Origin of the sequence: Campylobacter sp. MIT 99-7217 (assembly GCF_006864365.1) — a bacterium.
Taxonomy (GTDB): domain Bacteria; phylum Campylobacterota; class Campylobacteria; order Campylobacterales; family Campylobacteraceae; genus Campylobacter_D.
Genome location: NZ_QHLJ01000007.1, coordinates 1 through 57,413, shown reverse-complemented (window position 1 = coordinate 57,413; position 57,413 = coordinate 1). Strand labels below are relative to the sequence as shown.

The 57,413-nt window shown below is 35.0% G+C and carries 55 protein-coding genes, 4 tRNA genes and 2 rRNA genes (1 of these 61 running past the window's edge); 36 read left to right on the top strand and 25 right to left on the bottom strand.

Going from position 1 to position 57,413, the window contains the following annotated elements:
- The 8 genes from rplU to DMB92_RS07005 all read right to left on the bottom strand — a co-directional run.
- Window positions 1-274 carry the 5' portion of a 50S ribosomal protein L21 gene (rplU, locus tag DMB92_RS07040; RefSeq protein WP_142682349.1) on the bottom strand. It extends 35 nt beyond the left edge of the window, so only the first 274 of its 309 coding nucleotides appear in the window; it begins with the start codon at window positions 272-274; its stop codon lies off the left edge, out of view.
- Between the two features lie 165 nt (window positions 275-439).
- Window positions 440-1,495, bottom strand: coding sequence for an FUSC family protein (locus DMB92_RS07035; RefSeq protein WP_142682348.1), 1,056 nt, complete (start codon window positions 1,493-1,495; stop codon window positions 440-442).
- Between the two features lie 57 nt (window positions 1,496-1,552).
- On the bottom strand, window positions 1,553-2,416 hold the full coding sequence (locus DMB92_RS07030; RefSeq protein ID WP_185900176.1) for a RimK family alpha-L-glutamate ligase: 864 nt from the start codon (window positions 2,414-2,416) through the stop codon (window positions 1,553-1,555).
- Entirely contained in the window at window positions 2,394-2,834 is a 441-nt protein-coding gene (locus DMB92_RS07025) for a pseudoazurin (RefSeq protein WP_142682346.1), read from the bottom strand. The genes DMB92_RS07030 and DMB92_RS07025 overlap by 23 nt, the downstream gene beginning before the upstream one ends.
- A gap of 15 nt (window positions 2,835-2,849) precedes the next feature.
- A complete protein-coding gene (locus DMB92_RS07020; protein WP_142682345.1) occupies window positions 2,850-3,617 on the bottom strand; it encodes an ABC transporter ATP-binding protein in 768 nt (255 codons plus the stop codon).
- A complete protein-coding gene (locus DMB92_RS07015) occupies window positions 3,611-4,675 on the bottom strand; it encodes a FecCD family ABC transporter permease (protein ID WP_142682344.1) in 1,065 nt (354 codons plus the stop codon). Before DMB92_RS07015 ends, DMB92_RS07020 begins: the two co-directional genes overlap by 7 nt.
- Complete coding sequence (locus DMB92_RS07010; RefSeq protein ID WP_142682343.1) at window positions 4,672-5,781, bottom strand: ABC transporter substrate-binding protein; 1,110 nt, start codon at window positions 5,779-5,781, stop codon at window positions 4,672-4,674. Before DMB92_RS07010 ends, DMB92_RS07015 begins: the two co-directional genes overlap by 4 nt.
- Window positions 5,778-6,881 (bottom strand): ABC transporter substrate-binding protein, encoded by a 1,104-nt coding sequence (locus DMB92_RS07005; protein ID WP_142682342.1) that lies wholly within the window; start codon window positions 6,879-6,881, stop codon window positions 5,778-5,780. Before DMB92_RS07005 ends, DMB92_RS07010 begins: the two co-directional genes overlap by 4 nt.
- 219 nt (window positions 6,882-7,100) lie before the next feature.
- On the opposite strand from DMB92_RS07005, the gene mraY reads away from it, so the two are divergent.
- Window positions 7,101-8,162 carry a phospho-N-acetylmuramoyl-pentapeptide-transferase gene (mraY, locus tag DMB92_RS07000; protein ID WP_142682341.1) on the top strand — a complete coding sequence of 354 codons (1,062 nt, stop codon included), beginning with the start codon at window positions 7,101-7,103 and terminating at the stop codon, window positions 8,160-8,162.
- Between the two features lie 3 nt (window positions 8,163-8,165).
- Window positions 8,166-9,374: a UDP-N-acetylmuramoyl-L-alanine--D-glutamate ligase gene (gene murD, locus DMB92_RS06995; RefSeq protein WP_142682340.1), complete on the top strand. Its 1,209-nt coding sequence runs from the start codon at window positions 8,166-8,168 to the stop codon at window positions 9,372-9,374.
- Here murD and DMB92_RS06990 read toward each other — a convergent pair whose 3' ends face one another.
- From DMB92_RS06990 to miaA, 6 genes are all read right to left on the bottom strand, one after another.
- Window positions 9,375-10,178: a hypothetical protein gene (locus DMB92_RS06990; RefSeq protein WP_142682339.1), complete on the bottom strand. Its 804-nt coding sequence runs from the start codon at window positions 10,176-10,178 to the stop codon at window positions 9,375-9,377.
- Window positions 10,172-11,116 carry a hypothetical protein gene (locus tag DMB92_RS06985; RefSeq protein ID WP_142682338.1) on the bottom strand — a complete coding sequence of 315 codons (945 nt, stop codon included), beginning with the start codon at window positions 11,114-11,116 and terminating at the stop codon, window positions 10,172-10,174. The genes DMB92_RS06990 and DMB92_RS06985 overlap by 7 nt, the downstream gene beginning before the upstream one ends.
- Window positions 11,109-11,789 carry a TrmH family RNA methyltransferase gene (locus tag DMB92_RS06980; protein WP_142682375.1) on the bottom strand — a complete coding sequence of 227 codons (681 nt, stop codon included), beginning with the start codon at window positions 11,787-11,789 and terminating at the stop codon, window positions 11,109-11,111. The genes DMB92_RS06985 and DMB92_RS06980 overlap by 8 nt, the downstream gene beginning before the upstream one ends.
- 11 nt (window positions 11,790-11,800) lie before the next feature.
- On the bottom strand, window positions 11,801-12,628 hold the full coding sequence (rsmI, locus tag DMB92_RS06975; RefSeq protein ID WP_142682337.1) for a 16S rRNA (cytidine(1402)-2'-O)-methyltransferase: 828 nt from the start codon (window positions 12,626-12,628) through the stop codon (window positions 11,801-11,803).
- A gap of 4 nt (window positions 12,629-12,632) precedes the next feature.
- Window positions 12,633-12,833 (bottom strand): 50S ribosomal protein L31, encoded by a 201-nt coding sequence (gene rpmE / locus DMB92_RS06970; RefSeq protein ID WP_142682336.1) that lies wholly within the window; start codon window positions 12,831-12,833, stop codon window positions 12,633-12,635.
- Between the two features lie 402 nt (window positions 12,834-13,235).
- A complete protein-coding gene (miaA, locus tag DMB92_RS06965) occupies window positions 13,236-14,111 on the bottom strand; it encodes a tRNA (adenosine(37)-N6)-dimethylallyltransferase MiaA (RefSeq protein ID WP_142682335.1) in 876 nt (291 codons plus the stop codon).
- Window positions 14,112-14,182: 71 nt separating this feature from the next.
- Between miaA and mqnP the strand changes: the two genes are divergently transcribed.
- From mqnP to DMB92_RS06930, 7 genes are all read left to right on the top strand, one after another.
- Window positions 14,183-15,058: a menaquinone biosynthesis prenyltransferase MqnP gene (gene mqnP / locus DMB92_RS06960; protein ID WP_142682334.1), complete on the top strand. Its 876-nt coding sequence runs from the start codon at window positions 14,183-14,185 to the stop codon at window positions 15,056-15,058.
- Entirely contained in the window at window positions 15,055-15,552 is a 498-nt protein-coding gene (locus DMB92_RS06955; protein ID WP_142682333.1) for a hypothetical protein, read from the top strand. The genes mqnP and DMB92_RS06955 overlap by 4 nt, the downstream gene beginning before the upstream one ends.
- Window positions 15,545-16,051 carry a DUF6115 domain-containing protein gene (locus DMB92_RS06950; RefSeq protein ID WP_142682332.1) on the top strand — a complete coding sequence of 169 codons (507 nt, stop codon included), beginning with the start codon at window positions 15,545-15,547 and terminating at the stop codon, window positions 16,049-16,051. The genes DMB92_RS06955 and DMB92_RS06950 overlap by 8 nt, the downstream gene beginning before the upstream one ends.
- 9 nt (window positions 16,052-16,060) lie before the next feature.
- The gene (gene moaA, locus DMB92_RS06945) at window positions 16,061-17,029 is read left to right on the top strand and encodes a GTP 3',8-cyclase MoaA (protein ID WP_142682331.1); all 969 of its coding nucleotides are present in this window, start codon (window positions 16,061-16,063) and stop codon (window positions 17,027-17,029) included.
- 79 nt (window positions 17,030-17,108) lie between these two features.
- Window positions 17,109-18,278, top strand: a complete 1,170-nt coding sequence (locus DMB92_RS06940; RefSeq protein ID WP_142682330.1) for a glycosyltransferase family 39 protein — start codon at window positions 17,109-17,111, stop codon at window positions 18,276-18,278.
- Window positions 18,278-19,012 carry a Tfp pilus assembly protein FimT/FimU gene (locus DMB92_RS06935; RefSeq protein ID WP_142682329.1) on the top strand — a complete coding sequence of 245 codons (735 nt, stop codon included), beginning with the start codon at window positions 18,278-18,280 and terminating at the stop codon, window positions 19,010-19,012. Before DMB92_RS06940 ends, DMB92_RS06935 begins: the two co-directional genes overlap by 1 nt.
- 189 nt (window positions 19,013-19,201) lie before the next feature.
- On the top strand, window positions 19,202-20,848 hold the full coding sequence (locus DMB92_RS06930) for a methyl-accepting chemotaxis protein (protein WP_142682328.1): 1,647 nt from the start codon (window positions 19,202-19,204) through the stop codon (window positions 20,846-20,848).
- On the opposite strand, the gene mreC is transcribed toward DMB92_RS06930, so the two are convergent.
- The 5 genes from mreC to fabZ are packed head-to-tail and all read right to left on the bottom strand — an operon-like array spanning window position 20,843 to window position 25,078.
- Window positions 20,843-21,592, bottom strand: coding sequence for a rod shape-determining protein MreC (mreC, locus tag DMB92_RS06925; protein WP_142682327.1), 750 nt, complete (start codon window positions 21,590-21,592; stop codon window positions 20,843-20,845). The genes DMB92_RS06930 and mreC overlap by 6 nt on opposite strands.
- Window positions 21,582-22,622 (bottom strand): rod shape-determining protein, encoded by a 1,041-nt coding sequence (locus tag DMB92_RS06920; protein WP_142682326.1) that lies wholly within the window; start codon window positions 22,620-22,622, stop codon window positions 21,582-21,584. The genes mreC and DMB92_RS06920 overlap by 11 nt, the downstream gene beginning before the upstream one ends.
- Window positions 22,623-22,626: 4 nt before the next feature.
- A complete protein-coding gene (gene clpX, locus DMB92_RS06915) occupies window positions 22,627-23,850 on the bottom strand; it encodes an ATP-dependent Clp protease ATP-binding subunit ClpX (protein ID WP_142682325.1) in 1,224 nt (407 codons plus the stop codon).
- Window positions 23,843-24,634 carry an acyl-ACP--UDP-N-acetylglucosamine O-acyltransferase gene (lpxA, locus tag DMB92_RS06910; protein WP_142682324.1) on the bottom strand — a complete coding sequence of 264 codons (792 nt, stop codon included), beginning with the start codon at window positions 24,632-24,634 and terminating at the stop codon, window positions 23,843-23,845. Before lpxA ends, clpX begins: the two co-directional genes overlap by 8 nt.
- A 3-nt stretch (window positions 24,635-24,637) precedes the next feature.
- Window positions 24,638-25,078, bottom strand: coding sequence for a 3-hydroxyacyl-ACP dehydratase FabZ (fabZ, locus tag DMB92_RS06905; RefSeq protein WP_142682323.1), 441 nt, complete (start codon window positions 25,076-25,078; stop codon window positions 24,638-24,640).
- 152 nt (window positions 25,079-25,230) lie between these two features.
- Here fabZ and DMB92_RS06900 point away from each other — a divergent pair, with 152 nt between their 5' ends.
- The 7 genes from DMB92_RS06900 (at window position 25,231) to DMB92_RS06865 (ending at window position 30,849) form a co-directional block, all read left to right on the top strand.
- A complete protein-coding gene (locus tag DMB92_RS06900; protein ID WP_142682322.1) occupies window positions 25,231-25,980 on the top strand; it encodes a 7-carboxy-7-deazaguanine synthase QueE in 750 nt (249 codons plus the stop codon).
- Window positions 25,977-26,558, top strand: coding sequence for a 6-carboxytetrahydropterin synthase (locus tag DMB92_RS06895; protein WP_142682321.1), 582 nt, complete (start codon window positions 25,977-25,979; stop codon window positions 26,556-26,558). Before DMB92_RS06900 ends, DMB92_RS06895 begins: the two co-directional genes overlap by 4 nt.
- Window positions 26,558-27,043: a c-type cytochrome gene (locus DMB92_RS09425; RefSeq protein WP_260604775.1), complete on the top strand. Its 486-nt coding sequence runs from the start codon at window positions 26,558-26,560 to the stop codon at window positions 27,041-27,043. Before DMB92_RS06895 ends, DMB92_RS09425 begins: the two co-directional genes overlap by 1 nt.
- On the top strand, window positions 27,040-27,447 hold the full coding sequence (locus tag DMB92_RS06880) for a hypothetical protein (protein ID WP_409513402.1): 408 nt from the start codon (window positions 27,040-27,042) through the stop codon (window positions 27,445-27,447). The genes DMB92_RS09425 and DMB92_RS06880 overlap by 4 nt, the downstream gene beginning before the upstream one ends.
- The gene (locus DMB92_RS06875; protein WP_142682319.1) at window positions 27,447-28,112 is read left to right on the top strand and encodes a 16S rRNA (uracil(1498)-N(3))-methyltransferase; all 666 of its coding nucleotides are present in this window, start codon (window positions 27,447-27,449) and stop codon (window positions 28,110-28,112) included. Before DMB92_RS06880 ends, DMB92_RS06875 begins: the two co-directional genes overlap by 1 nt.
- 289 nt (window positions 28,113-28,401) lie before the next feature.
- On the top strand, window positions 28,402-29,118 hold the full coding sequence (locus DMB92_RS06870) for a gluconate 2-dehydrogenase subunit 3 family protein (protein ID WP_142682318.1): 717 nt from the start codon (window positions 28,402-28,404) through the stop codon (window positions 29,116-29,118).
- A gap of 9 nt (window positions 29,119-29,127) precedes the next feature.
- Window positions 29,128-30,849, top strand: coding sequence for a GMC family oxidoreductase (locus DMB92_RS06865; RefSeq protein ID WP_142682317.1), 1,722 nt, complete (start codon window positions 29,128-29,130; stop codon window positions 30,847-30,849).
- Window positions 30,850-30,869: 20 nt separating this feature from the next.
- Here the strand turns inward: DMB92_RS06865 and murI are convergent, their stop codons facing one another.
- The 5 genes from murI to DMB92_RS06840 all read right to left on the bottom strand — a co-directional run bounded on the left by murI (window position 30,870) and on the right by DMB92_RS06840 (window position 35,995).
- Window positions 30,870-31,622 carry a glutamate racemase gene (gene murI / locus DMB92_RS06860; RefSeq protein WP_142682316.1) on the bottom strand — a complete coding sequence of 251 codons (753 nt, stop codon included), beginning with the start codon at window positions 31,620-31,622 and terminating at the stop codon, window positions 30,870-30,872.
- A gap of 12 nt (window positions 31,623-31,634) precedes the next feature.
- A complete protein-coding gene (locus DMB92_RS06855) occupies window positions 31,635-32,105 on the bottom strand; it encodes a C40 family peptidase (protein ID WP_142682315.1) in 471 nt (156 codons plus the stop codon).
- Window positions 32,105-33,262, bottom strand: coding sequence for a Na+/H+ antiporter NhaA (gene nhaA, locus DMB92_RS06850; RefSeq protein ID WP_142682314.1), 1,158 nt, complete (start codon window positions 33,260-33,262; stop codon window positions 32,105-32,107). The genes DMB92_RS06855 and nhaA (DMB92_RS06850) overlap by 1 nt, the downstream gene beginning before the upstream one ends.
- Window positions 33,250-34,431, bottom strand: coding sequence for a Na+/H+ antiporter NhaA (nhaA, locus tag DMB92_RS06845; RefSeq protein ID WP_142682313.1), 1,182 nt, complete (start codon window positions 34,429-34,431; stop codon window positions 33,250-33,252). Before nhaA (DMB92_RS06845) ends, nhaA (DMB92_RS06850) begins: the two co-directional genes overlap by 13 nt.
- Before the next feature lie 520 nt (window positions 34,432-34,951).
- A complete protein-coding gene (locus DMB92_RS06840; protein ID WP_142682312.1) occupies window positions 34,952-35,995 on the bottom strand; it encodes an aldo/keto reductase in 1,044 nt (347 codons plus the stop codon).
- Between the two features lie 555 nt (window positions 35,996-36,550).
- On the opposite strand from DMB92_RS06840, the gene DMB92_RS06835 reads away from it, so the two are divergent.
- The 17 genes from DMB92_RS06835 to argS all read left to right on the top strand — a co-directional run bounded on the left by DMB92_RS06835 (window position 36,551) and on the right by argS (window position 54,579).
- Window positions 36,551-38,063: ribosomal RNA gene (locus DMB92_RS06835) — 16S ribosomal RNA — on the top strand.
- Window positions 38,064-38,327: 264 nt separating this feature from the next.
- Window positions 38,328-38,403: transfer RNA gene (locus DMB92_RS06830), tRNA-Ala, on the top strand.
- A 4-nt stretch (window positions 38,404-38,407) separates the two neighbouring features.
- A tRNA-Ile gene (locus DMB92_RS06825) sits at window positions 38,408-38,484 on the top strand.
- 328 nt (window positions 38,485-38,812) lie between these two features.
- The gene (locus tag DMB92_RS06820; protein WP_142682311.1) at window positions 38,813-39,394 is read left to right on the top strand and encodes a cytochrome c3 family protein; all 582 of its coding nucleotides are present in this window, start codon (window positions 38,813-38,815) and stop codon (window positions 39,392-39,394) included.
- Window position 39,395: 1 nt separating this feature from the next.
- Window positions 39,396-41,915: a molybdopterin guanine dinucleotide-containing S/N-oxide reductase gene (locus tag DMB92_RS06815; protein WP_142682310.1), complete on the top strand. Its 2,520-nt coding sequence runs from the start codon at window positions 39,396-39,398 to the stop codon at window positions 41,913-41,915.
- 92 nt (window positions 41,916-42,007) lie between these two features.
- Window positions 42,008-43,273 (top strand): DUF2920 family protein, encoded by a 1,266-nt coding sequence (locus DMB92_RS06810; RefSeq protein ID WP_142682309.1) that lies wholly within the window; start codon window positions 42,008-42,010, stop codon window positions 43,271-43,273.
- A gap of 125 nt (window positions 43,274-43,398) precedes the next feature.
- Window positions 43,399-43,902 (top strand): ubiquinol-cytochrome c reductase iron-sulfur subunit, encoded by a 504-nt coding sequence (petA, locus tag DMB92_RS06805; protein ID WP_142682308.1) that lies wholly within the window; start codon window positions 43,399-43,401, stop codon window positions 43,900-43,902.
- Between the two features lies 1 nt (window position 43,903).
- Window positions 43,904-45,142: a cytochrome b gene (locus tag DMB92_RS06800; protein ID WP_142682307.1), complete on the top strand. Its 1,239-nt coding sequence runs from the start codon at window positions 43,904-43,906 to the stop codon at window positions 45,140-45,142.
- Between the two features lie 2 nt (window positions 45,143-45,144).
- On the top strand, window positions 45,145-46,275 hold the full coding sequence (locus DMB92_RS06795) for a c-type cytochrome (protein WP_142682306.1): 1,131 nt from the start codon (window positions 45,145-45,147) through the stop codon (window positions 46,273-46,275).
- A 187-nt stretch (window positions 46,276-46,462) separates the two neighbouring features.
- Window positions 46,463-47,272, top strand: coding sequence for a 30S ribosomal protein S2 (gene rpsB, locus DMB92_RS06790; protein ID WP_142682305.1), 810 nt, complete (start codon window positions 46,463-46,465; stop codon window positions 47,270-47,272).
- Window positions 47,272-48,348: a translation elongation factor Ts gene (gene tsf, locus DMB92_RS06785; RefSeq protein WP_142682304.1), complete on the top strand. Its 1,077-nt coding sequence runs from the start codon at window positions 47,272-47,274 to the stop codon at window positions 48,346-48,348. The genes rpsB and tsf overlap by 1 nt, the downstream gene beginning before the upstream one ends.
- A 1-nt stretch (window position 48,349) precedes the next feature.
- Window positions 48,350-48,985: an ABC transporter ATP-binding protein gene (locus tag DMB92_RS06780; protein ID WP_142682303.1), complete on the top strand. Its 636-nt coding sequence runs from the start codon at window positions 48,350-48,352 to the stop codon at window positions 48,983-48,985.
- Window positions 48,972-49,745 carry a flagellar biosynthetic protein FliR gene (gene fliR / locus DMB92_RS06775; protein WP_142682302.1) on the top strand — a complete coding sequence of 258 codons (774 nt, stop codon included), beginning with the start codon at window positions 48,972-48,974 and terminating at the stop codon, window positions 49,743-49,745. Before DMB92_RS06780 ends, fliR begins: the two co-directional genes overlap by 14 nt.
- Before the next feature lie 106 nt (window positions 49,746-49,851).
- Complete coding sequence (locus DMB92_RS06770) at window positions 49,852-52,125, top strand: hypothetical protein (RefSeq protein ID WP_142682301.1); 2,274 nt, start codon at window positions 49,852-49,854, stop codon at window positions 52,123-52,125.
- Window positions 52,122-52,739, top strand: coding sequence for a guanylate kinase (gene gmk / locus DMB92_RS06765; RefSeq protein ID WP_142682300.1), 618 nt, complete (start codon window positions 52,122-52,124; stop codon window positions 52,737-52,739). Before DMB92_RS06770 ends, gmk begins: the two co-directional genes overlap by 4 nt.
- Before the next feature lie 4 nt (window positions 52,740-52,743).
- Complete coding sequence (locus DMB92_RS06760) at window positions 52,744-52,977, top strand: twin-arginine translocase TatA/TatE family subunit (RefSeq protein WP_142682299.1); 234 nt, start codon at window positions 52,744-52,746, stop codon at window positions 52,975-52,977.
- Window positions 52,978-52,986: 9 nt separating this feature from the next.
- The gene (argS, locus tag DMB92_RS06755; protein ID WP_142682298.1) at window positions 52,987-54,579 is read left to right on the top strand and encodes an arginine--tRNA ligase; all 1,593 of its coding nucleotides are present in this window, start codon (window positions 52,987-52,989) and stop codon (window positions 54,577-54,579) included.
- Window positions 54,580-54,658: 79 nt separating this feature from the next.
- On the opposite strand, the gene DMB92_RS06750 is transcribed toward argS, so the two are convergent.
- Complete coding sequence (locus tag DMB92_RS06750; RefSeq protein ID WP_142682297.1) at window positions 54,659-54,898, bottom strand: ComEA family DNA-binding protein; 240 nt, start codon at window positions 54,896-54,898, stop codon at window positions 54,659-54,661.
- Between the two features lie 580 nt (window positions 54,899-55,478).
- Here DMB92_RS06750 and DMB92_RS06745 point away from each other — a divergent pair.
- From DMB92_RS06745 to DMB92_RS06735, 3 genes are all read left to right on the top strand, one after another.
- Window positions 55,479-56,991: ribosomal RNA gene (locus DMB92_RS06745) — 16S ribosomal RNA — on the top strand.
- Between the two features lie 264 nt (window positions 56,992-57,255).
- Window positions 57,256-57,331 (top strand) — tRNA-Ala (locus DMB92_RS06740).
- A gap of 4 nt (window positions 57,332-57,335) precedes the next feature.
- Window positions 57,336-57,412, top strand: a tRNA-Ile gene (locus DMB92_RS06735).
- Window position 57,413: the final 1 nt, after the last annotated feature.

The window sequence follows — 57,413 nt, the reverse complement described above, 5'->3', positions numbered from 1 at the left end:
ATTGTCTTCTAAAGCCTCTTTTAAGCTTAGAATCTTTTCTGCGTCTTTTTTTATAAATCACGACTTTTCTGTCTTTGCCGTGATTAATCACTTCTAAAACTACCTTTGCACCTGCTACAAAAGGCGCACCTACCTTTAAGTCCTTATCGTTGATCGCAAGCACTTCGCTTACTTCAACGCTACTTTTAGCTTCAGCTTCAAAGTGATCTAGCTTTAGCTCATCGCCAACGCTCACTTTATACTGCTTTCCGCTATGTTTGATGATAGCATACATCGCTTTTTCCTTTAAATTTGGTAAGTCCCATAAAGCACCGCAAGCGGATTTAAAAGCTTTAATGGTTAAAAAGGCTTAATTATAGCAAAATAAATTGAATTTTTTATTAAAATCTTTTATGTACTTTAAGACTTTTAAAGCAAGGAAATAAAAATTGAACAAGCCTTATGAAAATTTGATTTTAAAGATAAATTTAGCGATTTTGTCGAATCCTGCTCTTAAATAAGGCTTATATATCACAAAGCCACCCATAAGCCCTAAAATACTACCCACGATCACATCTTCAAGCCTAGCTTTTACAAGTAAATTTGCATCATAGTTCATAAAATTTGTAGCCTCAGCCAAGTAGGTTACATAAGGAGTGATAAAGACCATGGCAAGGGCGTAGTTGCGAAATACAACATATTCAGTCATAAAAACTAAAAAAGCCATTAAAAGCACAAATTCCCAAGCTTCAAATTTAATCCCCAGCAAAAACCAAGCAAAAAAGCAACCCACAAGAGTTCCTACTATACGCTGGATTTGCTTGTTCCAGACTGAATTTAAGGTTATGCCTTGCATGATGACGGTGCAACTTACAGCAACCCAATAACTTCTTTCAAGGGCTAAGAATTGTCCTAAAAATAAAGCAAGTCCCACAAAAAAGCCCATAATAAAAGAATCCACAACAACAACTTCAAAACCCAAATGTCCCCTTTGAGGAACAGGCTTTGGAAGAGCATTTTTAAAAATATAAATTACGCTCAAAGAATACAAAAACGCCATTAAATTCGCAATCATTCCGCCTATACAAACAAGACCGACTAAAAATATAAAATCCTTAGTTTCAAAAGGAAAAAACGAGCCAAGTAAGGCTGCAAACACAAAGAAAAAATACCCAGGCGCTCCTAAGTCATAATACCTTACCAAGATACTACTACTCATTGCAACTATGCCTATAACAAAAGGTGCGCTTGGCGGAAAAATATGTGTTAAAAGACCAAGCAAAAAGGATAAAGAAATTCCAAAAGAACAGCACATCACAACAGCCATTTTGTGATAAATGGGCGTATTTGGCGTATATAAAAAAGCCATAACGCCTATCATGGCTATAAGTCCTAAATCAAGCCTTTGATAATACCCTCCAATACTTAGCACTAAAGCTACTCCTAAGGCTGCAAAAAAGGGAAGTTGCCATACTCTTTCGGTGGAATTTAAGGTAAGAATTTGTTTTAAACTCATTTTTTTCCTTTGAAATCAAGCAAGTTTTTGTGATAAATTTGAAAGTATAAATGAAGTTTAACTCAAATTTTCTAAAGCTTTGATAAAATTTTCATAAGAATTTACCCCTTTATCAAAATAAAGGCTTGGCTCGATGAGTTCTACTTCATTGATGATGAAATTTTCATTATCCTTGATGAAATCAACTCTTGCATAAAGAGTACTTTTTAAGCTTAAGGCTTTTATAGCTCCTAGGGCTTTTTGAATGAGTGCCTTACTTGGCGAAAAAGGCAGAATTTGCACGCCATAAGCTGAGTTTGCCCTGTATTCTTTATCCTTTAGCTCTCGTTTAATGGCGTGGCTGAATTGATTATTAAAAAAGATGAGGCAAAACTCACCCTCATAAACGCCTTCTAAAAACTCTTGCACTAAGCCTTGCTCTAATTTGCTTAAATCAAGTAAATCAGGGCTTTCAAACCTAAGCACTCCTCGTCCACTTTGCCCTATCAAAGGCTTGATGATGAGTTCTTTGAGCTTAAAATCTTTTTTAAATTTAAGAATTTGCTCCTGCCAAAGAGCTTTTTGTTCTTTTTTTAAAAAAAGACTTTTGGCTATGTCAAAGCCTTTTTCTTGCAGGTTTTGAAGGTAATTTTTTTGAGAGTTTGTTTTAATGAGATCATAAGCATTAAGCATTTTAGCCCCACTTTTTTCACACTCTTGCAAAAAGGCTAAAAATTCCTCATAAAAAAGGCTATAATCCCACACCGCTAAGGGCAGAATAAGGCAGTTTTTATCAAGATTTTTAAGCTCTTGCCAAACGCAAAATTTAGCCTCATAAAAAGCACCCAACCTTTCAAGTAAGCCTTGCAAGGCAGCATTTCCCAAAGGATAGTCCTTGCAAGTGAGTATGAAAAGCTTTTTATTTGACAATTTGCTTAGCATAATTTTCCAAACGCCCTTTGTTTTCAGACGCTCTTTTTTCAAGCTTTGGAACGGCTGCATTTACTTTGTCAAGATTTGTAGGCTTGCCAACTTGAATGATACCTATCATATTCATGATTTTATGAGGCGGACACTCATAAATATAAACGCCCTCAACATCAAATTTAGTCGTGAATTTTTCATCAAGTTTTCCCTCAAATTTAGAAGCTCCAGCAGGGATCACAACGCTTTTTGCCCAGTGTGTTTTGTGAGTTGGGATAAAAGTTACGCTATCGCCTGGCTCGATTTTTAAAAAGCCCGGTTCAAAAACCATAGTTCCCTCAGCATTTACATCAAGCATTTTCACTTCATAATCTTTAGCAAAAAGATTAACACAAAAAGCAGCACTCAAGGCTACAACACATAGAATTTTTTTCATTTTTTCTCCTTTGAGTTAATTTCTTAAAGCCTTTTTTGCCACGATGACGGGTTTTTCATCATCGTAGAAAATGAGGCTTTTTATTCTGTAAAGTTTTTCGATCAAATCCTTGCTTAAAGCATCTTTTGCCTTACCAAAAGCATGAATTTTAGCTCCTTCTAAAATAAGAAGTTCATCAGCAAATTGTGCTGCAAGGCTTAGATCGTGCAAGATGACTATGCTGATGAGTTTTTCTTTTTTGGTGTGTTCTTTGACGCATTCTAAAAGCACGCATTGATGGTGTAAATCAAGCGCACTTACAGGCTCATCAAGCAACAAAACCTTTGGAGTTTTAATAAGCACAGAAGCAAACATCACCATTTGTCTTTGCCCACCGCTTAGGCTCATCACATCTTGGTGTGCAAGGTGCAAGATACCTAAATTTTGCATAAGACTTAGGGCTTTTTGAATTTGCTCATCACTAATATACATACCCAAAGAATCCATAAGCCCCAGCAAAACAACTTCTAAAGCACTTAAACTCGCATCAACGCCGCTATCTTGAGGCATAAAACCAAAGTCTTTTTTCCAAAGATAGTGATTTTTAAGGCTTAATTCCATATCTTCAAAAGAAATCTTCCCTTTAAAATGCAAATCCCCAAAGATAGCAGAAAGCAAGGAGCTTTTGCCAGCACCATTTGGACCAAGCACGGCATAAATTTTACCCTCTTTAAATTCAGCATTTATCTCATCAGCCACACAAAGATTTCCTCTGTGAATGCTTAAATTTTGAAGCCTTAGCATACTTTTTTCCTTGATAAGATGATCCAAAAGAAAAAAGGCACGCCCACAAAAGAAGTTACAATACCAACAGGAAACAAAGCACCCGGTATTATCACCTTAGAAAGTACTGAGGCTACGGACAAAAACGCTGCCCCGCAAAACATAGCAGAGGGCAGGAAAAAGCGTTGATCCTCGCCAACAAGCATTCTAGCAATGTGTGGGGCAACAAGCCCTATGAAGCCTATAACGCCCACAAAAGAAATGGCTGTAGCTGTCATCACTGAAACGATGAGTAGGGTTTTAAAGCGGAGAAAATTTAAATTTACTCCCATACTTTTTGCTCTAGCCTCTCCTAATCTTAAAGCCGTAAGCTTCCAAGAATCCTTCAGCAAAAGGACAATGCAAAGTGAAGAAACGATAAAGATAAAAAGTAAATTTGTCCAATTTGCCTTTTGTAAAGAGCCAAAGAGCCAAAACAAAATGAGCTGTGAAATTTCAGGGCTTGAAAGAAACTGCACCAAAGAAAGCAAGCTTTGAAATAAAAATAAAAGTGCGATTCCTACCAAAACAAGCGTAGCCGAGCTAAAATGCCTAAGAGCTGCAAAGCCAAAAAGCACGCTAGCACTGAGCATAGTCATCACAAAAGCTCCCACAGGAACAGCATAAAGCAAAGGAATTCCAGCACTTCCAAAGGCTATAACCAAAGAAGCCCCAAAGCCAGCTGCTGCTGCAAGTCCTAAGGTGTAAGGACTTGCCATGGGGTTGTTAAGCAGGGTTTGAATTTCAGCCCCGCCAACTCCAAGCGTAGCACCCACAACAAGAGCCATTAAGGCTATTGGCAAACGCAAGTCCCAAACGATGACCTCTGTTGTAGCCTCAACGCCTATTTTTCCAAAGGGGATTAAAAGTGCGTCTAGGACTTCTCTTGGAGCTAGCATTGAAGGACCTGTGGCTATGTCAAAGATTAAAGAGATAAAGGCGACAACCAAAAAAGCTATGATGATTATAAAACGCCTAAATTCGCGCTTTCTGTGTGCTTTTAGGGCTTTATTAATTTCACTATTTTGATCTAAATTCATTGTCCACCTAATATATAAGTTCCCTCGGGCATTAAAGGCATAAATTGCTTATGAAAATCCTCATAAGTTTTTATTGGATCAAGCTCTTTGAAAAGCGAGGGATAGAGCATTTTTGCGATAAATTCAACAGAGGCAATATCACTCATTGTTGTTGAGGCTCTGTGATAAAGTGCGTAAAAGCGTTTATTTTTTACAGCGTCTAAATTCTCAAAACCTTTTCTTTTCTTAAAGCCCTCTAGTCTTTTTAAGGCTTCATTTTTTTCTATGCCAATACCCATGACCATAGCTTCAGCATTTTTCTTTAGCTCAGTTTCTCGTCCTGTTATGATGATAACTTCAGGATTTGAGGCAATGACTTGTTCTTTATTCATAACAGCCCATTTATCAACAAAAGGGGCTGCTATATTATCCCCTCCTGCAAGCAAAGCCAAGCTTCCCCACATATCCTTTCCAAAGGTAAAACTAAGTTCATTAGGTCCTTTATTGCCAAATTCGATATAAATTCGAGGCTTTTTAAGCTTGGCTTTGGCAATTTTTTCTTGCACAGCTTTTAATCTCGAGCTATAAAAAGCAATAATTTCTTCAGCTCTTTTTTCTTGATTAAGAAGTTTTCCTAAAATTTGTGTGCTTAGGGTATGTTGAGCGAGAGTTTCTTGATTATAAGAAATAACGACAACAGGAATATTTAGGTTTTGAAGTTTTTCAAGTTCAGTTTTTAAAATTTCATATTGCCAATCAGCCAAAATGACAAGATCAGGTTTTAAGGAGATAAGTTTTTCAAGAGAAAAATGACCAAATTGCGGATCGCCAACATCGCCAAGATCTTTTAAACGAGGAATAATTTTTGAATACCTTTCATAACTTGGTGGCATATAAACAGCCCATGCATCTTTTACGAAGCCAACAACATTATCAAAGGCTTTTGCTCCACCAACAGCTAGAAAATCAGTATAATAAAATCCTATAACTATGCGTTTTGCAGGTAAATTTATCTTAACTTCCCTATTTAAAAGATCTTTAATCACCACTTCCTTAGCTAAACTATAGTTTAAAAAAGTGGCAAAAACTGCCACTAAAAAGAATAAAATTTTAAAAATTTTTATCATTTATCAGCCTGGATAATAAAACTTCCTTGAGGAACGATAGGGAGGTATTTTTTATGAAAATCTATGTAAGTTTTCAAAGGATCTACATCTTTGAACAAATCAGGATACATAGCCTTAGCTAAAAACTGCACCATAGCCCCATCTGCTAAAGTCCTTGAAGCACCCATATAAATTCCATAAAGTCTGTTATTTTTTATCGCAGGAAGGGCGTTCCAAGCTGGGCGTTTTTTGTAAGCATTAAGCCTTTTTTTAGCCTCTTTTTCATCGATATTTATACCCATAACCATAGCTTCAGCATTTTTCTTTAGTTCAGTTTCGCGTCCTGCTATCATGATAACTTCAGGCTTTGAGACTATGACTTGCTCAGGATTGATAGGAGACCACTGGGCAACAAAAGGAGCTGCTATATTTTCCCCACCTGCTAAATCAATCAAACTTCCCCACATATCTTTACCATAGGTAATGCCTGCTTCTTTAGGACCCTTGTTGCCAAATTCGATATAAATTTTTGGTTTTGGTAATTTTGCCTTAGCGATTCTTTTGCTTACATCATCAGCAATGCCTTTATACCAGTTTGCAAGCTCTTTTGCTCTTGCTTTTTCACCGGTGATCTCGCCTAAAAGCTCGGTTGATTTAACATGCAAATCTACCTTTTCGCGGTTATAATCAAGCACGATGATAGGGATATTTGCCTCAATCACAGGCTCAAGATCAAACTCGAGTATTTGCCATTGCCAAGCTGCTAAAATAAGCAAATCAGGCTTCAAAGAAAGCACTTTTTCAACAGAAAAAGTTCCAACTTCTGCCTCGCCAAAGTCCTCAAGTTTAGTTAGTTTCGGCACAGCCTTGCTATAAACTTCCCAGCTAGTAGGAGTCCAATCAGTCCAAACAGCCTTTGAAAAACCCACTACATTATCCAAAGCCTTTACCCCACCAACAGCTAAAAAATCTGTGTAGTAAAAACCTAATGCAATGCGTTTTGCGGGTAAATTGACCTTAACTTCTCTACCCAAAACATCGGTTAAAGTTTTTTGGGCTGCAAAACTTTGAGTACCGATAAAAACGGCTAGACAAATAAATAAGAATTTGCAAATCCTCATCAAAATCTCCTTAAATTTTTTTTATTAAAAAGTGTAGCAGAAATTATACAAAAGTGGAACTTAATCAAAAATTAATGCTAATTATTATCATAATAATATAAATAATGATAAAAAATTATAAATATTTTTATTTCAAAGCAAATAAACACTAAATTTTAAATATTTTTTAGCAAAAATTCATTAAAATTAAACTTTTAAATTTTTATAAGGTTTTGGGCTTTGTATTATCTTTCTTATTTTAGTGATTATGCTTTTTTTACTTATATCAGTGTGCGTTCAGGTTTTGCGTTTTTTATCGCTCTTTGTCTTAGTCTTTTTTTAATGCCCAAATTCATCACTTGGGCTAAAGCAAAAAATGCCAATCAGCCCATATATGAGTTTGCTCCTAGCACGCATCAAAGCAAAGGCTCTACTCCGACAATGGGTGGCGTGGTCTTTGTTTTTTGTACCCTTACAGCAAGTCTTTTAAGTGTTAAATTTGACAATCTTTTTGTGATCTTAGCCTTATTTTGTTTAGTACTTTTTTGTGCGGTAGGTTTTATCGATGATTTGGGTAAGATCATCAAAAAGGACAATCACTCAGGGCTAAGTGCTCGTGCAAAAATGGTATTTTTGATCCTAGTAAGCCTTATTTGCTGTGTGCCTTTGTATTTAAGTGGGGTTTTAAGTTCAGAGCTTTTCGTACCTTTTTATAAACATCCTCTTTTTGATATGGGAATTTTTGCGATATTTTTTTGGGTGCTTGTTTTTATCGCCACTTCAAATGCTGTAAATTTAACCGACGGACTTGACGGACTTGCCACGGTGCCAAGCATTTTTTCGCTTGCTACTCTTGGGATTTTTCTTTATCTTAGTGGCAATATCAATTACAGCGAATACCTCTTTTTGCCAAAAATTCAAGGCTTAGGCGAGGTTGTCATCGTGTGCTGTGCTTTAGTTGGTGCTTTAATGGGCTTTTTGTGGTATAACTGCTATCCGGCACAAGTTTTTATGGGCGATAGTGGAAGCCTTGCTATAGGCGGATTTATCGCTTATCTTGGTATCATTTCAAAAAATGAAATTTTGCTTTTAATCATCGGTTTTGTTTTTGTGCTAGAAACGATATCTGTGATTTTACAAGTGGGAAGCTTTAAAATTTTTCATAAAAGAGTTTTTAAAATGGCGCCCATTCATCATCACTTTGAAAAAATAGGCTGGGTGGAAAATAAAATCATCGTTCGTTTTTGGATGATAGCACTTTTAGCAAATTTACTTGCTCTTGCGACGATAAAGCTAAGGTAAAACATGAGAAAATCACTTTTTGGATACGGAAAAACAACGCGTGCTATCGCTGAAAATTTGGGTGTTAAGCTTGGGGGATTTGATATTTTTGATGATCAATTTAAGCAAAAAAGTAAGGATAATTTTGGAAATTCCTTGCTTCCTATGAGTGAGTTTGATCCTTTAAAAAGTGAGCTTGAGATACCAAGCCCTGGTTTTCCTTGCGAGCATGAGCTTGTTAAAAAGGCTTTAAATTTACAAAGTGAGTATGATTTTTTTTATGACATTATGCCAAAGAGTATTTGGATCAGTGGGACAAATGGCAAAACCACGACTACACAAATGTGTCAGCATTTGCTAGCTGGTGTTGGTGCTGTTATGGGGGGAAATGTTGGCACTCCTCTTGCACAACTTGATCCTTATGCTAAAATTTGGATACTTGAAACCTCTTCTTTCACGCTTCATTATACCAAAACAGCAAAGCCTGAAATTTACGCACTTTTGCCTATAACGCCTGATCATCTTTCTTGGCATGGAAATTTTGAAAACTATGTTCAAGCCAAGCTTAGTGTGCTAGAAAGGCTTAATGAAACTGATGTGGCTATTTTGCCTGAAATTTATGCCAAAACGCCCACAAAAGCCTTTGTGATTTCTTACAAAGATGAGTTTGACTTAGCCCAAAAGCTTGGTATTGATATAAAGAAAATTTCTTTTAAAACGCCTTTTTTGCTTGACGGGGTCATGGCTTTGGGCGTGGAGAAAATTTTACTTGATCAAATCAGCTATGAAAAGTTAAATTCTTTTGTTATGGAAGCAAACAAGCTTGAGGAGTTTTTTGACTCTCAAAACAGACTTTGGGTCAATGACACTAAGGCTACAAACGAAAGTGCTGCTATGGCTGCTCTTTTACGTTATAAGGATAAAAAAATTCATCTTATTGTAGGCGGAGATGATAAAGGCGTGGATTTAAACGCTTTTTTTGAATTTATGAAAGATTTTGATATCTGTCTTTATGCTATCGGTTTGAGCAGTGCTAAAATGGTTGATTATGCTACAAATCATGGCTTAAAAGTGCTTGAATGCAAAGAGCTTAAAAAGGCGATTGAAGAAATTTCAAAAGTGCTTCAAAAAGGCGAGGTTGGGCTTTTAAGTCCAGCTTGTGCAAGCCTTGATCAGTTTAGCTCCTATGCTCAAAGAGGCGATGTTTTTAAGCAAAGCGTGAAAGAGCTTTAATTAGTTTTCAAGAGTGATTTCAAGACCTCTGCGTATATTATCAAGGCTAAAAGTATCGCCCACGATAATATAGCTTGTATTGCTTGGGATTTGACCTTTGAACTCCTGACTTACTTCAGTAAGAGAGATACTTTGAATAAGATTTAAATTCTTATCTAAAAACTGAATTTTTGCAAACCAAGAATCCCCAGCACTTGCTAAAATTTGAAGTTTTTTTGCATTTTTGGAAAGAAAGATATATTCTCTTAAGGGTCTTTCTAGTTTTTTGGCTTGATTAGGATTTATATCCGTATTTGGTTTTAACTTTGCACGGTCAAAATCAAGGGTGTATTCATAGGTGTAGGGATTGATTTTTTGGATATTTTGTATATAAACTGAATTTGATTTTAAGATATTATAAAAATTTGCTGGATCAAGTATATATCTTGACTCTATGCTGAGTTTATATACAAGCAAATCTCTATCAAAAGAAAGCTCATTTGGGATAAAATATACAAAGCCAGCTTGATTTAAACTTTCATTAATAATTTTTAAAAATAAAATGCCATTAGCTTTGCTTTTAAAGGTGAGTTCCAAATTTCTTGAACCGGGCATGTTGAGATTGATCAAAGAATTTGCTTTGAGTATCCGTGTGATTTCTGCAACATTGATATGCCCGTCTAATGTATATGATTTACTTTCAAATAAAAGTTTTAGCTGAGCTTCTTTGTTTGGGTCATTAACCATATTTCGAGCCAGCTCTAAAGAACTAATCGCTAGAGCATTGCTGATAAAAATGAGGCTAAGAAAGAGCGTTTTTACCATTCTTTACCTTTATTATATTTCATAAATTCGCCTAAACTAATAGCCTTAATTGTGCCATTTTCGATCAAAAAGCGTTTGGAATTTCCTGCTGGAAAAACCTGACTTTGTCCCTGTGGATCAAGAAGCGTGATTTCAGTAGCTCCGATTAAAAGAAGCTGATTTACGCTTAGATCAGCACTGAAATTATTTTCTGTAACCATAGCCCTTTTTTCGCCATTTTCAAGCTTAATAAAGCCCACCCAAACCTTACCATTTGTGCTAAAAATAACTTCTTGATTTGCATTTATACTAAGTTCATTATTTGTATTTTGGGGATTTTTCTCTTCACTTTCATTGTGCTGGGCAATTTGTTCTTGAAGGGTTTTTGTTTCTCCGGTTTGAGTGTTATTTTGTATAGAGACATCATCTGTGGCATTACTATCTTCTTCTTGAGGACTTGTTTGTGTGTTTTCTGTGCTTTTATTTTCTTCTTCATTCACAACAACAACGCTTTTGATATTATTTTGAGCTTCATCAATGATATCTACTACAGCTGAACTTGAGCTTTGCGTAGGATTTTTATCGATAAACATTTTAAGTAAATCATACTGATAGATAGCATATCCTAAGCCACCGATAATAGCAATGATAACAACAAACCAAATCCAAAGACTTGAAGATGTTTGTTGATAGGCATCAATTTGCGTGGCTATGGTAATTTTTTTATCTTCTTTTTCACTTGTTTCTTCTGCTTCATCGCCATGCAAGAATGTTTCGTATTCTTCAAGAAATTTAGTAAAATCAATATCATACTCTCTTGTAAGAATTTTCAAAAATCCTTTTACATTAAAACGACTAAGTCTTTCAAAGTCTTTTTCTATAAGTGCATTTAAAAAATCAGTTTCAATCTGAGTTTTTGCACTCACTTCCTTTAAATTTAAATTTTTAAGTCTATCCATTGTTTATCCTATCACAAAGTATTGCAAATGCTGCACTAACATTTAAACTATCAAAATCATTTTTCATGTGAATACCTATACATTCATCACTTTTTTCAATGATCTTTTTGGGGATACCAAAGCCCTCACTGCCCATGATCAAAACCTTTTTATCTCTAGCTTTGATTAAGCGAACATCTTTGCCACCACCCAAGCTTGCGTAAAGAAAAAAATCAAGTTGCTTTAGTTCATTTAAAGCACTCAAGCCATCTTCAACCAAGCTTATCGGTATATCAAGTGCTGCACCACTACTTGCTTTTATGATAGCGTCCATTTTAAGACTCTTGCCAACGCAAATCAAGCCATCAACACCCAAAGCATAAGCAGTTCTTGCTATCGCACCGATATTTCCAACATCAGTGATCCCATATAGCATAACAAGAAATTTTTTCTTTTTTAAATCACTAAATTTACAAAACTCAAAGTCCTTGATATCCATCAAAAAGCCCTGATGATTGCCCCCTTTGGCTAAGGCTTGAGCAGCTTTAAAATCAAGTCTTTTGATCTTAAAGCCACTTTTTGCGATCTGCGAAAAACTTGCCTTATCACACTCTTTTGCCAAGTAAAGCTCATTGATCAAGTCTTTATGTTTTTGTAAAATATAAAAAAATACTTGCTTGCCATAAACAATCATCACAATAATACCTAATTTTCACTTAAAAGTAGTTTGCTATAAATTTCTTTTGCATTTTTTCCACTCATTTTTGAAAGCAATTTACTTTTTGTTTTTAAGGGCAGATCAAGTTCTAAAATATCTTGCTCGCATAAGGTATTTTGTTTAAAATTTGCATCTTCACGGGCTGATATAACAAGCACCCATTCTCCATTTAAATTGCTTTTTTCAAGTTCATTTGCAAGTTTTTTAGCTTTATTTTTAAATTTAGTCTCAAATTTTTTACTGATTTCTTTTATAGCAAAAATTTCCCTTTGAGCGTCTATTTTTGCTATATCTTGAACCAAGGATAAAACCCTACTTGGTGCTTCATAAACTATACTTGCAAAGGGGTAATTTAAAAGTTTTTCTATATCTTTTTGCCTTGAAGTTCCTTTATTGCTCAAAAATCCCAAAAATATAAACTCTTTTTCACAAAATCCGCTTGAGACTAAAGCAACTAAAGCAGCATTTGCTCCGGGCAAAACCTCAAAAGCAATGTTATTTTCAAGTGCAAATTTGATTAGAAAATTTCCCGGATCACTTATTGCTGGCATTCCTGCATCACTTACGCAAACAACTTCTTTTTGAAATAAATCCTCGCTGATTTGTTTTAAAAACTCTTCTTCATTATGAGAGTGCAAGGATAAAAAAAGCTGAGGTTTTATAGAGCAAGAATACTTTGAATTTAAAAGATTGATCAAGGACTTGCTCACTCTTGTATCTTCGCAGATCAAAACCTCACAAGCCTTTAAAATTTCTAAGCTTCGAAAAGAAATATCAAGTAAATTTCCTATGGGAGTAGGAACGAAATAAAGCATTGAATTATTGCATTGCGTATTTTTTCTTAAATTTCTCTACACGACCAGCTGTATCGACAATTTTTTCACTTCCTGTAAAAAAAGGGTGGCAATTAGAGCAAATATCGACCTTAAGTTCTGTTTTGTTGCTACGAGTAACAAAGGTATTACCGCAAGCACAACTTACTTTACAATCAACATATTCAGGGTGAATATCTTTTTTCATGGTTATTTCCTTTGGTTAAATTTATAGACATAAAGTTGAAAATTATACAAGAATTATTATAAATTTAAAATTAAACTTTATTGACTATAAATTTTTATATTTTCATAGAACATAAATTCCAAGGATAGGCTTTATTTTTACAAAATTATTACCCATTACTAAACTTTTTTCAAATACGAAAGTAAAGAGTTAGGATAAATTTTTAGACATAAAAAAAGCTCGGCGAACCGAGCTTAAAGCAATATTTTGAAAAGATTTACTTCCTATATCGCCTCTTTTTAAAAAAACTTTAGTCTTTAAATTTAAATTTTAAGTATAATGTTTGATTGCCTTTAAAACAAAGACAGCTAAATATTTTAGATAAAAATAGGCTTGGTAAATTTATATTCTAGTTTGATTAACTTAAAGATCAAGTTTAAGTTTCATATAAGATCTTAGTTTATCAAGGGCTTTATCTTTGTTAAGATCATTTTTGATGAATTTTTTATTGAAGGTTCTTTGGCGTTTAGCAAGTTGTGCGGTGTGTGTGTTGATAAGTGCTTCAAGCTCATCTTTTGAAATTTTTTGATCTAAAAAATCCTTGCATTCTTTAAGCCCTATGGAATTTAAGGGTTTTAAAGAGGGATCATATCTTGAAAAAAGAGTCCTTGCTTCTTCTATGAGTCCTTTTTTGAGCATATCTTGGGTGCGTTTTTGGATATTTTTTTTAAGTTCTTCTTTTTCCCATGTTAGATCAAAAATTTCAAGCTCTTTTATGAGAGGTGCTTTTGTAGTGTTTTTTAAAAACTTACTTGGAGCTTGCTTTGTTTGTATGTATATGCTGTGCCATTTTTGAAGTCTATAAGTGTCATTTTTGGCAATATTTGCATTTGCATCATAATTTTGCATGAGTTCATAAATAGCCTCATTACTCAAATCACTTTTCACAAAGGGTAAATCCTCGCTTAATCCACTAAGCAAAGCCTTAAGATAAAAACTTGTGCCTCCTGTGATGATGAGGGCTTTATCTTTTTTTTGTGCAAATTCTTTTGCCTTTTGATACTCCTTAAAAAACAAACCCACACTAAAATGCTCATCAATATCTAACAAATTTACGCCAAAAATGTCAAGTTCTTCTAAAATTTTACTATCCATTTTTGCCGAGGCTATGTTGATTTGTTTATAAACTAAAAGACTATCAAGACTGAGTATCACAGCTTCAAACTCATAGGCTAGGGCATTTGCTAAGGCAGTTTTTCCACTTGCCGTTGTGCCAATGATCGCAAATTCAAAAAACATTTTAAAAGCTTTCTTTAAAATTTAAATATTTTATTGTAAAATCATACACAAATTTTTTGAAAGCGAGTTTAATGAAAACAATCTATCTTAAATTTAAGATTTTGCTTGATTTGGTTGTATTTAAGCACTCTATTTTCGCTCTACCTTTTTTATTTATATCGCTTATGGTTGCTTCTAAGATGATTAACGATAGTGCTTGGTTTGGTTTTAAAGTGCTGATTTTGGGTATCATTTGTGCTGTAAGTGCAAGAAATTTTGCTATGGCGGTAAATCGTTTAATGGACGAAGATATCGATAAGGACAATCCTCGCTGTAAAAATCGTCCTAATATCAGCGGAGCGATAGATAGAAAGAGCATTTGGGTATTTATCATCATAAATGCTTGTATCTTTATAGCTTGCTCGTATTTTATCAATTCACTTGCTTTTATGCTATCCTTTCCTATACTTTTTATTTTAGCTCTTTATTCTGCTTTCAAACGCTTTTCTTCTTTAGCTCATCTTGTGCTTGGTTTTTGTTTGGGTTTAGCACCTATTGCTGCTAGTGTTATGGTGCTTGGGAAAATAGAAATTTACAGCGTTATTTTGTGTTTAGGGGTTACTTTTTGGGCTGGAGGCTTTGATTTGCTTTATAGCTTGCAAGATATTGACTATGACAAAGAAAAGGGCTTACACTCTATACCTGCTCAGTTTGGAGAAAAAGCTACTTTGATGATTTCAGCTTGTTGTCATATCTTGGCTGTGATTTTTTGGCTTTTATTTGTCTGGATAGCACCCTTGCATCTTATCTCTTTTTTAGGTGTTTTAGTTTGTGCTGTTATTTTGTTTTTTGAACACAAGATCGTGCATAAAAATTTCATTCATATTGATAGAGCATTTTTTACCTTAAATGGGTATTTGAGTATTATATTTTTTATTTTTGTATGGGTTGATTTGTTATGGCAATGAATTTTTTTAAAACAGCTTTAAGGATAGACTTTCAAGAAGCAAGCTTAGATGATGAGCAGTTTATGCAAGAGTATTTTAATCTTAACCTAAGCAAGATTAATGATAGGTGGAAAAAGCTAAGCTTTAAAACGGATTTTACAGAGGGCGAGAGGCTTTTATTTGAGCTGATTTTAAAACTAAGAGAAGATATAAAGGGCTTAGAACAGCGAATTCTTTCTGAAAATTCTTTACTTGAATTAGAGCAAAAAGCAAATTTATGTGGGGTAAATTTTGAAAATTTGCAACTTTTAGAAACATGTTTAAAACAAAATCAAATTTATTATGGCAGATTTGAACTAAATCGTAGTAAAATAGCATTATTTTTTGAAGCATTAGATGAAAAAACAGCAAAAATCATCAAAATAAAGAATGAAGATAAGCAAGAATACGACGCTTTTGTGGTGCAAATGCAAAGGGAGATGATCAAAACTTTAAAAGGAAATGACAATGAGTGAGGATTTGCTCTATCTTATCTTTATGATGATTTTAATGCTTGCCTTTATAGCTTATATGTTCATTAAGGACAAGGAAAACACAGCAAGAATAGTCAAGCTTGAAAGGGCTATTGAGGATATGAGTAAACAGTATCATTTTATGAGAAAGGAGTTTGAAGATATAAAAACAAATGAAAAAGTGGATATCGAAGAACTCAAAGATGAGGTTGCTGTGCTTCTTGATAGAGAAGTAAGTAACAAAATTTTACCTGTGCTTAAAAGCTTAAAAGGCTTTGAAAGTGTGATAGAGGATTTTCAAAATGAGCAAGCTCAAAGGATAGCAAATTTAGAGCAAAAGGCTCGTAGTATGAACAAAATCACGCCTGATTATAACAATGAAGAGCAAAAAATCGTTGATTTATTCCAACAGGGAAAAAGCATAGAGCAAATCGCTAAAGACTTGAGAATAGGCACAGGAAAAGTAGAATTTGCTCTTAAATTTAAAAAACTCATACAATAAGGCTTTATTATGTTAATTGATTCTTTTGATCGCCATATTAATTATCTTAGAATTTCTTTGACACAAACTTGCAATTTTCGTTGTTTGTATTGTATGCCAAAACTTCCTTTTGATGCAAAAGTTGAAGAAAAATTGCTTAGTTTTGAGGAGTTGTTTTTATTTGTTAAAGCTTGCATTGATGAGGGGATTAATAAGATAAGAATCACCGGTGGCGAGCCACTTTTAAGACAAGATCTTGAAGTTTTTATCAAGATGATTTATGATTATGCTCCACAAATTGATCTAGCAATCACTACAAATGCCTTTTTACTTGAAGAAAAAGCAAGCGTTCTTAAAGAAGCAGGACTTAAAAGAATGAATATCTCTCTTGATACCCTTGATCCTAAAAAGGCTAAAAAAATCGCTCAAAAAGATGTTTTAGAGCAGGTTTTAAGAGGTATTCAAAAAGCTAAAGAACTTGGTTTTTTCATCAAGCTTAATACAGTAGTATTAAAGGGCATTAATGATGATGAGCTTGTTTTGTTGCTTGATTATGCTAAAAATTTAGGAGTGCAAATTCGTTTTATAGAATTTATGGAAAATCACCATGCTTACGGGCAACTCAAAGGCTTAAATTCCACAGAAATTTTAACACTTTTAAAACAAGGCTATCCAACCATTTATGAAGATGAAAAGCCTATAAATTCGCCTGTGAGCTTATATCGCTTAGAAGATGGCTATAAATTTGGTATCATTGATCCGCATAGCGATAAATTTTGCAATAGCTGTAACCGCATTCGTCTTACTGCTGAGGGATTTTTAATCCCTTGTCTTTATTTTGATGAGGCTTTAAGCATTAAAAAAGCCTTAAAACAAAAGGACATTCCTGAGGCTGTAAAGATTTTAAAGCAAGTTGTTATAAACAAGCCTGAAAAAAATAAATGGAGCGTTGCTGATAATGAAACCTCTTCAAGAGCCTTTTATCAAACAGGAGGCTAAGGCTTTTTTATCTTGCTTGTATCTTTTTTAAGCTTAAATTTTGTAAAATGAAAGCTCTATCCTAATAAAAGCGATGTTGATGAAAAAAGCAGTGATTTTGATCTTATGTCTTGATTTGCTCGCACTTCTTTATGGAGTAAGCACCTTAAGTATTGGGGCAAATGAGGCAAAAATTTACTTTGAAGATAAAAGTTTGCTTTCTTTTATCGCTCATCTTGGCACAAAGTTATGGGGACAAAATGACTTTGGGCTTCGTTTTCCTTTTGTTTTGTTTCATTTTTTAAGTTGTATCTTGCTTTATATTTTAGCTTTAAAATACACCAAAACCCAAAAAGACGCTTTTTATTCACTTTTGCTTTTTATCTTACTGCCCGGAAGTGTTGCTAGTGCCTTACTTGTCAATGAAGCTTCTTATGTGATCTTTTCGAGTTTGCTTATCGTTTGTGCTTATGAGTATGATAAGAAAATACTTTTTTATCTACTTTTGTGCCTTTGTGTTTTTATCGACAAATCCTTTGTGATTTTATATCTTGCCTTTGTTTTTTTTGCGATTTACAAAAAAAATGGCTTACTCTTTGGTGTAAGTCTTGCCTTGTTTATCACAAGTTTGGGAATTTATGGTTTTAACACGAGCGGAAGACCAAGGGGGTATTTTTTAGATACCTTGGGAATTTTTATGGCATGTTTTTCCCCTCTTGTTTTTATCTATTTTTTTTATGTGATTTATAGACTTGCTTTTAGACCTAAAAAGCCTTTATTATGGTTTTTGATGAGTGTTTCTTTTATCTTTTGCTTACTTGTTTCTATAAGACAAAGGCTTTATTTGGAAGATTTTCTTCCTTTTTGTGTGATTTGCACCCCTTTGCTCGTAGCTTCTTTGATGAGTTCTTACCGTGTTCGTTTGCCAAAATTAAGGCTAAAATATAATATTTTTATCCAATGTGCTTTGATTTTTTTGGTTTTTTGTTATGCGGTGATTATCTTTAATCAAAGCTTGTATTATGTGATCAAAAAGCCACAAAAGCATTTTGCTTATAATTACCACGCTGCAAAAGATCTTGCCCTAGAGCTTAAAAAAAGAAATATTAAAGCCATTAAAACTGCTGATAAAACTCAAATCAGGCTTAAATTTTATGGTATTACAAGTAGTGATAGAGTTTTTTTACAAGAAAAACAAAGTCTTAAAGAGGCTGATTTTAAAATCAGTCTTGGTCAATTTGATAGATACTATAAAATCAAAAGGTATTAATGAGCAAGGCTTTTAGCTTGATCGAGCTTATTTTGGTGCTTGTGATTATAGGAATGCTCCTTTCTTTGATGAAATTTTATCCTAAAAATAGCGACTTAATACTTGGAGCAAAGCAAATCATCAATGACATAGCCTACACAAGAAGCCTTGCTCTCATGCAAGAAAGTTTTAGACAAGATATAGCAAAAGATGAGTGGTTTAAGTCAAGATGGCAGCTTTATTTTATCCGCTCTAAAAGTGCTACTGATAATAAGCAAACTTATACGATATTTCTTGATAAAAATGGCGATGGTAATGCAAATATAGGCAAAACTTTTATAAATTTAGATAGGGAAATAGCTGTTGATATACTTGGTGCAAACAAGCTTATGAACTCTGGACAAAGTGGGGTCATAAGTAAAGATGATGCAAAGGCAAGCAAGAGATTTAACATACAAGATCGCTTTGGTATAACAAAGGTTGAGTTTAAAGGCTCTTGTGCGGGTGCTACAAGGCTTGTTTTTGATGAGTTTGCAAGGCTTTATTCGCCTTTAACAAAGTCGCAAAGTCCTTATGAAAAAAGCTTAGCCAAGAAAAAAGAACCTTGTGTGATAAGGCTTAGCAATGCTAAAGAAGAAAAAATTTGTATCGTTGTCGATGCTTTAAGTGGTTTTGCTTATTTGCCTGATTTTATTTCTCAAAATGAACAAATGATCTCATTTACAAGATCGCAAAGGCTTTGCTCAAAGCTTTAAAAGATGATTTGGAACAAGTTTTGCTTTGCTCTTAAATAAAAGTTTTAAATGCCATATAAAAATTTTATATCTTAAACAAATTTAAACTAAAAAACTTTGGCATAAAATAATATTAAATTTATATTTTATTAATAATATTTGTAATAAAATTGAAAACTTAAATTTATGTATAAGGTAAAGGGTAAGAAAATGAAAAAAAATAAATCCTCTTTAGGGATATCAGCAAAATTATATCTTAGTTTTTCATTTATGTTTGCCATTATGATTTTTATCACTGTTTTTTCTTTAAAAGAAATGGGGGCACTAAATGAAAGCTTATCAACAGCAACTTATGTGAATGGATATATTTCAAGAAGGGCTATAAATTTTAGAGGCTCAGTTCATGATCGTTCTATTTTGATCAGGGACGCAATTTTGATCAAAGATCAAGTGGATTTTGAAGATACCTTAGCTCAAATCAAAAAGCTTGAAGAAGACTATGAGGTGGCAAGACAAAAATTTATTGATCTTTTCAAAAAAGGAAATTATGATCCTAAAGTTAAAGAAATGTATGATGATATAGAAAATACAAATAAACTGACCACGCAGACATACGAAGTAATCATTTCTTTTATCAAAGAAGGAAAGCTTGAAGAAGCAAGGGTGATGATCTTAGAAGATGCAAGAAAGCAGTTTATCACTTGGCTAGCACAAATTAATAAACTCATTGATTATGAGGAAAATATTAATGAAAATTTAACGCAAAGTTCTATAAGCAAGGCTAGCTCTTTTAGACAGATTATGTTTTCTATTATTATTGTTGCGTTTATTATTTCTGTTATTGTGGCGTATTTTGCTGTAACTTATATCAAAAAATCAGTGGGTGGAGAACCAGCAGATGTTAATCATATCATTACAGAAGTAGCTAACGGAAATTTAAGGGTTACGATTTCGACCAAACATAAAGAAAGTATCCTTTATGCTGTGAGTAAAATGCAAAATCAGCTAAAAAATATCGTTCAAAAAATCATCATTCTTTCTAATGAATTAAACAAAAAAGCTGATCTTATCATGGAAGTTTTTGAAAATACTGAAAAATCAAGTATCACACAAAGCCAAATTTCAAATGAATCTGTTCAAAATATCCAAAAACTTGCCGAAAAAACAAAAAATGTCTCTCAAAGTGCTGAAGAAACAGAACAAAACTCAAAAAATACAACACAAGTTTGTGAAGATAACCGTCAATCAGCTGAAGAAACAGCTTCTCAAATGGAAATTATTGCTGAAAATTCTTCAAGAGTATCAGAGCAAATTTCACTCCTAAGCGAACATGCAAACTCGATAGGATCAAGCACAGAGCTTATCAGTGAGATCACTGATCAAACCAATCTCTTAGCCTTAAATGCTGCCATTGAAGCTGCAAGGGCTGGAGAAGTTGGACGAGGCTTTGCTGTCGTGGCTGATGAAATTCGAAAACTTGCTGAAAAAACGGGTTCTGCTACAACACAAATTGCTATCATCAACAAAAAAATTCAAGAAGAAACCATAGCTACAGCAACAGCCATTAGCGAATCAATTCCTCTTATCAATCAAGGAAAAACCTTAAGTGAAAATATGAGAGATAGCATGGATCTTATCTATAAACAGGCTAATGACAGCTTGTTAAAAGCTCAAAGTGTGAATGATGAAGTAAGCCAACAAGTAGATTTGATGGAAGAAATCCAAGGACAAATTGATTCTTTTGCTAAAATTTCTCTTCAAACAAAAGATACGATTGTTAGTAATAAAAAGGCTATGAAAGAACTCAAGTCAATTTCTGATAACTTGCAAGAAGAAGTAAAAATCTTTAGATTATAAACTTTCTATCATATACATATAAGAAGGAATTTCAACCTTGATGAAAGGTTGCAATTCCGCACTTTTATACATATCTTTGTCTATAATGTTTATGATTTTGCCAACAGGAATGCCAGCAAAAAATATCTCATCAAGCCCACTTGTAAGAACCTCATCGCCAATATGAAGCTCGTCCCATTTAGGAATAAAATTTACAAAAACCTTACCATCTTGACCCTGTAAGATACCGGGTACTTTATTTTTACCGATAGAAACGGAAAATACACACTGCTCATCGCCTTGCAAAAGTGCCATAGGTCTTTTATCTTTAAGCACAGCAACGCCAGCTGCATAGCCTTGATAAATAAGCCCTCTGCTTTTGCTTAAATTAAAGCTATTTGAATGAAGCCAAAGCCTATGATAATCGCCAACTTGGACATAAGAAATAGCCCTTACTAAAGAAACTTTAGGAAAATATTGGGTTGAGTTTTTATCTTCTAAAAGCAAATTAAGCTGATTGGCAAAGGTTGAAAGTAAGATACTTGATTCTTCTAAATTTTTATTTTGAGCCTTAAGTATACGAATTTGTTCTGCTTGATTAAAATGCTCATTAATTTTGCTTTTAAGATAATCAGTAAAGCCATAAAAGGTATTTATCGCTGTATCATTGACATTTAAAGCATTGCTCTTAATACTTCCGCCATAATAAAAAGAAATAAATACCAAAAACGCAAGTATTAAGATATTGCGGATTTTATTCTTCATTCGTTAGCTGTTTAAGTAGAGAAATTTCTTCAAGTATCTTTCCTGTGCCTCTAGCTACTGCTAAAAGAGGTTCATCTGCTACATATACAGGAAGTTTCACTGTTTCTGAAAGATATTTATCAAGTCCACGAATCAACGCTCCGCCACCTGTTAAAACCACTCCATTTTCAACAACATCACTCGCCAAATCAGGCGGCATCATCTCAAGAACCATTTTCAAAGCATCTGAAATTTCTTTCAAATATTCTCTCATCGCTTCTCTGGCATCCTCACTTGTCAGTTCGATACGGCTTAAAAGCCCAGTTACTTGATCGCGTCCTTTTACAACCATAGAAAGCTCTTTTGCAAGAGGATAGGCTGAACCTATGGAAATTTTAACCTCTTCGCCTGTTCTTTCGCCTATAACAAGATTGTATTTTTCTTTGACATAGTTTACTATGCTCATATCAAGCTTATCGCCAGCTGTTCGTATGGATTTTGAAATAACTAAGCCACCAAGTGAGGTAACGCCTATTTCTGTCGTTCCTCCACCTATATCTACGACTAAATTTCCCTTAGGTTCTTGTATAGGCAAATTTGCTCCAATAGCAGCTGCCATAGGCTCTTCTATCAAGAAAACCTCTCTAGCTCCAGCACTTAAAGCACTTTCTCTAACAGCCTTTCTTTCCACCTGAGTAAGCCCATAAGGTACTGAGATAATGATCCTTGGACGGATTAAGAATTTTCTTCTATGCGTTTTTTCTATGAAATACCTAATCATCTTTTCAGTCATATCAAAATCAGCAATAACGCCATCTTTCATAGGACGGATCGCCTCTATATTTGCCGGAGTTTTTCCCACCATGTCTTTAGCTTCTTGACCTACGGCTAAAATTTTAGCTCTACTTCCATATCTTTCACGCTCCACAGCTACAACTGAAGGCTCATTGATCACTATACCCTTATCTCTTATCAAAACTAAGGTATTTGCTGTACCTAAGTCTATACCCATATCACTTGAAAACATTCCTATACATTTATCTAAAAACATCTTTTCACCCTTTTTGCTTTGTTTTTATAAAAAGTGGCTTTGCACCCTCTTCTATGACTTCTTTTGTTATGATTATATCATAATTTTCATACTCTGGAAGCTCAAACATCAAATCAATCATCACCTCTTCGATGATACTCCTAAGTCCTCTAGCACCGGTTTTTCTTTTCAAAGCTAGTGCAGCGATAGCCTTTAAAGCCTCATCTTCAAATTTTAAACCGACATTATCAATAGCAAAAAGCTTTTGATACTGCTTAATGATGGCATTTTTAGGTTCTGTTAAGATCCTAACCATATCAGCTTCATCAAGTTCATTTAAAGAAGCAATCACATGAAGCCTACCGATAAGCTCAGGGATCAAACCAAAATGTACCAAATCATCAGGTTCGATTTTTTCCATGATATGAGCCTTGTCTTGGCTTGTTTCTTCAAAAAAGCCTACAACTCTATCGCCCATCTTGCGCTTTACAATCTCTTCAAGTCCGTCAAATGCACCACCACAAACAAAAAGAATGCTTGAAGTATCCATTTGGATAAAGTCTTGATTTGGGTGTTTTCTACCTCCCTTTGGTGGGATATTGACCACACTTCCTTCTATGATCTTTAGCAAAGCTTGCTGCACACCCTCTCCACTCACATCACGCGTGATAGAACGATTTTCGCTCATTCTTGCGATCTTATCGATCTCATCGATAAAAACTATACCTGTTTGAGCCTTTTTCACATCACCATTAGCAGCTTGTAAAAGTCTTGTGAGTATGTTTTCAACATCTTCTCCAACATAGCCAGCCTCCGTTAAAGAAGTCGCATCGCAAATGGCAATAGGCACATCTAAAAAACGAGCCAAAGTTTGAGCAAGTAAGGTTTTTCCACTTCCTGTAGGTCCAACAAGCAAGATATTTGATTTGAAAAGCTCGGTATCATCATCTTTTAAATTTGACTTGAAAAGCCTTTTGTAGTGATTATATACACCTACACTAAAGATTTTTTTTGCTCTTTCCTGACCGATAACATATTTATCAAGCTGAGCCTTAAGCTCCTTTGGTGTGATATGAGAAAAATCTGTATTTTCATACTCTGTGGGTATTTTTGTATTTTCTTCTCCAAAAACGATACCATACGCTGCTTTGATACAATTTTCGCAAATATAAGAGCTATGACTTTGATCAGGCATCATCATTATGCCCTGACTTTCATCTTCTCCACAAAAAAGACATTTCTTAGGCATGTTTTTTTCCTTTATACACAGGAATTCCTCTTTTTGTTTCTAAAATAAAAGAACACATCTTGCGGACATTCTCACTTTGCACGCTTTGAAGCAAATCTTGTGCATTTTGTTTTAAATCAGAACTTTTGAATAAAAATTTATAAGCCTTATTGATCCTTTCGACCTCATCTTTATCAAAGCGTCTTCTAATGCCCACTAAATTTAAGCTTCGAATGCTTGCTCTATTGCCCTCAGCCAAGCAAAAAGGCACGATATCTTGAGAAAGTGCCGAAGCTCCTGCTATCATAGCCCCTTCTCCTACTTTAACGAATTGATGAATAGGAGTAAGCCCTCCAACAACAACAAAATCATCAAGTTCAACATGTCCAGCTAAGGTCGCATTATTTGCTAAAATGATATTTTTGCCAAGCTTACAATCATGTGCAATATGACAATACGCCATGATAAAGGCATTATCCCCTATCCTTGTAAAGCCATCGCCCTTAGCTGTGCCTGAATTGATTGTAGCAAATTCTCTAATCACAGCATTTTGCCCTATAATCACACCTGTTTCTTGCTCATCTTCATAAGAGATATCTTGAGGAATATCCCCTACAATAGCGTAAGAAAAAACCTTACTTCCGCTTCCTATGCTTGTATTTGCAAGAATTCTAGCACCTTGCTTGATCGTGCAATTATCGCCAATTTTTGCATTTTTGCTGATATAAGCATAAGCTTCAACTACGCAGTTTTCGCCTAAAACAGCTCCATCTTCTATAACTGCACTTGAATGAACTTTTTTCATGCCTCATTTATCCATTATCATAGCTTTAAGTTCAGCCTCAGCAACTAAATTTTCATTCACATAAGCTTTTCCTTGAAAAACCCATAAATTTCCGCGATTTTTAACCACAAACATTTCATAATCAAGTCTATCGCCCGGACGCACAGGATTTCTAAATTTAGCCCCATCAATACCGGTAAAATACACAACCTTACTCTTAGGATCAATCTTTTCTTCCATACTCTCAAAAGCAAAAACCCCACCTGTTTGAGCCATACCCTCTAAAATCAAAACACCCGGATAAATAGGGTGTGCTGGGAAATGCCCTAAAAAAACATGATCACTTATGCTGATATTTTTATAACCTTTGATATATTCGCCTTTTTTAAGCTCCGTGATCTTATCCACAAGTAAAAAGGGGTATCTATGGGGTAAAATTTCTTGAATTTGCATTATGTCCATCATTTTTACTCAACCTTCAAATAAAAAAGCTAATTTTACTAAAAAAATATTAAAAAAAGGATAAAGAAAAGTAGTTTTTTAAGTTTTTTTAAATTTATTTTTACAAAATTTTAAAAAACTTAAATATAATTTCAAAAATAAAAATGAGGTTTTCTTTGCAAATTGTAGAATATTTTTTAAGCATTCAAGGAGAGGGAGCTTTTGCTGGGCGTTTGGCTATATTTGTAAGATTTGCTGGTTGCAATTTTAATTGCTTAGGTTTTCAGGTTAGAAAATTTAAAAATGGCAAAACCTTAGTGGGCTGTGATACCATAAGAGCTGTTTTTACAAAGGAATTTGAAGATGAATACTTCAATTTAAGCAAAGATGAGCTTTTGCAAAAAATTTTAGAACTCAAAAAAGATACCAAGCCTATCATCGTAATCACTGGTGGAGAGCCTTTGATACATCATAAAAATAGCGAATTTATAGGCTTTATAAAAGCCTTGCTTGAAAGAAATTTAGAGGTACATTTTGAAACAAATGCAAGCATTTTTATCGATTTTGAAAAATATCCTTTTTATAAAAAATGTGTTTTTGCTATGGGTGTAAAGCTTCAAAATAGCGGTTTAGACGAAAGTGTAAGGCTAAATTTTAAGGCGATAAAAGCAATTATCGAAAACGCAAAACAAAGTTTTTTTAAATTTGTTTTAAGTAAGGAACAGATTGAAAATAACCAAGCCCAAGCTGAAATTTCACATATCTTAAATCACGCACAAACGCAGGTTTTTTGTATGCCTTTGGGGGCAAATCAAAAAGAAATTGAGGAAAATGCCTTAGCACTTGTTCAATTTTGCATAAAAATGGGTTATAATTACTCAGATAGAATTCATATTAGAATTTGGGGAGATAAAGAAGGCGTATGATCATACGAAAACTTTTTGAATTTGAAAATGCTCATATTGTAAGAAATTGCTCTTCAAAGCGTTGTAAGACAAGTATCCATGGGCATTCTTATAAGATAGAAATTTTCCTTGAAAGCTCAATGCTTGATCATGCGGGCATGGTGTATGATTTTGGACTTTTAAAGCAAGAAGTAAGGCAAATAATAGATAGTTTTGATCATGCTATAACGCTTTTTAAAGATGATGATAAGCAGTATTTAGAGGATATGAAAAAACACTCCAAACGCTTTGTTATCTTACCGGTCAATGCAAGTGCTGAGAATTTTTGCCGTGTATTTTTTGTGCTTATAGATACGCTTTTAAAACAAACAAAAATGCAAAATGGCGAACAAGGCGTAAAACTTCAAAGTATCATTGTTCATGAAACAAGAACAAGCTATGCACAAGGTTTTAGAGAGGATGCTTATAATAAAAATTTAACTCAAATCAATCTTGAAGAAATAGAATTTTCTCCTGAGATCAAAGCTGATTGGACGGACAGAGATTTTTTTGAAAAATTAAAAAATGGTTCTACATTTATCAATAAAAAGGAAATATAATGACAAAAAAAATATTTTTTTTATGCCTAGCTTTTTTTTTCATTTCTTGCTCTCAAGATGAAAATAAGCAAAAAATTGATCTTAATACCAGCGAAGAAATAACACAAATCGAGCAAAATGATGAAACAACAGAGCTTAGCGATACTAATGTTCCTATACCTGTGCAAGAAGATAAAGATCCTTTGCCCATAGAAAAGGAGATCAAAAATGATCGATCAAGCTCTTATCAGCAAACAAGTGATGATATAGCAAAGCTTTATGCCAAAGAATGTGCTTTTTGTCATGGTAAAAATGGAGAAAAAAAGGCACTTGGTGCAAGTTTGATCATCAAGGATATGAGCAAAGAAGAATTTGCTAATACCCTTAAGGGTTATCAAGCAGGCACTTATGGAAAAAAACTTGCCAAACAAATGAAACCTTATGCTGATATGCTTAATGCTCAGCAAATTTCTCAGCTTGCCACACTTATCGCAAAGGCTGATTGATGGAAATTTTTAATGGGGTTTTAGCCCTACACATTTATAGTCTGTATGCGAGTGGATTTTTAATGTTTTTTTATCTAACCCTAACGCAGGGAAGCTTTACGAGCGAATTTAACTTTATAAGACGCATTCGTTTGTTTTTACCCGTGTATTATATCTTTTTAGCTATAGTTTTTTTTACAGGCTTATTACTTTTAGCTCTAAAAGGCTTTGTTTTAAACACCTATATCATGCTCATGATCGCTACTTGGCTTATTATCTTTTTTCTTGCTATTTTTCAATTTATCCTTTTTAAAAGAGCAAGAAGAAGTAGAAGATATAATATTTTTAGAGGTATGAGCTTTTTTATCCTTTTGTTTGATATTTTTTTGCTTTTTGCACCTTATGTTTTTAAAGACTATTTTTAATGCAATTTTTATATCACCCAAGTGCCAAAGATGAATATCTTAGCTTGAAAAATGAGGATTTTTTACACCTAAAAGTTCGAAGAATCAAAGCCTTTGATAAGCTCATCTTAAGAAATTTAAAAGATGATTTTGCCTATCTTTACGAGCTTGTTGAACTTCAAAAAAACTCTTGCAAACTTAAACTGATCTCATATGAAAAAAGCCCTTCAAATAACACAAAAGGAGTTCTTGCTCTAGGTGTTATAGACACAAAAAATTTAGAAAAAATTCTACCCTTTTTAAATGAACTTGGTCTTGATAAGCTTGTTTTAATCTATACTCAATTTTCTCAAAAAAATTTCAAAATCGACCTAGAAAGAATCAATCGAATTTTGATCAATTCTTGCGAGCAATGCGGTCGCACCTCCTTAATGAAAATTGAAATTTTTGACAATGTTAAAGATTTTCTGCACGCTTTTAAACATGTGGTTTTGATTGATTTTAAGGGAAAAGAATTTGATGAAAGTGCTTTAAAAGATGAAAAAAATATCTTTTTTATAGGTCCTGAGGGTGGTTTTAGCGAAGAAGAAAGGAAAATGTTTGATGAAAAGATGAAGCTTGAATGTGCTTTTATACTCAAAAGCCAAACCGCCATACTTGCTTTAGCGACTAAAATTTTACTCTAAAATACAAAAATTTGCTCAGCTTTTTAAAATTTCAAATTTAACTTGTGTTTATTAAAGATTAAATTTTTGATAAGAAAGTATTATATTTTCTTATAAAAATATAATAAATATTATCATATATAAATCAAATTTAAACAAGGTAAATAAAAATATAAAATCATAAAATATTAATTAAACATAGTAAATATAGGGATTAAATTTGATCAAATATCTTTATATTAAGATAAAATTTATTTATTTTTATTTATACTTATTTTTGATAATTATTATACTAAAAAAGGAGATATGTATGGATAAAAAACTTAGTCGCAGATCTTTTTTTAAAGCTTCTACCTTATTTACCTTAGCAAGTGCCTGTGTGCCAAGTCTTGCTTTTGCTCAAGAGCATAGCGATCATATGGGCGTTTCAACCAATGCTTCAAGGGCAAGGATCTTTTTTAACAACCAAGATCAATTCAATATCATTGCCGAAGCATGCGAGAGAATTTATCCAAAAGATGAGTTAGGAGCTGGTGCAAAAGAACTTGGCGTGGCATTTTTTATCGATAATGAGCTTGCGGGGAACTATGGTAGCGGGGCGAAGGATTATAGAATGCCACCTTTCATTCAAGGGGCGAAAAATCAGGGCTATCAATATCCTATAACGCGTGCAGAGCTTTTTAAGCTTGGGGTTAATGCCCTAAACGAAGAGGCAAAAATGCGTTATAAAAAGGGCTTTTTAGAAATAAGCGATACACAAAAAGATGAGGTTTTAAAGGCTTTTGAGGCAGATAGGACTAAATTTAGCTTTGGAGGCATGGTTAAGGCAAGTGATTTCTTTGCTGAGCTTAGAAGTATGACTTTAGCTGGCGTTTATGCTGATCCTATTTATGGAGGTAATGCCAACATGCAAGCATGGAAGATGAAGAAATTTCCGGGCGCTCAAATGAGCTATACAGCACAGGTTTTAAATGAGGATAAATTTGAAATCATCGATCCTGTGTCCTTATCTGATATGTCGCATTAAGGAGCTAAAATGGCAAAGACATTAAAAAAAGCCGATGTTGTTGTGGTCGGTCTTGGTTGGGCTTCTTCTATTGTTGCAAATGAGTGTGCTAAGGCTGGCTTAAAAGTAGTAGCACTTGAAAGGGGTGCTAACCAAGATACGAGCGATTTTTTGGGCGCTCACGATGAGTATAAATATGTGAATAATTTTGCTTTAAAGCAGGATTTAAGCAAGGAAAGTGTTACTTTTAGAAACGAAAGCAAGCAAATGGCACTTCCTATGAGAAAGAATTACTCTTTTGATGTGGGTAATAATGTAGGCGGTGCTGGCGTGCATTGGAATGGTATGAGTTATCGTTTTTTGCCTTATGATTTTGAGCTTAAGTCTATGACCGAGCAAAGGTATGGCAAAAACAAGATTTCTAAGGATTATAGCATTCAAGATTGGGGTCTTAGCTATGATGAAATGGAAAAATACTACGATAAAGCCGAAAAAATGATGGGAATTTCAGGCGAGGATAAAAGCCCATTTTCAGGTAAAAGAAAAAATCCTTTCCCAAATCCGCCACTTGAAAAAACCACCATGCTTCATAAATTTGAAAAAGCAGCTAAGAAGCTAGGGTATAATCCCTGTATGGTCCCAGCAGCAAACTGCTCTCAGCCTTATGAAAACAGCGATAAGCAGTCTTTGGGTGCTTGTCAGTATTGTGCTTTTTGTGAGCATTTTGGTTGTGAATATGCAGCTAAGGCTTCTCCTTTGATTACGACTATACCAAGTGCTTTGGCAACAAAGAATTTAAGCATTATCACGCATGCAAATGTGATAGAAATTTTGCATAAAAATGGTCGCGCAAGTGGGGTTAAATTCATCAACACCCTTACTTTAGAAGAGTTTATCCAGCCTGCTGAGGTAATTATGCTTGGCTCTTATGTGTTTAATAATGCTAGGTTATTAATGCATTCAAAAATTGGCGAAATTTATGATGAAAAGAGCCTTAAAGGAACTTTGGGTAAAAATTATAGTTTTCAAATCACTCCTAGCGTCAATGGCTTTTTTGACGAGCCTTTTAATGTGTATTTAGGGGCTGGAGCGCTTTGTAACTGGATAGATGATTTTAATGGAGATAATTTTGATCATTCTAAGCTTGATTTTATCCATGGAGCTAGCTTTAGAATTTCACAAAACGGAGCGCGTCCCATCGCTTCAAATCCTATCGAACCCGGAACTCCTACTTGGGGAGCAGCTTTTAAAAAGGCTTCGGTGCGTAATTACACGAGATTTACCTACATAGGCGCGCAAGGAGCTAGTTTGCCTCATAATAGCAATTATCTTTCACTTGATCCAACTTACAAAGACGCTTATGGTTTGCCTTTGATACGCATCACTTATGATTACACCAAGCAAGATAGAAAGCTTTATGATTTTATGCTTCCAAAACTTGCAGGGATCATGAAAGAAATGGGCGCACGCAAATTTTACACTTCGCCAAAGCTTACAAATTATGGTTTAGTCTCTAATGGCTGGTATGGCTCTACACACATTGCAGGCGGGACTATAATGGGTGCGAAAAAAGAAGAAAGCGTGGTAAATACTTATTTACAGCACTGGGATATGCCAAATTTATTTGTTGTAGGAGCGAGCAACTTCCCGCACAATCCGGGCTATAACCCAACCCTAACCATAAACGCCCTAGCTTACAGAGCCAGCGAGGGCATAATCAAATTTTTTAAAGAAAAACGCTTGCTTGCTTAGATAAAGAGGCTTCGTGCCTCTTAAATTTCTTTTTGTAGCCAAAGTGAAGCAGTTTTTTCTAAAGCTTTGATATCACTTGAAGCATAAAATCTAAGCTTGCTTTCATCTTTAAGGCTTTGAAGTTTAAATTTTTGTCTTAATTGATCAACGATAGCATCGCCTGAGTGAATAAGCTTTGTATTTGTTCCAAAATATGTTTGCAAAGACTTTGCAAGCAGTGGAAAATGCGTGCAACCCATGATCAAGGCATGAGGGCTTGTTTGGATACTTGAAAAATAATACTTCAAGGCACTTTGTAAAAATTCCCCCTCAAAAATGCCCTCCTCAACCATAGGGACAAACATACCTGTGCTAAGGGCTTTGACATTAAAAAATCCCGCTTTTTCTAAGCCTTTTTGATATTCGCAAGAATTTATAGTTGCCTTTGTGGCGATGACTAAAATATCACTATTTTTATCTTTGATATGAGTTTTAACAGCTTCAACTCCAGCATCAATAACGCCTAGTATAGGGAAATTTGCATTTGCTCTTAAAATATCAAGTGCATAAGCGCTTACGGTGTTGCAAGCAATGATAAGCATGTCTATATTAAATTTTTTAAAAAAGTCTAGGGCTTCAAGTGAAAAAGTGATGATAGTATCTTTATCCTTAACCCCATAAGGAACGCGTGCGGTATCGCCATAATAAATAATTTCTTTAAAAAAATGTGCCTCAAGTAAGGGTTTTAAAACGCTTAATCCCCCAACTCCGCTATCAAAAACGCCAACTTTCATATTTACCTTTAGTTATTTGATATAGCGTCTAGCACCCAGATATTTTGGTTTCCAATAAGAATTATTCAAAGAAGCTTCTCTTACTCCACCTTTTGGAGAAAGATGAATAAATTTATCTGCTTTGGTGTAAATGCCTACATGAAGACCATTAGGACCACGCCCTGTTTTAAAGAAAACTAGATCTCCACTTCTTAAATTTTTCTTTGAAACCTTAATACCACTTTGCATTTGCATTTTGGTTGTGCGGGGAATTTTTGTATTAAAATTTTTTAAAGCACTTTGCGTAAAGCCAGAACAATCAGCCCCCTTAGTTCTACTTGTTCCACCTAAGACATAAGGAGTTCTTTGCCATTGTTTTTGAATTTGAGCAAGTTGAGAAGAAGAAACATTTGTCTTAGGATATGAAATTTTATGTGTTTTGGTGCTACAAGCATTAAAAATGAATAATACTATAAGCAAAGAAAAAATTTTTAAATATTTCATTATTTACTCGCAAAAAATTTAAGATAAATAAAGCCAAAGATACCAGAGCAAAAAGAAGCCATTAAGATAGCAAAATTATCAGCATAATGAAAAATATCACTCACCTCATAAGCAAGTCCATCGATAAACAAAGACATCGTAAAACCAATGCCCGTAAGTATACAAACCCCATAAAGTTGCTTGAAATTTGCACCCTCTGGAAGCTTTGCGAGCTTTAACTTGATACTGATATAAGAAAAGATAAATACACCCACTTGTTTACCCACAAAAAGTCCTAAGAAAATCCCTAAGCTCACACCTGAAAAAATAGAACTCATATCAATCTTTGAGAGATTTACTCCAGCATTTGCAAAGGCAAATAAAGGCAGGATAATAAAATACAGAGAAAATTTCAAATTTTCATTGATATGCTCTAAGAAAGGTTCGCCTTTTTTTGTATATAGTGGGATAAAAAGAGCCGTGATGATGCCTGCTAGGGTTGCATGCACACCGCTTTTAAGAACACTTAGCCAAAGGACTAGGGAACAAATGAAATATAAGGATTTTCTTGTAATATTGAGCCAATTTAATACGAATAAACTAGCTATACACAGGCTTGCAACAACGAGAGCAAGAGCTGAAAGCTCGCTTGTGTAAAAAATAGCGATGATTAGGATCGCTCCTACATCATCAAAAATTGCCAAAGAGAGCAAGAAAATCTTTAAAGAACTAGGTAAGCTTTTTCCAACCATGATCAAAATCGCTAAAGCAAATGCAGTGTCTGTTGCTGTTGGTATCGCCCAGCCCTTAAGTGTATAAGCATTTTCAAAATTAATCAAAGCAAAAATCAAAGCAGGCACGATTATGCCACCAAGTGCGGCGGATAAAGGCAAAACTATACTTTTTGGATTTTTCTTAAATTCACCTTCTGCAAATTCTTGTTTGAGTTCAAGACCTATTGCAAAGAAAAAAATGGCGATCAAACCATCATTGATCCAAAGCAAAAAAGGCTTGAAAAGTTCAAATTCTCCAACCTTAAAACCCACACTAAGATCTATAAAATTCCTATAGTACTCGCTATATGAGGTATTTTCTATCCATAAGGCACAAAAGGTTGCGATGATGAGTAAGACGCCACCAAAGGCTTCGTTTTTTAGAAGAAGTTTTAGTCTTTGCAATTTGTAGCCTTTATTTGTGGATTTTTAAGTAAATTAAGGTAAATATAAGCAATCAAAGCGCTGGTGAAACTTGCAAGCAATATAGCTAAACGATCAGCATGAGCGTAGAGATTTGGATCTCTATAAGCAAGCCCATCGATAAATAAAGACATCGTAAAACCAATGCCTGTAAGTATGCAAATACCATAAAATTGCTTGTAACTGACATTTTCTGGAAGCTTTGCGAGCTTTAACTTGATACTAACATAAGAAAAGATAAATACACCCACTTGTTTACCCACAAAAAGTCCTAAGAAAATTCCTAAACTCACAGGAGAAAACAAAGCTCCAAGTTGCATTTGACTGAGATCAACCCCAGCATTTGCAAAAGCAAATAAGGGTAAGATAAAAAAATGTATCCATGGCTCTAGCACATTATACAAGGGCTTTAAGAAAGCCTTTTCTTTACGGCTTTGCAAGGGGATAAATGCTGCTACGATAACACCTGCTAAGGTTGCATGCACACCGCTTTTAAGCATAGCTATCCACAAAATACAGCCTATGATGATGTAAGGTTCATATTTGCTTACATGAAAATGATTTAAAAGATATAAAGCAAGGATACACAAAGCACAAAAAACCATGGCAAAAGCAGATAATTCGCTTGTGTAAAATAAGGCGATGATAACGATAGCACCCAAGTCATCAAAAATTGCCAAAGAAAGTAAAAAAAGCTTGAGACTTGATGGAATTTTATTGCCAAGTAATATAACAATACCAACGGCAAAAGCTATATCCGTAGCCGTTGGTATAGCCCAGCCTGCCATAGCTTGCTTATCATGAAAATTAATCAAGGCAAAAATCAAAGCAGGGACGATCATGCCACCCAAAGCACCAAATATAGGCAGAGAAACGGAGCGGACATTTTGAAGTTGTCCTTTTAAAATTTCGTATTTTAATTCAAGCCCTATGTATAGGAAAAAAATAGCAATCAAACCATCATTTATCCAATATAAAAGAGGTTTTATAAGCTCAAAATCTTTAAAGATGAAGCCAAAATTTGAATACAAAAAATTATGATAAATTCCCTCAAGACTTGAGTTTTGACACACTAGAGCAAGTAGGGTGCAAAAGATGAGTAAGACACCGGGGAAAGGTTCGCCAAAAATGAATGCTTTTAGTTTTGTCAAAATATGTCTTTCATAATGATGATTTCTTTGTTCTCAATATTTAAATTTTTTCGTTATTTTACTATAAGAAAGTTAAATTTATCATTTAAAAAAGCAACATAAGGAAAATTTAATAACAAAGGTAACATTTGCTAGAGCAAAAGCTCTCATGTATGATTTACGCACAAATACGCCAAGCTCTTGAGCTTGAAAACTTGTCAAATCTAGAAGCAGGCTTTCTTTCGTGTCATTTTGCTTATTGACTTTATCAGACTTTTGATTTAGAATATAAGCGCCAGCTCTGAATTATTATTTGAAGTATCGGTTACACTTGAAATTATTTTATTTCCTTATATCAAGGAAATTTTTATAGGCGTTGATATATACTTAGTTTTTTACAAAAATACGAAATTATCGTGAAAATTTATTTGTTATGATATTAAAACATAAAAATTTCAACACCATATAACAGAGTTTGATAAATTTTTTAGTCTTTATTTTTAATTGTAAAGATGAGGAGAAAACTCCCCTCATTTAAAAATTAAAGCACACAAGTGCCATAGTCAAAAACCCTAGGATCTCTATGTCCTGTGGTTTCTTGTTGATGCCAATAAGGATAAGCAGGACGAGTAGAGCTTATCTTAGTAAGCCTATTAATTTGCTCCTTGCTTAAAACAAGCTCGCTAGCCCTTAAATTTTCTATGAGCTGATCCTTATTTCTTGCCCCAACGATTAAAGAACTAATGCTTGGACGAGCTAAAAGCCAGGCAAGGGCGACCTGGGCCACTGAGTGATTGCACTCTTTGGCTATATTTTCAAGCTCATCGATGATCTCAAAAAGCTTGTTTTTATCTACCTGCCAAGCTGCTTTAGTGCTTAAACGGCTTGTGCTTGGTGGATTTTTAGAGCGAGAAATTTTGCCAGTTAAAAAAGAACCAGACAAGGGCGACCAAACCATAGTGCCTACATTTTGATCAAGTGCCAAAGGCAAAAGCTCATTTTCAGCCTCCCTAGCAGCCAAAGAATAATAAAGTTGATGAACGGCTGGCTTTGGTAAAAAATGCCTTTCGCACAAAGCAAGCATCTTCATCAAGTGCCAGCCGCTGTAATTTGAAACCCCAAAATAGCGGATTTTACCTGAGCGAATAAGCACATCAATAGCCCTTAAGCTTTCTTCAATAGGAGTAAGAGCGTCAAAGCAGTGCAAATAATAAAGATCTATATAATCGGTGCGAAGCCTTTTTAAGCTAGCCTCGCAAGAGCTAATGATCTTAGCATAAGAAGTGCCACTATCATTTACTCCTTGCCCCATAGGCATACCTGTTTTAGTGGCTAAAAAAAGCTTATGGCGTCTTCCTTGACTAAGCTCGCCTAGCATTTCTTCTGATTTTCCTGCTGAGTAGCCATCGGCTGTATCAAAGGAATTTGCCCCATAATCAAGGCAGATATCAATTAGCTCTCTTGCTTCTTTTAAGGAGCTATCACCCCAAGCCTTGACTATGTCATTGCCGCCTCCAAAGGTAACTGTGCCAAAGCTAATGGCTGGGATAATAAAGCCTGAATTTCCTAATTTTCTATACTGCATTTTTTACCTTTCTTGTGTAATATTAGATTTGTTTGGATAAATGTGTTTTTTAATGATTATATATATTTTAATTTAATACCTTTTTACAATTTTGAGATATATCTAAATTTTTATCAAACTTTAAGCTTATTTGTATATAATTTCATTTCCCTTTTTGTTTTTCTAAACATTTACCTAGGGATTTTTGAGTTTTATAACTAAGAAATCTTTTTTAGCTTATAAATTTTCAATCAAGCTTTTATTGTTTTTTGTTAAACTCTAACACGGCTTAAAAGGCAGTGTTTAGTATTTTTATATTAAAAGCTAAAAGCAAAATTTGTTCTTTAAATTAGTATTGTTTTTCAAATCTTATTAGTCAATCTTTGAAATCTAAATAAGTGATCGATTGAGCCAGATTTAATTTGCTTTTAAAACTAAAAGCTCTTTAAATTTAAAAACTTTTTCTTTGAAGAAAAAGATTAAACAATCCAAACTTGAATTGATTTATTATTGAAGTATTTTTCAATTATTTGTCATTCAAATACACTAAAATAAAATTAATTTGTTTTAGTATTTTTTATGGAGAGTTTGATCCTGGCTCAGAGTGAACGCTGGCGGCGTGCCTAATACATGCAAGTCGAACGATGAAGCTTCTAGCTTGCTATAAGTGGATTAGTGGCGCACGGGTGAGTAAGGTATAGTTAATCTGCCTCTTGCAGGGGGACAACACTTAGAAATGAGTGCTAATACCCCATACTCCTGCTTAACACAAGTTAAGTAGGGAAAGTTTTTCGGCAAGAGATGAGACTATATAGTATCAGCTAGTTGGTGGGGTAAGAGCCTACCAAGGCTATGACGCTTAACTGGTCTGAGAGGATGATCAGTCACATTGGAACTGAGACACGGTCCAAACTCCTACGGGAGGCAGCAGTAGGGAATATTGCGCAATGGGGGAAACCCTGACGCAGCAACGCCGCGTGGAGGATGACACTTTTCGGAGCGTAAACTCCTTTTCTTTGGGAAGAATTTTGACGGTACCAAAGGAATAAGCACCGGCTAACTCCGTGCCAGCAGCCGCGGTAATACGGAGGGTGCAAGCGTTACTCGGAATCACTGGGCGTAAAGGGCGCGTAGGCGGATTATCAAGTCTCTTGTGAAATCTAATGGCTTAACCATTAAACTGCTTGGGAAACTGATAATCTAGAGTGGGGGAGAGGCAGATGGAATTGGTGGTGTAGGGGTAAAATCCGTAGATATCACCAAGAATACCCATTGCGAAGGCGATCTGCTGGAACTTAACTGACGCTAAGGCGCGAAAGCGTGGGGAGCAAACAGGATTAGATACCCTGGTAGTCCACGCCCTAAACGATGTATGCTAGTTGTTGGGCTGCTAGTCAGCTCAGTAATGCAGCTAACGCATTAAGCATACCGCCTGGGGAGTACGGTCGCAAGATTAAAACTCAAAGGAATAGACGGGGACCCGCACAAGCGGTGGAGCATGTGGTTTAATTCGAAGATACGCGAAGAACCTTACCTGGGCTTGATATCCTAAGAAGCTCTTAGAGATAAGAGTGTGCTAGCTTGCTAGAACTTAGAGACAGGTGCTGCACGGCTGTCGTCAGCTCGTGTCGTGAGATGTTGGGTTAAGTCCCGCAACGAGCGCAACCCTCGTATTTAGTTGCTAACAGTTAGGCTGAGCACTCTAAATAGACTGCCTTCGTAAGGAGGAGGAAGGTGGGGACGATGTCAAGTCATCATGGCCCTTATGCCCAGGGCGACACACGTGCTACAATGGCATATACAATGAGACGCAATACCGCGAGGTGGAGCAAATCTATAAAATATGTCCCAGTTCGGATTGTTCTCTGCAACTCGAGAGCATGAAGCCGGAATCGCTAGTAATCGTGAATCAGCCATGTCACGGTGAATACGTTCCCGGGTCTTGTACTCACCGCCCGTCACACCATGGGAGTTGATTTCACTCGAAGTGGAAATGCTAAACTAGCTATCCCCCACAGTGGAATCAGCGACTGGGGTGAAGTCGTAACAAGGTAACCGTAGGAGAACCTGCGGTTGGATCACCTCCTTTCTAGAGTACAAAGTGATAAGTCTCACAACTATCACTCAAATACAATGAAACATTGTAGCAAACTCAATCAATCCTTGTTTAGATTTTAAAGATTGACAAAAAATAATAATTGTCTAGTTCCTTAACTGCCTAGGCAAAAACCTAAATTTATGATTTATGACAAACAAAGTTTGAAATAAATCTTTGTAGCTTTAGGTGGGTCAAGGGAGCTAGCTCCTTGTCGTTAAAGATTAGCTTTGTTAATCTGCGAAGTAAGGATAGTTTGGGGAATTAGCTCAGCTGGGAGAGCGCCTGCTTTGCACGCAGGAGGTCAGCGGTTCGATCCCGCTATTCTCCACCATAAAGGGCCTATAGCTCAGCTGGTTAGAGTGCACCCCTGATAAGGGTGAGGTCACAAGTTCAAGTCTTGTTAGGCCCACCATACTTGTATATCTTCTTTAGAAAAACTATACTCAAAACTTTCATTTTTATGCTTATCAATGTTTTTAAAATTTGATTTAGAATAAATACTTTGTTTATTGCTGTAAAAAATTTTTATTATATTTTTAATATACTTATTTTATTCCTTTAATTACTTTAACTAGAAATTTTTATTTGTATTTAGGATATATTTATTTTAAAATTGTATCAAATAAGAATAATATTATATTCTATAATAACAAATTTTATTGAGAATATATTTTTATTAAGGAATAATTAATAATATATAAATTATAATCCCAAAAATATTATTCATTAAGGAGGTTAAAATGAAAAAACTTTGTTTGCTCCTTTTAGCAAGTATTAGTTTTGCTTTTGCTAAGGGCGAGCTTTATTCTTCTGAGGTAATATCACTTTACCTAAACAAAGATGATACTCAGGTTCATGGTAGGCTCTTACCAACAAATGCTTTTGAGCTTGTTAAAACTGAGGGAAATAGAGTGCTTTTAAAAATCAGTGGCTTTGTCAATCCACAAGCTCCTTTTGTTCTCTATCACAACAGCACTCAAAGGGTTATGGTGGCAGCGTTTTCTAAAAATTCAAAATTAAATTTTGCAACAAAAATTCCAGCAAATGGTACAAAATGGGTTTATACAAGTATTCAGGTTTGGGCGGATAAGCAAGAATTTGTAAAAGATACAAAAGAAATGTTTGCAAAAGCTCAAAATTTATATCAAGAAAATTGCGGAATTTGCCACACAGCACATAAGGAAAATGAATTTAACGCAAATCAATGGCCTGCAACTTTTCGCTCTATGGTAAATCGCACAGGCATTGACAAAAAAGATCATTGGCTCATCATTGAATATTTGCAAAAAAATGCAAAAGATGCTCCAAAGAAAGGAAAATAAAATGAGTATAGATAGAAGAAAATTTTTAAAGATCGGTGCAGCAGGAGTTGGCGCTCTTTCTTTAGCTCCAAATTTACTTGCAAATGGTGTTGAAGCAAGCAAAGTAAGTTTAGGACTCGTTCAAAACGGAACTATAGTTACAGCAGCACACTGGGGAGTTTTGAAGCTTACTATCAAAAATGGTAAGGTAGTAAAAAGCGAACCTTATGAAAAGCTTACTAAAATGGACAATCCACTTTGGTATCAAACCCCTGATATGATTTATAAATCCCGCGTTCGTTTTCCTTATGTTCGCAAATCCTATCTTGAAAATCCAGACAAACCAAAGCCAGAACTTCGCGGAAAAGAAGAATTTGTGCGTGTAAGCTATGAAGATGCTATCAAGCTTATCGCTAAAGAACTTGCTAAAACAAGAAGACAAAAAGGCTCAAGTGGGGTTTTTGCAGGAAGTTATGGTTGGAAGTCAAGTGGTAACATGCAAAACTCACGCATACTTTTACACCGCTTTATGAATGTAACAGGTGGATATGTGGGCGTGAGTGGGGATTATTCAACCGGTGCTTCTCAAGTTATCATGCCTTATGTGGTAGGCTCTATAGAAGTTTATGAGCAACAAACCTCTTGGGAAAATATCTTAAGTGATAGTAAGATAGTTGTGATTTGGGGAGCTGATCCACTTTCTACTTTAAGAATTTCTTGGACAGCAAACGAACAAAAAGCTCTTGCGTATTTTGAAAAATTAAGAAGCTCAAAGATTAAAGTCGTTTGCATAGATCCTATTAGAACAGAAACGGCTAAATTTTTAAAAGCTGAATGGATAGCCCCTCGTCCAAATACCGATGTAGCTTTGATGATGGGTATGGCAAGTCATTTAATAGCCACAAATAAAGTAAATTATGAATTTTTACAAAACTACACCACAGGCTTTGAACAATTTAAGGCTTACTTAGAGGGCAAGGAAGATAAGATAGTAAAAGATGTAAAATGGGCAAGTGCAATTTGTGGCATAGATGAAAAAGTGATTATGGCTCTTGCAGAAAGATTTTATGATAATCCTACGATGATCATGAGTGGTTGGGCTATGCAAAGAGCTCATCATGGCGAGCAACCTCACTGGATGCTAGTAACACTTTGTTCTATGCTTGGACAAATTGGTACAAAAGGCGGTGGTTTTGGACTTAGCTATCATTATAGCGGTGGTGGTGTTCCAACTTGCAAAGGCGGTATCATCGGTGGTATGAGTGCAGGACCTGTTGGAATTTGGAAAAATGGTAAATTTGTAGGTATGCCAAAAGCAGGTGCTAAACTTGGTGGTGCTGAGTGGTTACAAAATACAGCAAGTCATTCTTTTCCTTTGGCTAGAATAGCCGATGCTCTTTTAAATCCGGGCAAAAAGATCGATCATAATGGAAGTAAGATCACTTATCCTAATATAGACTTTATTTATTGGGTTGGTGGAAATCCTTTAGTTCATCATCAAGACACAAACACAAACAAAAAGGCATGGAGAAAACCAAGAACCGTTGTTGTTAATGAAATTTATTGGACTCCAACAGCAAAAATGGCTGATATTGTTATGCCTGTAACAAGTTCTTATGAAAGAGATGATATCACTATGGCTGGGGATTATTCAAATATGCAAATTGTTCCTATGAAACAAGCCGTCGCTCCTCTTGATGAAAGCAAAGATGATTATGAAATTTTTTCAGATCTTTGTAAGGTCTATGGCGAGGCTGTTTATAATGCTTATACAGAAAATGGCAAAACAGCAAAGGATTTTATCAAAGAATACTACGATAGTGCCTTAAAGCAAACCCAAGCTTTTGGAGAAGCTTTTGCTACACCTATGCCAAGCTTTGAGGAATTTTGGGCTAAAAATGAGCCTGTTAGCTTCGAAGCTCCAGCTGATAGCTTAGAATGGGTAAGATTTGCAGACTTCATAGAAGATCCTATCTTAAATGCTTTGGGAACTGAGTCAGGTTTGATTGAAATTTATTCAAAAACCATTGAAAAATACAAATACAATGACTGCAAGGCACACCCTACTTGGTTTGAACCTATCGAGTGGCTTGGAAATGCAAATACTGAAGCTCCATTTCACCTGATCACTTCACACCCAGCAAATAGGCTTCATTCACAACTTTGCCACACTTCTTTGCGTGAAAAATACGCTGTAAAGGGTAGAGAGCCTATACTCATCAACAAAAAAGATGCGAAGAAAATCGGCGTTAAGAATGGTGATGTTGTTCGTGTGTTTAACAAAAGAGGCGAAATTTTAGCTGGTGTCGTTACGAGCGATGACATTATGCAAGGTGTTGTGAGAATTTGTGAGGGAGGCTGGGTAGATCAAGATGAAAATGGACTTTGCAAATACGGCGGAGTCAATGTTTTGACCCTTGATCTTCCAACTTCAAAGCTTGCTAATGGCAATATCGCACACACCGGACTTGTGAATATAGAAAAATTTACAGGAACTCTTCCTGAAATCACAGCTTTTTTAGCTCCAAAAGGTGCTTTATAAATTTCTTGCTCCTTTTTGGAGCAAGAACTTCCACGAAAAATAAAAAATTTTATAGTATAATACAAGCTATTTTTTAAAGAAAGAAGAAGCTTATGTATAAAACTCAAAATTATGAAATTTCCTCTTGTGATGATATTGAGCTTGGTATAAAACGCGAGAGTTTGCTTGAATTTAGGGTTAGTTTTGATGATAAAAAAGAAATGAAAGGCTTATTTTTCTTCATAGCTGGACTTGGAGAAGATAATAATCAAGACTATCAAGAAAAAATTTCTCGATTTGTTGTCAAAGAATTTCAAATGGCTGTTGTTCGCGTGGATTATCACTGTATAGGTTCTCGTCCTCAAACAGGGGCTAAATTTTATCTTGATGAAATTGATAAATTAATCGTCTATGAAGCTTGTAAGGCTTTAGAGATCGAACTTCCTTCAAATTTTATGCAAGAAAGTGAAATTTCAGATCAAGATGCTAGTAAACTTATGCGTTTTATAAGTGCAAATTTAGCACAAATGAAAAAGGAAGGATATATAAATCATGATTTTGTTTTACCCTTACATACAAGTTTAAAACCTCCTAAAAATGAATACCAAAATTTTGGTCTCATGCAAGCATTAGACTGCCTTAATACACTTTTATATCTTAAAAAAGATCCGCCTTTTAAACTAAAAAAAGACTTTCATACCATAATGATGGGTTCATCTCATGGAGGCTATATCGCTCATCTTGCAGCAAAATACGCTCCTTGGGCTATTGATGGGGTTTTGGATAATTCTTCTTATGCTATACTTGTGAAAAGGTTTGTGGGTTTTGGTAAAGAAATTGACTATACAACTATGGCTGAATTTGGCACTATGCAATTTTTTCCACATATTTATACACTTGGATCGACCAAGACTTTTTTTACATCAAACAAGTCTTCAAAAAACTATTTTTCAAAAGCTTGTGCAAGAATTCGTAGTCCTTTTGATAAAGAGCATTTAAGTACTCAAGCCAAGCTTCATAAGCCTGTTTATATTTCTTATCATTCAATAGGAGATACGAAAGTAGCTCCGTATCAAGTTAAGGTTGAGCTTTATGAGTGCTTAAAGAATTTAAATTTTGATGCCACACTACATTTTATCAAGGATCAAAGTGAGGTTGATGGTCAGTTTATTAAAAATTTAGATCATGGTATGGGTATGTCTTTAAAAACCCTCATTCAAAAGGAACTTCCAAATTTACTTGCTAAAAAGGTCAATTCTGATAAAAAAGATATCAAAGAGGTTTCATATCTTTGTGATATCGAAAATGGGGGGGGGCGTTTGATGTATCATTTTAAAGAAGAAGATGATAAAATAGTCCTTCGTATCAATAAAGATTAAATTTAATGTCTGTAATTTAAATTGTGAATAAAATATCTTTAATGAAATTTTGAAAAGACAAAGTAAAATTTAATTTTATTTTAGATAAGATAACAAACTGTTAATGTTATATGAAAGGAAACAAAATGGCTACTTCTGAAAGTAGGCGAAGTTTTATAGGCTTTGCCTTTGGTGGTGTGGCTACCGTAGGAGGCGTTTTTTCGCTTGTTGCGATGAAGAAGACTTGGGACCCTTTACCAAGTGTAAAAGCAGCTGGTTTTACCACAGTGGATTTATCCGGTATGAATGAAGGGGAGTTGAGGACTATAGAATGGCGTAAAAAACCTATCTTTATCCTTAAAAAAGATGCTAATATGGCAAAAGATGAAAAACGCGATGTTATAGTCGATAATGCTACTTACACCGTTGTGATAGGACTTTGCACACATCTTGGTTGTATTCCTGCTTATGCTCCAAGCGAAGGGCTTTTTAAGTGCGCCTGTCATGGAGGGGAATTTGATGTGAGTGGAAAAAATGTTTTTGGACCTCCTCCAAGACCTCTTGATATTCCTCCATTTAAGATAGAAGGAACAAAACTCGTTTTAGGCGAAGAGGGTCCTGAATATCAAAAAATGATAGCGGAGGCATAAGATGGCACATATAACAAAGGCAAATGGTATAGTTGATTGGCTTGATCAACGCTTAGCTGTCAAAAAGCTAATGAATGTTTTGATGGTTGAGTATTGGATACCAAAACAAATTAATTTTCTTTGGGCCATGGGCGTTATCTTAACCGTCCTTTTTACAGTGCTTTTTGTAACAGGCTTACTTTTAGTGATGTATTATAAACCAGACACCGCACTTGCTTTTGATAGCGTGAATAAAACTATCATGCAAGAGGCTGATTATGGTTGGCTTTGGCGTCATATGCACGGCGTAGCCGCTTCTGTGATCTTTTTAATCATCTACATTCATATGCTTACAGGAATTTATTATGGTTCTTATAAAAAGGGTCGTGAGATGATTTGGATCAGCGGTATGCTTTTATTTGTGGTCTTTTCTGCTGAGGCTTTTAGTGGTTATATGCTTCCTTGGGGACAAATGAGCTATTGGGCTGCTCAGGTTATTACTAATCTTTTTGGTGGTGTGCCTTTTATTGGTGATGCTTTGGTAATTTGGATTAGGGGCGATTATGCGGTAAGTGATCCAACCCTTACAAGATTTTTCATGCTTCATGTGTGCTTGCTTCCTATCGTTATCATTATGATCATAGCATTTCACTTTTATGCACTAAGAATCCCACATGTGAATAATGAAATTGCAGAAGAACTTGACTTTGATTTAGAAGCACAAAAATATAAAAATGGCGATACAAAGGGTTCAAAAGTTATTCCTTTTTGGCCAGCGTTTTTGTCTAAGGATTTCATGTATATTTGTTTATTTATGATCTTCTTTTTCTATCTTGTATGCTTTAAATTTAACTTTGCAATGGATCCTATTAACTTTGATCCAGCTGATGCACTAAAAACACCGGCTCATATCTATCCTGAGTGGTATTTCTTGTGGAGTTACGAGGTTTTAAGAGGATTTTTCTTTGATATTGGTAGCATTAAGGCTTTTGATATAGGGCTTGCTGCCTTTGGTATAGCTCAAGTGATTTTCTTTTTACTTCCTTGGCTTGATAGAAGTGATGTAGTAAAACCAGCTCATGCAAGAGGTAAATTCTTCGTGTGGTTTTGGATTTTGCTTGTGGATTTGATCGTGTTGACCGTTTATGGAAAACTTCCTCCAACGGGCATTAATGCGTGGATAGGTTTTGGTGCTTCTGTGGTATTCTTAGCCTTACTCCTCGTTGTTCTGCCACTCATCACAAGAAAAGAAAAGGAATAATCATGAGAGAGTTTAAAATATTTTTAGTGGTTGCGTGTTTTACAGCCCTTACTTACTGGGGTGTAGAGCCTTATGCGCATTCTGTGATGAAGCCTCATGTTGCTCCTGCAAATTTTGATTTTGAGCAAGAAGATATTAATTTTGCTAAAAAAATTCTCGCTGAAAAAGAAAAAGCTTTAGAGCTTGCTAAGGCTGAAAACAACGAGACTAATGTAGAAAGTGCAAATAAAGCTTTAGAGCTAGCTAAAGAAAATTTAGCTAAACAAGAAGCACTTTGGGCTAGCGTTGCAAAAATTGATTTTAATAGTGGCAATGCAAGTGAGGGAAAAGCTTTTTTTGAAACAAATTGTGTTGCGTGTCATGGAGCTAAATTTGATGGGATAGAAGGTGCTATTACTGATTCTTCTTTAGGTGTGTTACCACCTGATCTTAGTTCAGCAGGCTTGATTTATGATGAGAAATTTTTAGCTGCTTTGATTATGAATCCTGCCCTTGCTTTAAAAGTTGATCACAAATTTGGCGATGCTTTTTTAATGACTCCTTATAATGCTGAAGTGTCGGGAGAAAACGAAGATGTTGCAAATGCTAATATCGCCAATGTCATTGCCTATCTTAAAGAAATAGGTATAAAATATCAAGAAGATTTTGAAAACAAAACCAAAGCCTTACTTGATGAAAAATACGCGAAATTAACAGAACTTGATGAGGGTACAAAAAAGGTTCTTTGGCAAAAGGATTTCGAATTTGCTAAGGATAAAAATAATTTCATTGAAGCTTGTGGAAGATGTCATGATATGAAATATGATAGTTTTACAGCTGTTTCAGCTAAAAACGACTTAAAAGCTTATCTTGGTTCAAATCCGCCTGATCTTTCTATGATGATCAGATCTCGTGGCGATGAGTATCTTCATAATTTTATTAATAATACCCAAAAACTTTTGGTAGGAACAGCTATGCCAAGGGTAGGGATAACCGAAGAAGCTCAAGCAAGTGTAGTTGCTTATCTTGAAAAAGTAGGCGATAGTAAAAAAGAAGAAAGAGAGAGCCTAGGGCTTTATATCATGGGCTTTTTTGTGATTTTAAGTATCTTTGCTATAGCTTGGAAACGCAAAATTTGGTCTAAACTTCATTAAATTTTTTAGCTGATCCTGAAAGGGATCAGCATTTTTCTACTTAAAGCTTTTCTAAACCGCATTTATAAGTAAAAACTAAACTTATTTTTGATAAAATGTTTGCTCTTATTTCACACGCACAAATCCTTTTTAGCTTGTTAAGTTTAAGGTGTGCGGAGGAAAAAAGCTAAATTTATAAGGAGAAATAATGGTAACAATGAGAGATTTGCTCGAATGCGGTGTGCATTTTGGGCATCAAACACGCAGATGGAATCCGAAAATGAAAAAATTTATTTTCGGCGAAAGAAAAGGCATTTATGTCATAGACTTGCAAAAAACTTTGCGTTATTTTCGCTACACCTACAACATAGTAAAAGACGCTGCAGCTGAGGGCAAAACTATACTTTTTGTTGGTACAAAAAAACAAGCCGTAGCTGCTGTTAAAGAATATGCTGAAAAATGTGGTATGCCTTATGTTAATCATCGCTGGCTTGGTGGTATGATGACAAATTTTGGAACTATCCGTCAAAGTATTCGTAAATTAGAAATTATAGAAAAAATGGAAGAAGATGAAAGTATAAAGCTTTTAACAAAAAAAGAAGCTTTAATGCTTTCAAGAAAAAAAGCTAAGCTCATTGCTTATTTGGGTGGAATTCGCTACATGAAAACTCCACCTGATATGATCTTTGTTATTGATGTGGTAAAAGAAAAAATTGCTGTTGCTGAGGCAAATCGTCTTAGAATTCCTGTGGTTGCTCCACTTGATACAAATTGCGATCCGGATTTAGTTACTTATCCAATACCGGGCAATGATGATGCTATTCGCTCTGTTCAGCTTTTTTGTCAAGAAATGGCTGAGGCTATTATAGAGGGCAAGGCTTTAAGAGAGCAAGATGATATAGAGCAAGGCGAGCCTATCGCAGAAGAAGAAAAAAAAGCTGTACTTAAGGAAGCACTCGAAGAAGAAAATTTGAATGAAGAATTTAGTGAAGAAGATTTTGAAGAAGGAAAAGAATAATGGCTGAAATTAGTGCACAAATGGTAAAAGAGCTTCGTGAAAGCACAGGTGCTGGAATGATGGATTGTAAAAATGCTCTTAAAGAAACAGATGGAGACTTTGAAAAAGCTGTTCAACTTTTGCGTGAAAAGGGTTTAGGAAAGGCTGCCAAAAAGGCTGATCGTTTAGCTGCTGAGGGTTTAGTAAATCTCAAAATAAGTGATGATTTTAAACAAGCAACCTTAAGCGAGATTAATTCAGAGACCGATTTTGTCGCTAAAAATGAGCAGTTTATAGCTCTTACTAAGGATACTACTGCTCATATACAAACACAGGGTATAAGCACAAGCGAAGAGCTTCATTCAAGTGTTATCAATGGTGCTAAATTTGAAGAATACCTTAAAAGCCAAATCGCCACAATAGGCGAAAATTTAGTTGTTCGTCGTTTTGCTACGCTAAAAGCGGGTGAAAAAGGTATAGTTAATGGCTATATGCATAGTAATTCTCGAGTAGGAGTGATTATATCAGCGGCAAGTGATAGCGAGGAAAATGCAAGAAAGGCGAGTGATTTTTTAAAACAGCTTTGTATGCATATTGCAGCTATGAAGCCAAGTTATTTAAGCTACAAGGATTTGGATTTAGATTTTGTGGAGAGTGAATATAAAGCTTTGGTAGCAGAGCTTGAAAAGGATAATGAAGAAAGAAGAAGACTTAAAGATCCAAACAAACCTGAGCATAAAATTCCAAAATTTGCAAGTCGTAAGCAACTTAGTGATGAAATTTTAAAACAAGCCGAAGAGGATATCAAAGCGGAGCTTAAGGCACAAAATAAGCCTGAAAAAATTTGGGCGAATATAATCCCAGGTAAAATGAATAGCTTCATTGCCGATAATTCTCAGCTTGATAGCAAACTTACTTTAATGGGACAATTTTATGTCATGGACGATAAAAAGACCGTAGAGCAAGTTATTGCTGAAAAGGAAAAAGAGCTGGGTATAAAGCTTGAAATAGTTGAATTTATTCGTTTTGAAGTGGGCGAAGGCTTAGAAAAAAAAGCTGAAGATTTTGCCGCAGAAGTTGCCGCACAAATGAGTTAAAATGGAACTTCTAAGAGCGGAGAATTTAGGACATAGTTTTGATTATCCGCTCTTTGAGAATTTAAATTTAAGCTTAAATTCAAAAGACTGCATTGCTATACAAGGCAGTAGCGGTTGTGGAAAATCCACTCTTTTACATATCTTGTCTACTCTTTTAAAGCCAAAAAAAGGTAAGGTTTTTTACAAAAATCAAGATCTTTATACACTTAGTGAGAATGAAAGACTGAGTATACGCCGTTTTGATTTCGGGGTTATTTTTCAGGCTCATTATCTTTTTAGAGGCTTTTCAACGCTTGAAAATATAGAGCTTGCAAGTGTTTTATCACACAAGGGTTTAGATAAACAAATACTAGAAAATTTAGGCATATACACACTTTTAAATCAAAAGGTAAGCAAGCTCAGCGGGGGTCAACAACAAAGAGTGAGTATAGCTAGAGTTCTTTGTAAAAAACCTAAAATCATTTTTGCTGATGAGGCAACGGGAAATTTAGACTTTGCAAATGCTAAAAATGTGATTGATATTTTGATCTCTTATGCCAAAGAAAATGATGTAGCCTTACTTTTTGTAACACATGATACGAAGCTTGCTTCGCTGTGCGACAAGACATTTATGCTGGATAAAGATGGAATTTGTTAATTATTTGGGCGATAAAAATGTAGCTACTTTTATGCTTTTGTTTGCAAGATTAAGTGGCATGATCGTTTTTTTTCCTTTTTTTTCACACAATAACATTCCTCTTATCATAAAAACAACAGTTGTTTTGCTTTTGACCATGTTTTTATTTCCTTTAGCACAGATTAACATTCCTCAATATAATTCATTTTTTATTTTGCAAATTATTAGTGAAATTATTTTTGGCATGATAGCAGGGCTTGCGGTGCAACTTGTTTTTACTATTATTCAAATGGCAGGGGAATACATGTCTTTTACTATGGGTTTTACTATGGCAAGTGTGATTGATCCAAGTTCTGGAGCTAATATGCCCATAACTTCGCAAATTTTAGGGCTTATTGCTCTACTTGTTTTCCTAGCTTTTGATGGCCATCATTTGATCTTGCTTTTTATGAGTTATTCTTTGGATTATATTGTTTTAGGAGAATTTTATCCAAGAGAAAATTTGCTAAAATTTATTAATATTTCTTTACTTAATGTATTTATCATCGGTTTTACTATGGGATTTCCAATCTTAGCGATTTCATTGCTTGCTGATCTTATTTTTGGCTTGTTGATGAAAACTATGCCTCAATTTAATCTTTTAGTCGTCGGCTTTCCTATTAAGATTGTCCTTGCTTTTGCGGTTTTGATTGCAATTTTAGCTGTTATGATGAAATATTTTAAGGAGCTTATTTTAAAGGTTTTTACAAATATGCAACCCTTATTTTTTGTACAAAATTAGGTAACAAAAATTATATAGGATAAAATATTATTATTTTTTTATTCATATAAGCATTTAATAATTTAAAATATCTTAAAATTACGCTTATTATTAAGGAAATAACGCAATGAAAATTTTACTCATAAATCAAAATCCTATAGTCTCAAAGCTTGTAAAGCTTACAGCTGCGAAGATTGGATATGCTTTTGAAGAAAAAGAAAATTATGAAGAACTTGCTGAAAAAGTTGATGTTATTATCGTAGATAATGAAGTAAAAGTAAATTTAGGCGACTTGGAAAAAAAATGCGATAAGCTCATTTATCTTAGTTCTAAAAATCAAGAAGTTAAGGGACAGGCAAAGGTACTTCACAAGCCTTTTTTACCAACTGATTTAATCACTTGTATTGATGAAAATATGGCAGATATAGCCTTTAAAAAACCAAAAGATGACGAAGTTATAGTAGAAGCACAAAAAGATGAAAATCCTTATGCGGATATGAAATTTGATCTTGATGATTTGGAACTTAATGACTTAGAAGATAGTGTTAATGAAACAAACAAGGAAGAGGATAATAATGCACAAGATCAAGAAATAAAACCTCAAGAAGAAGCAACTCAAGAGACACAAGAACAAACTCAAGAAGCAGAGGAAGAAGTAGCAGAAGAAGAGATCAAGCAAGAAAAGAACTTAGACCCAGAACCTTTGCAAGCTAAAGAAAAGACTGAAGAAAAGCAAAAAGCAGGCAAGGGCGAAGATGAAAATTTTGAGGAATCAGATTTAGATAAAGCACTTACTTTAGGTTTTGGAGAACATGAAGAACAAGAAAAAGTAGCGTCAACAAAACAAGCTGAGTTAAAAGATGAGGATTTAGACTTAAAACTTGAGGATTTAAATGCTGATGAAGCCCCTAAGAAAGAAGAACCAAAGACTGAGCAAGAAGAAGTAACGCAAGATGTGATACAAGATGAGAATTTGGATTTACAACTTGAAGATACAAATGAAGAAGTAGATATAAAAAGCGATACAGAAAATTCAAAAGAAAGTGAAGAAATTTCTCTTGAGGATTTGGCTGAACCTGAGCAAATTGATTTAGTTGATGAGACAAGCGATGAAAATGAAGCTTCTAAACAAGAAATAAAAGAAGATGAGCTGTCTTCACAAGAGGATAGTCAAGAGCCTGCAAGTGATCAAATTTTAGAAACACAACAAGAAGCAAGTCTCGAGAAAGATGAAGAGCTTATTAATGAGAATGCCCAAGATGAGAGCTTGATACAAGATGAACTTATTTCATCTGATCCTGTTGCAAGCGTAGATGAAGCCGAGTTAAAAGATACAGACAAATCTAATGATATGAATGATGAGGTGCAAAAAGTAGAAGAAGTGCAAGAAAAAGAAGAACTCGAACCTTTGGCTGCAGAGGATCAAGACGCGTTCAAAGATGAGGATTTGGCTTTGCAGACAAAGCAAGATAGCCTAGTACAAAGCGAGGATATGCCTTTACAAACGAGTGAAGAAACTACTATACAAGACTTGGCAAAAGAAGAAGATGTGATCGAGTTAAAAGATGATGACGAAAAGAGCGAATATTTACAAGAAGAGTTTTTGCCACAGATAGAAGATACAAATGAAGAAGTAGATATAAAAAGTGAAGAGGATATAAAAAGCGATACAGAAAATTCAAAAGAAAGTGAAGAAATTTCTCTTGATGATTTGGCTGAACCTGAGCAAATTGATTTAGTTGATGAGACAAGCGATGAAAATGAAGCTTCTAAACAAGAAATAAAAGAAGATGAACAAGAAGCTCCTTTTAGCATAGAGGAGAAAGAAGAGCATATGAGTTTTGATGATTTGCCTCAAGATGCTTCTTTCTTAGGGCAGTCAAATGAAGAGCTTGAGCCACAAATGCAAGAAGATTTCGTGCCAAGTGTAGTTGAGCAAGAAGATATCTCGCAGCTAAGCACTCAAGATCAAATCAAGGCTGAATTATCACAAATTCAGGATATGGATAAGCAAGAAACTGATGTAAGCATAGATCAAAATACTATCACAATGCACGAGGACACTCATGAAAATTTAGATTTAAGCTCTCAGGATTTAGATGAAGATTTAAAAAATGTTACACAAAGAGAGATTAAGATTGCCCTAGGAGAAAGCGTTGAGGATTTGCCAGAAGAAGATGAGTTAAAATTTGAAAGAATAAGCACAGATGAACCAACAGAACTTGATTTAGAGCAAAAACCTGAAGAGCATTCAAAAGATGATGAACTTATGAGTGAACTAAGCAAGAGTATAACTAGTGCTATTACTTCAAGTATCAATGATGAAACCCTAAGAGCTGCATTAAAGGGCATGAATATGAATATTAACATAAATATAAATTTTGATGAGGATAAGCATTGAAAGGCTTTGTTTTACTCATTTCAGGACCAAGTGGAGCGGGTAAATCCACTTTGCTTAAGAGATTAATAGAAGAATACAAAGATGAGTTGTATTTTTCAATCTCAAGTACGACAAGAAAGCCAAGAGATGGAGAAAAAGATGGGGTAAATTACTTTTTTATCTCCAAAGAAGAATTTGAAAAAGGTATTCAAGAGGGAACATTTTTAGAATTTGCAAGGGTACATGATAATTATTATGGAACTTCTTTAAAGCATACTTTTGAAGCTTTAGAGCAAGGTAAAATTGTTATTTTGGATATTGATGTGCAAGGATTTTATATAGCTAAAGATATATTAAATGAAATTATTACCTCAGTTTTTGTAACAACAAGGGATAAAAAAGAGTTAAAAAAAAGACTTCTTAAGCGAAATACTGATACAATAGAGGTGGTTGAAAAAAGGCTCATAAATGCCGAAGATGAGATCAAAGAACTTTGCGAGTATGATTTTTTGATCATCAATGAGGATTTAGATAAGGCTTATAATGAACTTAGGGCTATTTTTCAAGCACAAAAACTAAAAACAAAAACACAAAATTTAACACAATTTCAACTTCAATGGAATAAAGGAGAATAAAATCATGCATATGCCAACAGGAACTCAGTGGCTGATTATCTTACTCATAGTTGTTTTGCTTTTTGGAGCAAAAAAAATCCCAGAACTTGCCAAGGGTCTAGGTAAGGGAATTAAGAGCTTTAAAAATGAAATGAATAATGATACAGATGAAAAGGTTGTCGAAAAAATCGAAGAAAAGGCTGACATAAAAACAACAAATGCTAGCGATGAAAATTTAAAAGAAGAAAAAAAGGCTTGAGGCTTATTTTTGAAAAATGTTGTTTATGAAGCGATAAAGAAGGTTTTAGTTCAAGACTTTATTCTAGAAAGTCCTAAGGATAAGAATTTAGCACATTTTGCAACTCCGCTTGCTTTTTCTTTAGCCAAAGAGCTAAAGAAAAATCCCAAGCTTATTGCTGAGGAGCTTGCTTTAAAATTTGATAAGAGTTTTTATTTTGAAAGTGTTGAGGCTGTAAATGGGTATTTAAATTTTAAGCTTTCAAGAGCTTTTTTAAATTCCGTCGCCACTGAGGCTTTAAAAGATCCTTCCAGCTTTTGCAAAGGTGAAAAAAAAGATAAAAGTTTTTTGCTTGAATTTGTAAGTGCAAATCCCACAGGTCCTTTGCATATAGGTCATGCAAGAGGGGCTATTTTTGGCGATACTCTTTCAAGACTTGCAAAATATTTAGGATATAAATTTGATACCGAGTATTATGTAAATGATGCCGGAAATCAAATTTATCTTTTAGGACTTTCTGTTTTGCTTGCCGTAAAAGAGCATTGTCTAGTTCAAGAGGTTGATTACCCTGAAGAGTATTATAGAGGTGCTTATATAGTGGATTTAGCTAAAGAAGCCTTTGAAAATTTTGATAAGAGCTTTTTTACCGAAGAAAATATAGAAAATTTAGCCACTTGGGCTAAGGATAAAATGCTCATTTTGATCAAAAAAACGCTTGAAGAAACAGGCATAAAAATTGACAGCTTCGTAAGTGAGAAAAGCTATTATAAGGATCTTGAAGCAACCTTGCAGGATTTGAAAAATCATCATGGAATTTATGAAAAAGAAGGCAAAATTTGGCTTGCCTCAAGCACTAAGGGCGATGAAAAGGATCGTGTGATCCTTAGAGAAGATAAAAGCGGCACTTATCTTGCAGCGGACATTGTTTATCACCGCGATAAAATGAGTAGAGGCTATGATGAATGTATCAATATCTGGGGTGCTGATCATCATGGCTATATTCCTAGAATGAAAGCTGCTATGGAGTTTTTGGGCTTTGATAGCACTAAATTAAAAATCATTTTGGCACAAATGGTATCCTTACTTAAGGACGGCGAGCCTTATAAGATGAGTAAAAGAGCCGGAAATTTCATACTTATGCAAGAAGTTTTAGATGAAATTGGTAGCGATGCTTTGAGATTTATCTTTTTGAGTAAAAAATGCGATACACACTTAGAATTTGATGTTAGTGAGCTTAAAAAAGAAGATAGCTCAAATCCCGTTTTTTATATAAATTACGCTCATGCCAGGATAAATCAAGTCTTTGCAAAGTCTAAAAAAAGTGTGGAAGATATTTTGGAGGCTGATTTTTCAAATTTAAGCGAAGAAGCCTTAAATTTACTCTTTGAAAGTTTAAATTTAAATGCTATTTTAAATGATGCTTTTCAAACGCAGTCTTTACAAAAAATTCCTGATTATTTAAAGGCTTTGGCGGCAAGTTTTCATAAATTTTATAACGAAAACAAGGTCATTGGAAGTCAAAATGAACAAAGTTTGCTTAAACTTTTTGCCGTAGTTGCTTTGAGCATAAGAACAGCTCTAGGCATTATGGGTATCAAAGCAAAGGACAAGATGGAACACTAAAGAAGATCTTTCATTGAATATCAACGAAAGATCTAGATATCAAAATACATTTCAAACTTAAGATATATTAAGTTCCTTCTTATTCGACCGTGATTTGATCTTTGATGCCTTCAAAAAGCTTATCGCCTATACCTTTAACCTTTTTGAGATCTTCTATCTTTGTAAAGTTTTGATCTTGTCTATACTCGATTATAGCTTTAGCCTTTGCTTCTCCTATGCCCTTAAGCGACTTTAAGGTATCTACATCAGCTGTGTTGATATTTACTGCAGCAAATAAAACTCCCACGAAAGCCATAAAGATGAAAAATATTTTTTTCATTTACTTCTCCTTAAAAATTTTTTTATTGTTTCATTATGGCATAATCAGTCAATAAAACCAAATATTTTTCAAATAAAACGATTTTTCTTTATTTTTGGGTTACCAAAAGTTTCACAAATATACAAATTTTTCATTTTATCAAACTTTAAGCTTATTTGTATATAATTTCATTTCCCTTTTTGTTTTTCTAAACATTTACCTAGGGATTTTTGAGTTTTATAACTAAGAAATCTTTTTTAGCTTATAAATTTTCAATCAAGCTTTTATTGTTTTTTGTTAAACTCTAACACGGCTTAAAAGGCAGTGTTTAGTATTTTTATATTAAAAGCTAAAAGCAAAATTTGTTCTTTAAATTAGTATTGTTTTTCAAATCTTATTAGTCAATCTTTGAAATCTAAATAAGTGATCGATTGAGCCAGATTTAATTTGCTTTTAAAACTAAAAGCTCTTTAAATTTAAAAACTTTTTCTTTGAAGAAAAAGATTAAACAATCCAAACTTGAATTGATTTATTATTGAAGTATTTTTCAATTATTTGTCATTCAAATACACTAAAATAAAATTAATTTGTTTTAGTATTTTTTATGGAGAGTTTGATCCTGGCTCAGAGTGAACGCTGGCGGCGTGCCTAATACATGCAAGTCGAACGATGAAGCTTCTAGCTTGCTATAAGTGGATTAGTGGCGCACGGGTGAGTAAGGTATAGTTAATCTGCCTCTTGCAGGGGGACAACACTTAGAAATGAGTGCTAATACCCCATACTCCTGCTTAACACAAGTTAAGTAGGGAAAGTTTTTCGGCAAGAGATGAGACTATATAGTATCAGCTAGTTGGTGGGGTAAGAGCCTACCAAGGCTATGACGCTTAACTGGTCTGAGAGGATGATCAGTCACATTGGAACTGAGACACGGTCCAAACTCCTACGGGAGGCAGCAGTAGGGAATATTGCGCAATGGGGGAAACCCTGACGCAGCAACGCCGCGTGGAGGATGACACTTTTCGGAGCGTAAACTCCTTTTCTTTGGGAAGAATTTTGACGGTACCAAAGGAATAAGCACCGGCTAACTCCGTGCCAGCAGCCGCGGTAATACGGAGGGTGCAAGCGTTACTCGGAATCACTGGGCGTAAAGGGCGCGTAGGCGGATTATCAAGTCTCTTGTGAAATCTAATGGCTTAACCATTAAACTGCTTGGGAAACTGATAATCTAGAGTGGGGGAGAGGCAGATGGAATTGGTGGTGTAGGGGTAAAATCCGTAGATATCACCAAGAATACCCATTGCGAAGGCGATCTGCTGGAACTTAACTGACGCTAAGGCGCGAAAGCGTGGGGAGCAAACAGGATTAGATACCCTGGTAGTCCACGCCCTAAACGATGTATGCTAGTTGTTGGGCTGCTAGTCAGCTCAGTAATGCAGCTAACGCATTAAGCATACCGCCTGGGGAGTACGGTCGCAAGATTAAAACTCAAAGGAATAGACGGGGACCCGCACAAGCGGTGGAGCATGTGGTTTAATTCGAAGATACGCGAAGAACCTTACCTGGGCTTGATATCCTAAGAAGCTCTTAGAGATAAGAGTGTGCTAGCTTGCTAGAACTTAGAGACAGGTGCTGCACGGCTGTCGTCAGCTCGTGTCGTGAGATGTTGGGTTAAGTCCCGCAACGAGCGCAACCCTCGTATTTAGTTGCTAACAGTTAGGCTGAGCACTCTAAATAGACTGCCTTCGTAAGGAGGAGGAAGGTGGGGACGATGTCAAGTCATCATGGCCCTTATGCCCAGGGCGACACACGTGCTACAATGGCATATACAATGAGACGCAATACCGCGAGGTGGAGCAAATCTATAAAATATGTCCCAGTTCGGATTGTTCTCTGCAACTCGAGAGCATGAAGCCGGAATCGCTAGTAATCGTGAATCAGCCATGTCACGGTGAATACGTTCCCGGGTCTTGTACTCACCGCCCGTCACACCATGGGAGTTGATTTCACTCGAAGTGGAAATGCTAAACTAGCTATCCCCCACAGTGGAATCAGCGACTGGGGTGAAGTCGTAACAAGGTAACCGTAGGAGAACCTGCGGTTGGATCACCTCCTTTCTAGAGTACAAAGTGATAAGTCTCACAACTATCACTCAAATACAATGAAACATTGTAGCAAACTCAATCAATCCTTGTTTAGATTTTAAAGATTGACAAAAAATAATAATTGTCTAGTTCCTTAACTGCCTAGGCAAAAACCTAAATTTATGATTTATGACAAACAAAGTTTGAAATAAATCTTTGTAGCTTTAGGTGGGTCAAGGGAGCTAGCTCCTTGTCGTTAAAGATTAGCTTTGTTAATCTGCGAAGTAAGGATAGTTTGGGGAATTAGCTCAGCTGGGAGAGCGCCTGCTTTGCACGCAGGAGGTCAGCGGTTCGATCCCGCTATTCTCCACCATAAAGGGCCTATAGCTCAGCTGGTTAGAGTGCACCCCTGATAAGGGTGAGGTCACAAGTTCAAGTCTTGTTAGGCCCACCAT

Excerpts from the sequence above, each read along its gene's own strand:
- DMB92_RS09425 (WP_260604775.1), top strand. The coding sequence starts at position 26,558 with ATGACAAAAAAAATATTTTTTTTATGCCTAGCTTTTTTTTTCATTTCT.
- clpX (WP_142682325.1), bottom strand. The coding sequence starts at position 23,850 with ATGCCTAAGAAATGTCTTTTTTGTGGAGAAGATGAAAGTCAGGGCATA.
- lpxA (WP_142682324.1), bottom strand. The coding sequence starts at position 24,634 with ATGAAAAAAGTTCATTCAAGTGCAGTTATAGAAGATGGAGCTGTTTTA.
- mqnP (WP_142682334.1), top strand. The coding sequence starts at position 14,183 with ATGAAAACAATCTATCTTAAATTTAAGATTTTGCTTGATTTGGTTGTA.
- DMB92_RS06810 (WP_142682309.1), top strand. The coding sequence starts at position 42,008 with ATGTATAAAACTCAAAATTATGAAATTTCCTCTTGTGATGATATTGAG.
- rsmI (WP_142682337.1), bottom strand. The coding sequence starts at position 12,628 with ATGCTTTATTTCGTTCCTACTCCCATAGGAAATTTACTTGATATTTCT.
- DMB92_RS06980 (WP_142682375.1), bottom strand. The coding sequence starts at position 11,789 with ATGATTGTTTATGGCAAGCAAGTATTTTTTTATATTTTACAAAAACAT.
- DMB92_RS07015 (WP_142682344.1), bottom strand. The coding sequence starts at position 4,675 with ATGAATTTAGATCAAAATAGTGAAATTAATAAAGCCCTAAAAGCACAC.
- DMB92_RS06940 (WP_142682330.1), top strand. The coding sequence starts at position 17,109 with ATGAAAAAAGCAGTGATTTTGATCTTATGTCTTGATTTGCTCGCACTT.
- DMB92_RS06930 (WP_142682328.1), top strand. The coding sequence starts at position 19,202 with ATGAAAAAAAATAAATCCTCTTTAGGGATATCAGCAAAATTATATCTT.
- DMB92_RS06760 (WP_142682299.1), top strand. The coding sequence starts at position 52,744 with ATGCATATGCCAACAGGAACTCAGTGGCTGATTATCTTACTCATAGTT.
- DMB92_RS07010 (WP_142682343.1), bottom strand. The coding sequence starts at position 5,781 with ATGATAAAAATTTTTAAAATTTTATTCTTTTTAGTGGCAGTTTTTGCC.
- mreC (WP_142682327.1), bottom strand. The coding sequence starts at position 21,592 with ATGAAGAATAAAATCCGCAATATCTTAATACTTGCGTTTTTGGTATTT.
- miaA (WP_142682335.1), bottom strand. The coding sequence starts at position 14,111 with ATGTTTTTTGAATTTGCGATCATTGGCACAACGGCAAGTGGAAAAACT.
- DMB92_RS07035 (WP_142682348.1), bottom strand. The coding sequence starts at position 1,495 with ATGAGTTTAAAACAAATTCTTACCTTAAATTCCACCGAAAGAGTATGG.
- DMB92_RS06990 (WP_142682339.1), bottom strand. The coding sequence starts at position 10,178 with ATGGTAAAAACGCTCTTTCTTAGCCTCATTTTTATCAGCAATGCTCTA.
- DMB92_RS06750 (WP_142682297.1), bottom strand. The coding sequence starts at position 54,898 with ATGAAAAAAATATTTTTCATCTTTATGGCTTTCGTGGGAGTTTTATTT.
- DMB92_RS06985 (WP_142682338.1), bottom strand. The coding sequence starts at position 11,116 with ATGGATAGACTTAAAAATTTAAATTTAAAGGAAGTGAGTGCAAAAACT.
- murD (WP_142682340.1), top strand. The coding sequence starts at position 8,166 with ATGAGAAAATCACTTTTTGGATACGGAAAAACAACGCGTGCTATCGCT.
- DMB92_RS06815 (WP_142682310.1), top strand. The coding sequence starts at position 39,396 with ATGAGTATAGATAGAAGAAAATTTTTAAAGATCGGTGCAGCAGGAGTT.
- murI (WP_142682316.1), bottom strand. The coding sequence starts at position 31,622 with ATGAAAGTTGGCGTTTTTGATAGCGGAGTTGGGGGATTAAGCGTTTTA.
- DMB92_RS06840 (WP_142682312.1), bottom strand. The coding sequence starts at position 35,995 with ATGCAGTATAGAAAATTAGGAAATTCAGGCTTTATTATCCCAGCCATT.
- DMB92_RS06875 (WP_142682319.1), top strand. The coding sequence starts at position 27,447 with ATGCAATTTTTATATCACCCAAGTGCCAAAGATGAATATCTTAGCTTG.
- DMB92_RS06800 (WP_142682307.1), top strand. The coding sequence starts at position 43,904 with ATGGCACATATAACAAAGGCAAATGGTATAGTTGATTGGCTTGATCAA.
- DMB92_RS06780 (WP_142682303.1), top strand. The coding sequence starts at position 48,350 with ATGGAACTTCTAAGAGCGGAGAATTTAGGACATAGTTTTGATTATCCG.
- DMB92_RS06895 (WP_142682321.1), top strand. The coding sequence starts at position 25,977 with ATGATCATACGAAAACTTTTTGAATTTGAAAATGCTCATATTGTAAGA.
- DMB92_RS07020 (WP_142682345.1), bottom strand. The coding sequence starts at position 3,617 with ATGCTAAGGCTTCAAAATTTAAGCATTCACAGAGGAAATCTTTGTGTG.
- rpmE (WP_142682336.1), bottom strand. The coding sequence starts at position 12,833 with ATGAAAAAAGATATTCACCCTGAATATGTTGATTGTAAAGTAAGTTGT.
- petA (WP_142682308.1), top strand. The coding sequence starts at position 43,399 with ATGGCTACTTCTGAAAGTAGGCGAAGTTTTATAGGCTTTGCCTTTGGT.
- DMB92_RS06955 (WP_142682333.1), top strand. The coding sequence starts at position 15,055 with ATGAATTTTTTTAAAACAGCTTTAAGGATAGACTTTCAAGAAGCAAGC.
- DMB92_RS07030 (WP_185900176.1), bottom strand. The coding sequence starts at position 2,416 with ATGCTAAGCAAATTGTCAAATAAAAAGCTTTTCATACTCACTTGCAAG.
- moaA (WP_142682331.1), top strand. The coding sequence starts at position 16,061 with ATGTTAATTGATTCTTTTGATCGCCATATTAATTATCTTAGAATTTCT.
- fabZ (WP_142682323.1), bottom strand. The coding sequence starts at position 25,078 with ATGATGGACATAATGCAAATTCAAGAAATTTTACCCCATAGATACCCC.
- fliR (WP_142682302.1), top strand. The coding sequence starts at position 48,972 with ATGGAATTTGTTAATTATTTGGGCGATAAAAATGTAGCTACTTTTATG.
- DMB92_RS06855 (WP_142682315.1), bottom strand. The coding sequence starts at position 32,105 with ATGAAATATTTAAAAATTTTTTCTTTGCTTATAGTATTATTCATTTTT.
- tsf (WP_142682304.1), top strand. The coding sequence starts at position 47,272 with ATGGCTGAAATTAGTGCACAAATGGTAAAAGAGCTTCGTGAAAGCACA.
- DMB92_RS07025 (WP_142682346.1), bottom strand. The coding sequence starts at position 2,834 with ATGAAAAAAATTCTATGTGTTGTAGCCTTGAGTGCTGCTTTTTGTGTT.
- DMB92_RS06820 (WP_142682311.1), top strand. The coding sequence starts at position 38,813 with ATGAAAAAACTTTGTTTGCTCCTTTTAGCAAGTATTAGTTTTGCTTTT.
- DMB92_RS06935 (WP_142682329.1), top strand. The coding sequence starts at position 18,278 with ATGAGCAAGGCTTTTAGCTTGATCGAGCTTATTTTGGTGCTTGTGATT.
- rpsB (WP_142682305.1), top strand. The coding sequence starts at position 46,463 with ATGGTAACAATGAGAGATTTGCTCGAATGCGGTGTGCATTTTGGGCAT.
- DMB92_RS06865 (WP_142682317.1), top strand. The coding sequence starts at position 29,128 with ATGGCAAAGACATTAAAAAAAGCCGATGTTGTTGTGGTCGGTCTTGGT.
- DMB92_RS06795 (WP_142682306.1), top strand. The coding sequence starts at position 45,145 with ATGAGAGAGTTTAAAATATTTTTAGTGGTTGCGTGTTTTACAGCCCTT.
- DMB92_RS06770 (WP_142682301.1), top strand. The coding sequence starts at position 49,852 with ATGAAAATTTTACTCATAAATCAAAATCCTATAGTCTCAAAGCTTGTA.
- DMB92_RS06920 (WP_142682326.1), bottom strand. The coding sequence starts at position 22,622 with ATGTTTTTAGATAAATGTATAGGAATGTTTTCAAGTGATATGGGTATA.
- DMB92_RS06950 (WP_142682332.1), top strand. The coding sequence starts at position 15,545 with ATGAGTGAGGATTTGCTCTATCTTATCTTTATGATGATTTTAATGCTT.
- DMB92_RS07005 (WP_142682342.1), bottom strand. The coding sequence starts at position 6,881 with ATGAGGATTTGCAAATTCTTATTTATTTGTCTAGCCGTTTTTATCGGT.
- DMB92_RS06870 (WP_142682318.1), top strand. The coding sequence starts at position 28,402 with ATGGATAAAAAACTTAGTCGCAGATCTTTTTTTAAAGCTTCTACCTTA.